Origin of the sequence: Roseitalea sp. MMSF_3546, assembly GCF_030732865.1 — a bacterium.
Classification (GTDB): domain Bacteria; phylum Pseudomonadota; class Alphaproteobacteria; order Rhizobiales; family Rhizobiaceae; genus Roseitalea.
Window position 1 is genome coordinate 1 of the sequence record NZ_JASHKB010000019.1, and the last position, 56,342, is coordinate 56,342.

Here is a 56,342-nt window from a genome sequence, read left to right on the forward strand (position 1 = left end):
GGTGGGCCGGGCCGGTTTGGCCCAATTCCTTCGGTCTTCGGCTCGGCCGTATCCCGATACGCCCATCGCCAAAGCCCTTGACCTTGAACCAAATCGGCTCCGGCAGAATGGTTCAATCTCATCACAGAACGCTCTAACGACCGTATCGCCATCGCCGGGCGCCGACACCTGATCGCCACCGATTGGATACGCGCAGCGCATCAGGAGGGCACGGAGCCTTCGACCGGCATTCGGGGCCGTCGGTAACGGCGTTGCGTCCGACCCGGCCCGACGCGTGCGGCGCGCGACCCGCACCGTGACTGACGCGTGCCGGGTTCGCGGGAGCCTATCCGGCCGCAGCGCGGCGCTGGTCGAACTGGTCGGCCATCTCGCGCGTCATCTGCACATCGACCGTCACCTCGCCATTGTCGCGGTCGGTACGCCCGCGCACGATCGCATGATCGTAAAGCCATGCGATATCGCCGAAGCGTGTCGGCGGCACCGTCACCGTGCGCCGGACCAGTTCGCCCGCAATGCGCCGTTCGATCTCCCGGCCCAGCGCGTCGATCCCCTCGCCGGTCAGCGCCGAGACCGCCAGATCGCCCTGCCCCGCATTGGCCAGACGCTGGCGCAGCGCGGCGCGCGCGGCTTCGTCCAGTGCGTCGATCTTGTTGAAGACCTCGATCACATGGTCGTCGGACGGCGCAACGCCCAGATCGGCGAGCACGGCACGCACATCCTCGCCCTGCGCCGCCCCCTGCGGGTCCGAGGCATCATGGACGTGGATGACCAGATCGGCCTCCTGCACCTCCTCGAGAGTGGCCCGGAAGGCGGCGACCAGATGGGTGGGCAGATCCGAGATGAAGCCGACCGTGTCGGACAGGATGATCTGCGTGCTGCCGGGCAGCTCGACCCGGCGCAGCGTCGGATCGAGGGTGGCAAACAACATGTCCTCGGCCATCACCTGGGCGCCCGTCAGCCGGTTGAACAGCGTCGACTTGCCCGCATTGGTGTAGCCGACCAGCGCCACCACCGGCAGCGGCACCTTGCGGCGCTTGGACCGGTGCAGCGTGCGCGTGCGGCGCACCTGCTCGAGTTCGCTCTCCAGCTTCTTGATCTTGTCGCGCAGGATACGCCGGTCGGCCTCGATCTGGGTTTCGCCGGGCCCGCCCATGAAACCGGCCCCGCCGCGCTGGCGCTCAAGGTGCGTCCAGGAGCGCACCAGCCGGCCGCGCTGATAGTTCAGATGCGCAAGTTCCACCTGCAGCGCGCCTTCCCGGGTGCGCGCCCGCCGGCCGAAGATCTCCAGGATCAGCCCGGTGCGGTCGAGCACCTTGGCATCCCACGCCTTTTCAAGATTGCGCTGCTGGCCGGGGGTCAGCGGGTGGTCGACGACCACGAGGCCCGCCTCATGCGCCTTGATCAGCCCGGCGATCTCCTCGACCTTGCCGGCGCCGATCAGCGTGGCCGGCACCGGCTTTGCCACCTGCACCACAAGCCCCTGGGCGATTTCGAGATCGATCGCCAGCGCGAGCCCGATCGCCTCGCTCAGCCGCTCCTGTGGCGTGCGGCGCGCAGCTTTGGCCGCAGAGCCCGCATTCGGGCGACCGGCGATGTCAGGTGCAATGACGAGCGCGCGCGTGGGTACGATGCGTCGGTCGAAACCGCCGTAACGCCCCTGCTTTTCGGGCGTGGCGCGGGGAATGATGTCCGTCACTCGGCTTTCTGGCCCGTATTGTCAGCGTCGAAGAGCTGCACCGGCTGGCTGGGCATGATCGTTGAAATCGCATGCTTGTAGACGAGTTGTCCGCTGCCATCGCGCCTGAGCAGAACGCAGAAATTGTCGAACGATGTCACGACACCGGTCAACTTGACTCCGTTGACCAGGAAGATCGTCAACGGGACCTTCTGTTTTCTTACAGCGTTCAGAAACTGGTCTTGAAGGTTCTGGGACCTTTCCGCCATCTATCTCGCCCCACCCTGGTGCTTTTTCGTTTCCGCATGGCGTGATCTCAAGGTCACCGGACCCCGAACGCGCACGAACGCAAGCGGTTGTTCGTTCAAGCGTATCAGTTACGGTCAGAGATTTGCGAAAAGATCAACCCATTTCAAGTCATCGGGTGCGACCAAGCGGCGTTTTTTCCGCAGCGTCAAGGTAGGCCGCTCGCAAGGCCATGGCCGTCTGACCCGGATGGCCGTTGGCCACCGGCCGCCCGTCAATGGCGACGACCGGCATGACGCGCGAGGTGGCCGAGGTCATGAAGGCCTCGCGCGCGCCATGGGCTTCGCCGACGCTGAACGGCCGCTCCTCGACCTCAAGGCCAAGGTCGGTCGCCGCCCTGAGCACCGTGGCGCGGGTGATTCCCCGCAGGATGCCGCTGCGCGCCGGTCGGGTGACGAGGGTGCCCTGCCCCGTCACGATCCAGGCATTGGTCGAGGCTCCCTCGGTGACCATGCCATCGGCATCGACGAGCCAGGCTTCGGCGGCGCCGCTGTCGAGCGCCTGCTGCTTGGCCAGCACATTGGGCAACAGGCCGGTCGTCTTGATGTCGACCCGCTCCCATCGATTGTCGGGCACGGTGATCACCGCGACGCCGGCCGCCGCCTTGCGCGCCACCGCCGCAGGGTCGACGCGCCTGGCCGTGATCACGATGGCCGGCCGTGTCGCCGCCGGCGGGAACGGGTGGTCGCGCGGGGCGACGCCGCGGCTGACCTGGACATAGACGAGCCCGTCGCGGACCCGGTTGCGCCGCGCCACCTCGATCATGACGCGCGCCAGCGCCGACCGATCGAGCGGCCAGCCCATGGCCAGTTCGCCCAGCGACCGGTCCAGACGGTCAAGGTGCCCCGTCCGGTCGATCATCATGCCATCGACGATCTCGCAGACCTCGTAGACGCTGTCGGCGAACTGGTAGCCGCGATCGTCGATATGCACCTGGGCCGACGCATGCGGCACGTAGCGGCCATTGACATAGGCGATCCGCGCCATGGTTTCTCCCCTCTTCTCGCCGCGGTCAGAAGAACTGAAGGCTGACCCGGAAGAGCTGCTCGACCTTCTTCACCGCGCTCGTCTTGGCGAATATCACCACGCGGTCATGCGCCCTGATCTGCGTTTCGCCGTCCGGCTTCATGACCTTGCCCTCGCGATAGACCGCGCCGATGCGGATGTCCTCGGGCAGGTCGAGGTCGCGCAACGGCGTGCCGACCAGCGGCGAGGTCTCCAGCGCCTCGGCCTCGAGCACCTCGGCCTGGCCCTTTTGCACCGAATGCACCTGGCGGATGCGCCCGCGGCGCATGTGCTGGAGCACCCGCGAGATCGTCACCGCGCGCGGATTGATATGGGCGTCGATCCCCAGCGTCGCGGTGAAGCTCTGATAGCTCAGATCGTTGATCAGGCTCATCGTCGCCTGACAGCCCAGATTCTTGGCCATGACCGCGCAGAGCACGTTGACCTGGTCGTCATTGGTCAGCGCGACCATGAGTTCGGCGTCCTGGATGTCGGCCTCGTGCATGATCTGCTGGTCGAGCGCGCTGCCGTTGAGCACGATGGTGCGACGCAACGTGTCGGCGACCTTGATGGCCCGTTCACGGTTGCGCTCAATGATCTTGGTGTTCGTTCGCGCGCTGCCCTTTTCGAGTTCGCTGGCGACGAAATGGCCGATATTGCCGCCGCCGGCGATGACGATGCGCCGCGCCTCGGTCTCCTCGTGGCCGAACAGCGACAGCGTGCGCCGCACCTGGTCCTGGACGGAGATCACATAGACCAGATCGTCGGCGAGAAGCTGGTCGGAGGAATGCGGCACGAACAGCTTGTCGTTGCGCCACACGCCGACGACAGTGGCGTTGAGATCGGGGAACAGATCGGTGAGCTGGCTCAGCGGCGTGTTGATGACCGGGCAATCCTCCCGGCACTCGATCGCCATCATCACGACCTGGCCGTCGGCGAACTCGACGACGTCCGTCGCGCCGGGCAGCGCGATGCGCCGCAGCACCACCTCGCCGACCTCGCGCTCGGGCGATATGATGACGTCGATCGGCAGGTTGTCGCGCGAAAACAGGTTGCTGTAGTGGCTGTGCAGATAGGACTGCGCGCGCACGCGGGCGATCTTGGTGGGCACCTCGAACAGCGAATGGGCCACCTGGCACGCGGTCATGTTGACCTCGTCATACAGCGTGACCGCGATGATCATCTCCGCTTCGTCGGCTCCGGCCGCCGCCATCACGTCGGGATGGCTGCCATGGCCGACCACGCCGCGCACGTCGAGCGTGTCGCGCACGCGGGCGATCAGATCGTGCGAGGTGTCGATGACCGAGACGTCATTGTCCTCGCTCGACAGCCGTTCGGCGATGCCGAAACCGACCTGGCCGGCGCCGCAGATGATGACGCGCATGAAACCTCACACTCCGAGCGACTTCAGTTTGCGGTGAAGCGCCGAGCGTTCCATACCAACGAACTCGGCGGTCCGCGATATGTTTCCGCCAAAACGGTCGATCTGGGCCAGAAGATAGTCGCGTTCGAAGCGCTCGCGCGCCTCGCGCAGCGGCAGCGACATGATGTGCACGTCATCGCGCGTGGGCGCGCGGGGCAGGTTCTCGCTGAGTTCGGCCGGCAGCATGTCGGCGCTGATCACGAGATCGTCGGCCTCGTCGCGCGTCAGGATCATCAGCCGCTCGATGGCGTTTCTGAGCTGGCGGATGTTGCCCGGCCAGGCATGGCTCTGCAGCACCGCCATGGCGTCATCGCCGATGATCTTGGCCCGGATGCCGGTCTGCGCGCTGATCTGCTTCATGAAGGTCTGCACCAGCACCACGATATCCTCGCGCCGCTCCGACAGGGCCGGCACCGGGACCGGCACCACCGAAAGGCGGCTGTACAGATCGCGGCGGAACCGGGAATCGGCGATCAGCGCCTCCAGGTCGAATGCGGTCGAGGAGATGATGCGCACATCCACCTTCACGCGCCGCACACCGCCCACGCGTTCGAATTCCTGCTCGACCAGCACGCGCAGGATCTTCGATTGCGTCTCGATGGGCATGTCGGCGACCTCGTCGAGATAGAGGATGCCGCCATGGGCCTGTTCGAGCGCGCCGACCTTGCGCTCGGCGCCATTGGCCTCGGTGCCGAACAGTTCCACCTCCATGCGGCTCGGTGTGATCGCCGCCGCATTGAGCGCCACGAACGGTCCCTGGGCCCGGCCCGAGGCGGCGTGGATGGCCCGCGCCACGAGCTCCTTGCCGCAGCCCGACGGCCCGGTGATCATCACCCGGCTGTTGGTCGGCGCCACCCGTTCGATCGCCTGGCGCAGCGCGGCCATGGCCGGCGAATTGCCGATCAGTTCGCCATGCTCGCTGGCCCGCTGGCGCAGATCGGCCACCTCGCGCTTGAGCGCCGAGGCTTCCAGCGCGCGCTCGGCCACCAGCACCAGCCGGTCAGCCTTGAACGGCTTTTCGATATAGTCATAGGCGCCGCGCTTGATCGCCGAGACGGCGGTCTCGATATTGCCGTGTCCGGAGATCATGACTACGGGCAGGCCCGGATGCATCTGCTGGATCTCGTCGAGCAGGCCGAGCCCGTCCATGCGGCTGCCCTGCAGCCAGATGTCGAGGAAGATCAGGCGCGGCACCCGGTCGGCGATGGCCGCCAGCGCGGCGTCGCTGTCGGCGGCGGTGCGCGTCTCGTGGCCTTCGTCGTCGAGAATGCCCGACACGATCTCGCGGATATCGTCCTCGTCATCGACGATCAGAATATCGGCTTTCATGGCGTGGTCTCCGTTGGCGCATGCCCGGTTTCCCGGACAGGTTCCTGCCCCGTGTCCGTGCGGCCGTCATCGTCCGCAGCCCGCCCGGTGGTCTCCGGCACCGGAAAGGAAAGTCGCACCATCGCGCCCATCGCGCCATGGAAGTCGGGTGGCGCATCGTGCAGTTCGAGCGCGCCGCCATGGTCTTCCATGATCTTGCGCACGATGGCCAGGCCAAGCCCCGTGCCCTTTTCGCGCGTGGTCATGTAGGGCTCGAGCAGCTTGTTGCGGTGCTGGCGCGGCAGCCCTCGGCCATTGTCGAGCACATCGACATGGATGTGCTCGCCGTCCGCCGAACGTCCGGCCCGCACCAGCACATGGCCGGCCACGGACCCGTTGTCATGGCTGGCAAGCCGCGCCTCGATCGCTTCGGATGCGTTCTTGACGATGTTGCCGACCGCCTGCCCGACCAGCCGGTCGTCGAACAGGGCCGTCAGCGGCTCGTCGGGCAACTGGCGCTCGAACTGGATGTCGCTGCGGCTGACCTCGACCAGGAACGCCGCCTCGCGCACCGTCTCGCGCAGGTCCTGCACCGACATGGCCGGCTTTGGCATGCGCGCAAACGAGGAGAACTCGTCGACCATGCGGCCGATGTCGCCGACCTGGCGGATGATCGTGTCGGTGCACTGGTCGAACACCTGCCGGTCGTCGTCGGCGATCACCTTGCCGTAGCGCCGCTTGATGCGCTCGGCCGAAAGCTGGATCGGCGTCAGCGGGTTCTTGATCTCGTGGGCGATTCGCCGCGCGACATCCGCCCAGGCGCTGGTGCGCTGCGCGTCGACCAGTTCGGAGATGTCGTCGACGGTGACGACATGGGTGCGATGGCTGCCCTCGGACTTGCGGTCGAGCTTGACCTGGATGTTGAGCACCCGTTCCCGGCCGGTCTTGTCGGCATAGGTGACCTGGCTGCGGAAATCGGAACGCGCCGCCGCAAGCGCCTCGCCGAAGGCCCGGTTGACCGAGGGCGAGATGTCCCCGAGCCAGGTGCCCGGCGCAATCTGCGCGCCCTCGTTCAGGATCGCCGCCGCCGAGCGGTTGGCGACGCTGATCCGGCCCTTGTCGTCAAGGCCCAGAACGCCGGCCGAAACGCCCGACAGCACCGCCTCGGAGAACCGCCGCCGGCCGTCGATGACGTCCTTGGCGCGCAGGATCTCGTCGCGCTGCGACTTGAGCTGGCCCAGCATGCCGTTGAACGTCTCGGCCAGATGGCCGACATCGCCATCCGAGGACCGCACCGGCACGCGCACCTCGAGATTGCCGCTGCCCACCTCGTCGGAGGCGTTGATCAACTGGCGGATCGGCCGCACGATGCGGTTGGCCACGGCCAGCCCGGTCCAGATCGCCGCCAGCAGCAGGATCAGCGTCAGCCCGAAATACAGCAGCGCGAAGGCCAGTTGCAGCGTGCCCTGATTGGCTTCGAGATTCTGGTACTCGGCGCGGTTCTGCTGCATCAGCCGGACCGCGTCGAGCGCCTGCGCATCGACCGTGCGGATCGTGTAGAGCAGCGCGTTGTCGATCTCGCGAAGCTGGATCAGCGCGCCGACCAGGTTCGTGCGTCCCGGCGGAATGATCACCGGCGCACCGTCGGCCGCCGCCTCGAGCGCATCGGCCGGCGGCATGGGCAGGGGCCGCTCCACCGCGATGTCCGCGCTGTGGATGACGGTTCCGTCGGGCCGGATCACGGACGCGCCGAGCATGCCGCGCCCGCGCGCCTGCTGCGTCAGCAGACTGCGGAAGCCGGTCCGGTCAAGGCTGAACAGGATGCGCTGGGAGTCGAGCGCAAACGCCATGTTGATGGTCGCATCGCGCAGGTTGATCGCGTTTTCGTTGACATAGGATTCGGCGACCCGGATCGAGGAGTCGACGATCGTCTGCGTGCGGATCTCGAACCATCGATCGAGCCCCAGATCGAGCGTGATCGCGGCGACGATCGCCACCGCCAGAGCCGGCGCGGTGGCGACCAGCGAGAACATGGCGACGATACGCACATGCAGGCGCGAGGCGGCCTTGCGCGTGCGCCGGGCCTGCAGGATGCGGTGCAGTTCGATGCCGATCAGCCACATAAGGCCGGCGACGAACAGCCCGTTGATGGCAATCGCGCCGGTGGTAACGCGATTGTCGGGCTGTATCGGCGTCAGCCCGATCAGCACGACGAACGACACGCCCGCGGTGATCAGCGCGGCAATGACGATGACGATGCCGCCGATCGAACTGATGCGGTCGGCCCCGACGCTTCGGGCGACAGCCGTTCGAGCCGTGCCTTGTTCCACCGAGACCATGCAGTTCTCCCGCGCCCATAATGCAAGCTGCGCAGACCTTTGGGTCCGCCGGCTCGGCACCTGACGCATCATGCGCGGGGCACCGCCCGGCCATGGGCCAACGGTCCCCGGTTACGCCCCGAAGTCGCAATCCTGCAACACGATGTGGCAATATTACAACGCCCGCAGCGGTGCAAGGCTGCCGCCAAACAGCCCACATCACCATTCATGACAATGCGGCAAGACAGTGAAGCGCACCGGGTCGGGCGCATCGTGCCGGACGCGGGCGGCTCAGCCCTTCATCACGGTGACGCCCAGATCGCGGATCTTCTTGCGCAGCGTGTTGCGGTTGAGCCCGAGCACGTCGGCGGCGCGGATCTGGTTGCCGCGCGTGGCGGTGAGCGTGGCGATGATCAGCGGAAATTCGACCTCGGCCAGCACGCGGTGGTAGAGCCCGGGCGGCGGCAATGCATCGCCGAAGGAGGCGAAGTAGCGCTGCATGTTGATCTCGACGGCCTGGCCGATGGTCGGATCGACCGCCGAGAAGCTGCCCTTCGCCTCGCCGTCCTCCTCGTCGGCACGTTCGGAGGCGCGCAGTTCGGCGGCGACGATGTCGGCGGTGATCTCGTCCTGCGGATAGAGCGCGGCGAGCCGGCGGATCAGGTTCTCCAGCTCGCGCACATTGCCCGGCCAGTCGTAGCGCCGCATCAGCTCGAGCGCCTCGGGCAGGATGCGCTTGGCCTCGAGCCCCTCCTCCTGCACCTTGGCCAGGAAGTGGCTGACCAGATCGCCGATGTCCTCGAGTCGCTCGCGCAGCGGCGGCATGCGCAAGGGCACCACGTTGAGCCGATAGTAGAGGTCTTCGCGGAACAGGCCCTGATTGATCAGCGCGCGCAAATCCTTGTTGGTCGCCGCCACGATCCGCACATTGGTCCTGATCGGCGTGCGCCCGCCCACGGTCACGTATTCGCCCTGCTGGAGCACGCGCAGCAGCCGCGTCTGCGCCTCCATGGGCATGTCGCCGATCTCGTCGAGGAACAAGGTGCCGTTCTCGGCCTGTTCGAAGCGGCCGGACGAACGCGAATGGGCGCCGGTGAACGCACCCTTTTCATGGCCGAACAGCTCCGATTCGATGAGATCGCGCGGAATGGCGGCCATGTTGATGGCCACGAACGCACCCTTCTTGCGCCGGCCGTATTCGTGCAGGGCGCGCGCGACGAGTTCCTTGCCGGTGCCCGATTCGCCGTTGATCAGCACCGTCAGGTCGGACTGGATCATGCGCGCGAGCACGCGATAGATGTCCTGCATGGCCGGCGAGCGGCCGACCAGCGGCATCGCCTCGTCGGCCTTTTGCGGCTCCACCCCGCCGGGCCGGTCGCGGCGCCTGGCCTCGGTCAGCGAGCGGCCGACAATGCCGGTCAACTCGACCAGGTCGAACGGCTTGGGCAGATACTCGTAGGCGCCCTTCTCGGTCGCCCGGATCGCGGTCATGAAGGTGTTCTGCGCGCTCATGACGATGACCGGCAGGTCCGGCCGCACCTTCTTCATGCGCGGCAGCAGGTCGAACAGATTGTCGTCGGGCATGACCACGTCGGAAACGACGGCATCGCCCTCCCCCGCCGCCACCCAGCGCCACAGCGTCGCCGCATTGGAGGTCACGCGCACATCGTAGCCGGCCCGCGACAGCGCCTGGCTGACCACCGTGCGGATGGCCGCGTCGTCGTCGGCGACGAGCACCGTGCCATGGGTCATGATCGCGCCTCCGGATTGGCCAGGGCAGCGGCCGCCGGCTCGCCGGACAGGCGCGGCATGCTCGCCGGCGCGGCCGGCATGAGAATGCGGAAGACGGTCCTGCCTGGCGCGCTGTCGCATTCGATGACGCCGCCATGGTCGCCGACGATCTTCGCGACCAGCGCCAGACCGAGGCCCGAGCCATTGGTCTTGGTCGTGATGAAGGGGTCGAACATGTGGATCTGCATGTCCTCGGGCACGCCGGGGCCGTTGTCCTCGACGGAGAATTCGAGCGGCAGCGACACCCGCTCATTGGCGCCCGGGATGGAAAGGTGCACGCCGGGCCGATAGGCCGTCCGCAGGCGGATCTGCGGCCGGTCGGCGCTCGCGCACGCCTCGGCGGCGTTCTTGACCAGGTTCAGGAAGACCTGGATGAGCTGGTCCTGATCGCCGGCCACATCGGGCAGGGACGGATCGTAGTCCTGCGAGAAGCGGACATCGTGGGCAAAGCCGGTCCTTGCGATCTGCTGGACGCGATCGAGCACGACGTGGATGTTGACCGCATGGCGCTCGACGGGCCGCTCGTCGGAGAACACCTCCATGCGGTCGACCAGCGAGACGATGCGGTCGGCCTCGGCGCGTATGAGCTGCGTCAGGGCGCGGTCCTCGTCGCTCGCCGAGGCTTCGAGCAGTTGCGCGGCGCCCCTGATGCCCGACAGCGGGTTCTTGATCTCGTGCCCCAGCATGGCGGCAAGCCCGGTCACCGAGCGCGCCGCGCCGCGATGGGTCATCTGCCGGTCGAACTTGTCGGCCATGGAGCGCTCGCGGAAGACGATCACCATGGCGCCGGGCTCCTCGGAAACCGGCGTGACGTGAATGTCGACGATGCGTTCGCTGCCGATGCGCGGCGAGGACAGGTCGACCCGGTATTCGTTGATCGGCGAGCCGTGCTCGCGCACCTGCCGGATCAGCGCGATGAGCGGGCTCGAAAAAGGCACGAAATCGGCGATCGTCCGCCCTTCCAGATGGGTGGAAGAGGACAGGAAGAAATACTCCGCCTCCAGATTGGCAAAGCGGATCACATCGTCCGGATCGAGCAGGATGACCGCGTCGCGGATCGTGTTGAGCACCTGCAGCGCGCGGTCGCCGCCTTTGATCTGTCCTGCGCCGAACCTGCTCACGCGGCCAACTCCATGGCCGGCCGCGCGGCGGCCTCTGCAAGGATGTCGTCGATCATCGCCATCACGGTTTCGGGCTCGCGGGCCCGCAGCATGGCACCCTTTCGCGCAGCGAAATCGCCGATGTGTGCCGCATGCGCATCAAGATACCAGCCAAGATGCTTGCGCGCCCGGCGCAGGCCGGCCTTTGCGCCGTAATGGTCGAGCATGGCCGCGTAATGCGCCTGCACATAGCCGCCGATGGCGTGCGGACCGGGCGCCGTCGCGTCCGTGCCGGCGATCGCGCCCGCAAGCCAGGGCCGGCCGCAGGCGGCGCGGCCGACCATCACCGCATCGGCCCCCGAGGCGTCGAGCGCGGCGTGGGCCGTAGCGGCATCGGCAATGTCGCCATTGACGACCAGCGGCACGGTGATCGCATCGCGCACGGCGGCGACGGCGTGCCAGTCCGCCCTGCCCTCGTAGAACTGCTGGCGCGTGCGGCCATGCACGGTGATCATCCGGATCCCGGCTTCTTCGGCGCGGCGCGCCAGTTCGGGGGCGTTGATCGCGTTTTCGTCCCAGCCAAGCCGCATCTTCAGCGTCACGGGCACGTCGACCGCCTGCACCGTCGCCTCGATCAGTGTGAGCGCATGGTCGAGATCGCGCATGAGCGCCGAACCGGACCGCCCGCCGGTCACCTTCCTGGCCGGACAGCCCATATTAATGTCGATGATCTGCGCGCCGGCATCGACGCCGATGCGCGCCGCCTCGCCCATCCAGCGTGCCTCGCGGCCGGCCAGTTGCAGCATGAACGGCCCCTGCCCGGCATGACGCGCCGCGCGCTGCCTGCTCTCGGCGCTGTTGCGGCACAATTCGCCGCTGGCGATCATCTCGCTCACCACCAGCCCGGCGCCATGGCCGTAGGCCAGCCGGCGGAAAGGCGCGTCGGAAATGCCCGACATCGGCGCCAGGAACACGCGGTTGCGCAGCGTGACGGCACCGAGGGAAAGCGCCGCGGACAGATCGGCGACCGCCTCGCCATGAACGTTTTTTGGGCATACACTCATTTTGCCTATTCTTTATACAGTTGCGCGTGATTGCGCAATCGCCCGCGTCTGATAAACCGCGCCGACGCCTTGTCTTGTTGCCACCGGATATGCCGACCCCGCCGCCATGGCCGATACGACCGCCACAGCCGACGCGCAACCACCCGATGCAACGCTCGGCCTCGTCATCGTCGCGGCCGGTCGCGGCGCCCGATCGGGGCTCGACGCCGGACCCAAGCAGTATCACCCTCTGGCCGGTCGGGCGCTGATCAGCCATACGCTCGATGCGTTCTCCGGCACCGTCGCACCGGCGCGCACCTGCGTCGTCATTCATGCCGACGACGACGGTCGCCTGGACGAGGCGCTGGGGCCGGACCGCCGTGCCGGGTTGATCGTCGCCCATGGCGGTGACAGCCGGCAGGCCTCGGTGCTGGCCGGTCTGGAGGCTCTCGCCCGGACCGCTCCGGACACCGGCCATGTCATGATCCACGATGCCGCGCGCCCCTTCGTGACGGCAGACCTGCTCGCGCGCATCGGTCAGGCGATGCGCGACCACCCCGCCGCCGGTCTGTTGCCGGTCCTGCCGATCGCCGAGACAATCAAGCGTGTTGGCAACGCGAACCTTGTCGAGCAGACAATTGATCGAAAAGGCCTTTTTACCGCCCAGACCCCGCAGACCTTCCCGCTGGCACCGATCCTTTCGGTGCATCGGCGCGCAGGCGCCGAAGGGCGCTCCGATTTCACCGATGACGCCGCGCTTTTCGAGTGGGCCGGCCTGCCGGTGCGCACGGTTGGCGGCGACGGGGCCAATGTCAAACTCACCTACAGGCCCGATTTCGCCATGGCCGAACAGGCATTGCAGCCACGCATGACCGCCCTGCCCGATGTGCGCACCGGCAACGGCTATGACGTGCACCGCTTCGGTCCGGGCGACCGCGTCACGCTGTGCGGCATCGACATTGCCCACGACAAGGCCCTGACCGGGCATTCGGACGCCGATGTCGGACTGCACGCGCTGACCGACGCGCTGCTTGCCACCTGCGGCGCCGGCGATATCGGCGACCACTTCCCGCCGTCCGACCCGCAATGGAAGGGCGCGCCGTCCTCGATCTTCGTCCAGCGGGCGGCCGAAATCGTGCGCGATCATGGCGGCACGATCATGAACGCCGATGTGTCGATCATCGCCGAGGCGCCGAAGATCGCGCCCCACCGCCAGGCGATGCGCGAGACGATGGCGCGCCTGCTCGGCATCGAAACGCAGCGCTGCTCGGTCAAGGCGACGACGAACGAAACCATGGGCTTTGTCGGCCGTTGCGAAGGCATGGCCGCAATCGCCACGGCAAGCGTGGTCTATGGCCCGACACGGACAAGAAGCGACCATGGCTGACCTTTATGACGACATCGCCGGGCTGTCGGCGCGCCTCGTGGCGATGTCCACCGAACGCGACGCCATGGTCACCACCGCCGAAAGCTGCACGGGCGGCATGATCGCCGCCGCCATCACCGACAATGAAGGCGCCTCGATCGCGTTCGAGCGCGGCTTCGTAACCTATGCCAATCAGGCCAAGGTCGAACTGCTGGGCGTCGATGCCGGGCTGATCGAAAGCGTCGGGGCGGTCTCGGGCGAAGTCGCCGGGGCCATGGCCGAGGGCGCGCTGGCCCGTTCGAATGCCGATATCGCGATTTCGGTCACCGGCATCGCCGGCCCTGGCGGCGGCTCGGACATCAAGCCCGTCGGCCTCGTGTGGTTCGGCTGCGCCAGTGCCTGGGCCCCCACGCTGGTCGTCAGCCGGCAGTTCGAGGATCGCGGCCGTGCCTTCATTCGTGCCATCAGCGTGGTAACGGCGCTTCAGATTGTCGTCGATACGCTCGATGGCATGCCGCAGCGGACGCCGGACAGTCAGCCCTGAGCGGCCACGCGCGGATGGGTCGAACCGTAGATGACATCGGCCCGCCGCTCGAAGGCTTCGGAGAATTTGCGGAAGGCCCGGTCGAACATGGCGCCCATCAGCCCGCCCAGCATGCGGTTCCTGAACTCGTAGTCGATGTGGAAGTGCACGTCGCAGCAGCCCTGCCCGCAATCGACGAAACGCCAGACATTCTTCAGATAGCGGAACGGGCCGTCGACATAGGAAACATCGATCTCCAGGACGTCGTGCTTGAGCAGCACCTGGCTGGTGAAGGTCTCGCGGATGGCCTTGTAGCCGACGGTCATGTCGGCGATCAGCATGGTGCGCGCATCCTTTTGGCGGCGCGAGCGCACCGTCAGCGCCTCGCACAGCGGCACGAATTCCGGATAGCGCTCGACATCGGCGACAAGCTCGAACATGTCGCGCGCCGTGTGGCGGACGCGGCGTGTGGACGAAAATTCCGGCATGGTCAGGCGGCGGCCTCGGCGATCTTGCGCTCGCGCGCCGCCCGCAGCTTGTCGAAATCCTCGCCGGCATGGTGCGAGGACCGCGTCAGCGGGCTGGCCGAGACCATCAGGAAGCCCTTGGCGTAGGCCGCCGTCTCGTAGGAGGCGAACGCGTCGGGCGTGACATAGGCCATCACCTTGTGGTGCTTTCTGGTCGGCTGCAAGTACTGGCCGATGGTCAGGAAATCGACATCCGCCGTGCGCAGATCGTCCATCAGCTGCAACACCTCGTTGCGGGTCTCGCCCAGGCCGACCATGATCCCGGACTTGGTGAACATTGTCGGGTCGAGTTCCTTGACCCGCTGCAGCAGGCGGATCGAATGGAAGTAGCGCGCGCCCGGCCGCACGGTGAGATAGTTCGAGGCGACCGTCTCCAGATTGTGGTTGAAGACGTCGGGGCGAGCCGCGACGACCGTTTCGAGCGCGCCGTCCTTGCGCAGGAAGTCGGGCGTGAGCACCTCGACGGTCGTGCCGGGCGAATGGGTGCGAATGGCCTCGATGACCGCGACGAAATGCTGCGCGCCACCATCGGGCAGGTCGTCCCGGTCGACCGAAGTGATGACGACGTGATTGAGGCCCATCTTGGCGACGGCCCTTGCGACATTGACCGGCTCGTCCGGATCGACCGGGCCGGGCCGCCCGGTGGTCACGTTGCAGAACGCGCAGGCGCGTGTGCAGATCTCGCCCAGAATCATGAAGCTGGCGTGCTTCTTGTCCCAGCACTCGCCGATATTGGGGCAGCCCGCCTCGCCGCACACCGTCACCAGATTGTGCGACTGCACGATGGCGTTGGTCTCGCGATAGCCCTTGGAGACGGGCGCGCGCACGCGGATCCAGTCGGGCTTGCGCAGACCGGAGTCCTGATCGGGCCGGTGCGCCTTTTCGGGATGGCGCGGCCGGGCGGGCGTGGCTTTGACGGTGTCAAGAACGGTGACCATGGCAGAATGCGGCTTCGGTTGGCGTGATCAGACGGGCGCGGCCTGTGCGGCCTGCGCCAGGGCTTGGCGGTCGATATAGTCTGGCAGCGTCGTGGTTTCGTCGATGACGGCGCGGCTGAGCTGATCGACGGTGAGGTTCTTGGCGTCGGTCAGATCGGCACCGATGAGCACCGTCCCGGCCAGATTCGCGCCCTCGAAGTCGCTGCCGACAAAGCGCGCGTTCTTGAAGTCGGCACCGGCGAAATTCGCGTTCTTGAGCACCGCGCCGCTCAGGCTGGTGCGACGCAGAAATGCGCCATGCAGATCGAGCGGCGGCAGCATCTCGGGCGTCAGATGTGGCGGTCGTTCTCGTCGGGCCTCAGCCATCCTTGCACAAACTCCATGATCTCTTTGACGTCCAGTGGCGAGTCGTCGTCGCGATAATCCGCCTCGGTCTCCCGCAGATAGGCTGCAAGCAGCCGGTACACCGGTCCGGCCAGGTCCGGAAAGTCCTCGGCGATCTGTTGTAGAATATAGACCGCCCCCAGCCTGACTTCCAACCGTTCATCGCCAAGTTGCCCGACAGCCCGGTTGAACAGTTCGGCCACGAAGTCCCGGCGCGCAAGTTCCGCCTGCCGTGTCGAGGCTTCGGCCTGCCGATTCGCCGCAAACACCCGCTTCCACGCCAGATAGGTGCCGACCAGTGCGACGACGGCCAGGGCCGCATTGCGCACCAGTTCGGAAAACGCGAGCAGGCTCACGCGTTGAGCGCCCGTCCATAGGCATCGAGCACGCTTTCCTTCATCATCTCCGACAGGGTCGGATGCGGGAAGACGGTATGCATCAGCTCTTCCTCGGTGGTCTCCAGATTCATGGCCACGACATAGCCCTGAATCAGTTCGGTCACCTCGGCGCCGACCATGTGGGCGCCGATCAGTTGCCCTGTCCCGGCGTCGAAGATCGTCTTGACCAGGCCCTGGTCCTCGCCGAGCGCGATCGCCTTGCCATTGGCGCCAAACTGGAAGCGGCCGACGCGCACTTCGCGGCCTGCTTCCTTGGCCGCCTGTTCGGTCATGCCGACGGAGGCAACCTGCGGGTGGCAATAGGTACAACCGGGGATCAGGCTCTTGTCGAGGGCGTGCACACCCGGCACGCCGGCGATCTTCTCGACGCAGATTACGCCCTCGTGTTCGGCCTTGTGGGCCAGCATGGGCGGGCCGGCGACATCGCCGATGGCGTAGACGCCCTCGACATTGGTGCGGCCATAGCCATCGGTGACGATGGTGCCGCGCTCGGTCCTCACCCCGACGGCGTCGAGCCCGATACCCTCGATGTTGCCCTGCACGCCGACCGCCGAGATCAGCCTGTCCGCCTCGATCGCCGTCGACTTGCCGTCCTTGGTCTCGACATGGGCGACGACCGAATCGGCCTTCTTGTCGACCTTTGTGACCTTGGCGCCGGTCATGATCTTCAGGCCGTGCTTTTCAAGCTGCTTGCGGGCGAGCTTGGAAGTCTCCTCGTCCTCGACCGGCATGATCCGGTCCATCAGTTCGACCACGGTCACATCGACGCCCATCGAGTTGTAGAAGCTGGCGAACTCGATGCCGATCGCGCCCGAGCCCATGACGACGAGCTTTTCGGGCATCTTCTGCGGCACCATCGCCTCGAAATAGGTCCAGATCAGCTTGCCGTCCGGCTCGATGCCGGGCAGCGCGCGCGGCCGGGCGCCGGTGGCGACGATGATGTGCTTGGCGGCGTAATCGCCCTCGCCCTTGACGCCCTTGGGCACGGGCGGCTGCGGCTCCATGGGCGCCTTTGTCGGCCTGCCGACGGTGACCTTGCCCCTGCCGGCGAGTTTCGCCTCGCCCCAGATGACATCGACCTTGTTCTTCTTCATCAGGAAGCCGACGCCACCATTCAGACGCAGCGAGACCTTGCGCGAGCGGTCGACGACGGCCCTGACATCGGGCGTGATCGTGCCCTCCAGCGTCAGTCCGTAGTCCTTGATACGGCCGGCATGGTCCATGATCTCTGCCGAGCGCAGCAGCGCCTTGGTGGGAATGCAGCCCCAGTTCAGGCAGATCCCGCCCAGATGTTCGCGTTCGACGATCGCTGTCTTCAGGCCAAGCTGCGCCGCCCGGACCGCGGTGACATAGCCCCCCGGCCCCGATCCGATGATGATCACGTCATAGGTGTTGTCAGCCATGGAACCCCTCTTGGTCGGACGCCCGCCGCATCAGCAGCCAGTCGCGCGTCGTGTGCGTGGTCAGGTAGGCAATGAAGGCTTCGCGCGCGACCGGCTCGAACCCCTCGCTTTCGTAGAGGGCGATGGCGCCCAGATTGTCATCGGAAACGACCAGATGGGTGGCCCGTCCGCCGGCGCGCCGCACCTGGTCGCGCAAGAGCGCCCGCGCGATACCGCGCTTGCGGAACGGCCAGTAGACAGCCAGCGCGTCGATCAGCCAGCCGCCCGCCGCGCGCCCGAACAGGCCGAACACCGGTTCGAGCACCGGTTCGGCCGGCGCCGGCGGATCAAGACCGTCAGCAAGCGGATAGCCGACCGCCATGCCGGCCACCTCGCCGCCGATCTCGGCGACATGTCCATTGGTCCAGTTGGCCGGACCGTCGCCATGGGCGTAGCCGGTGCGCAGCCAGTCGAATGCATGCCCGGCCTCGCCACGCGCCACCGCACGCGCGCCCAGCCAGGACGGCAGGCCGTGGCCGGCCATGTCGTCGAGAATGGCCAGGTCGGCGCTGTCGCCAATCGTCGCGGGGCGGATATGCACGGCTCCGGTCTCCGGTTATGGGAGACCGGCGGGCAATGGCGCGAAAGTCAGCCCGTCAGCATCCCGTAGATCTCGTCTTTGAGCTGCATGCGCTTCTTGCGCATGGCGTCCATGTTGAAATCGTCCGTTGGCTCGATGTCCGTTTCGGCGCGGTGGATGGCCCGGTTGATCTCGTGATACTCGTCGAAGAGCCGCGCGAAATGCGCGTCGGACGTCTTCAACGCCTTCATCTTTTCGACGTGCTCGGGGAATTCTGCGGCCAGCTCGTGCGGCGTGTGCGCCATGAACGGTGCTCCTTTCGTTCGTGCTGGCGCAACCCTAGCGGCCGGCGTTCTGCCCTCCTTGATCGGTGTCAACTGCCATGGTCATGAGGCCAGGACGCTGCGCACGAGCGGCGCCAGCGCAACGCCGATGGCGCGCGTGTTCCTGGCATCGAGATGAATGCCGTCGACGGGCGAGGCCTGGGCCACACTGCCCGCATCGAAGAACGCGCAGCCAAGCTCCCCGGCGAGCCGCTCATAGAGCCCGGCAAGCTTGCGCGATTCGGCAGCCCCGCCCTCGAAGATGGCGGCGAAGTCGACATGGTCCGTGGCAACCAGCGGCGGCGGCGCGACGATCACCAGCTTGGCGCTCTTGCCGCCCGGCATCCCCTGCTGGTGGCCGAGCGCGATCTCGGCAAGCCGCTTCATGCCGCCCTGGGCGCTGGCAATGGCCGAGCCGGAGACGAAGGGCTTCATGTCGTTGCCGCCGAGCATGATGACGACCAGATCGATCGGTGCGTGCGCATACAGCGCGGTGGGCAGCGCCTTGACGCCATTGCGGTCGCAATCGGCGAAGGATTCGTCGAAGGCCGTCGTGCGGCCGCGCACCGCATCGGTGATCACCTCGTGTCCGTCGCCGAGTTCGGCCCGCAGGGCCTCGGGCCAGCGATACCGGTGCGGATGTCGCGCACCGGTCTGCGGGTCCGAACCCCAGGTCAGCGAATCGCCGAATGCGAGGATGGTACGCATCAGCGGGCCTTCATCAGATCGTCGACCTTGGCCTCGAGCGCCTTGATGCGCTCCTCGAAGTCGCCGGTGACGAGCCTGGACATCATGGTGTCGGCGGTCAGCGCGTGGCGGAAGTTCTTCTGGGCCTCTTCAATACGGTCGAGCCGCTCGTCGACGCCGTCAAATCGCCTCTGGGCACTTGCAAAGCTCTCGCGCATTTCGGCCCGCATTTCGCGCAGCATCGGCATCACCATGTCCTCCGGTTCGGGCATCATCACCTCCGTCATTTCCCGCTCGATGCCCTAACATGGTGGGGGGCGGTTCGATTGTCACGCCCGGCCGCCATCACACCAGCATGCGCATCGGGTTTTCGATATAGCCCTTGAAGGCGGCGAGCAGTTCGGCACCGAGCGCCCCATCCACGCAGCGATGGTCGGTCGACAGCGTGACGGTCATCATGGTGGCGATGGCGAGCGCCCCGTCCCTGACGACGGGGCGCTGCTCGCCCGCGCCGACCGCAAGGATCGTGGCGTGCGGCGGGTTGATGACGGCGGCGAAGTCCTTCACGCCCATCATGCCCATATTGGAAACCGAGGTCGTCCCGCCCTGATATTCGTGCGGCTTGAGCTTGCGCTCCCTGGCGCGCCGACCCAGATCCTTCATCTCGCCGGAGATGACCGAAAGCGGCTTTTCCTCTGCGCGGCGCACGATCGGCGTGATCAGTCCGCCGTCGATGGCGACCGCGACCCCCACATCGGCATGGTGGTGGCGCACCATTGCCTCGTCGGTCCAGGAGACATTGGCATCGGGCACATCGCGCAGCGAAAGCGCCAGCGCCTTGATCACCATGTCGTTGACCGACAGCTTGTAGGCCGGCTTGTCGTCCTTGACCGGCGCGGCCTTGTTGAGCTCGGACCTGAGCGCCAGCAGCGCGTCGAGCTCGCAATCGATCGTCACGTAGAAATGCGGGATCGTCTGCTTGGATTCGGTCAGGCGCCGGGCGATGGTCTTGCGCATGCCGTCATGCTTGACCAGTTCGTAGCTTCCCTCTTCGAAATTGGCGAGGATCTGCTCGCTGGTCGGGCCGGCGGCCAGCGGGGCCGGCGCGGCGGCAAGGCCCGGTGCGGCCGCTTCGGCAGCCGGCGCCTCGGCCGTTGCGGCCTCCGGCGCGCCCTGTTCGAGCGCGGTCTCGACATCGCGCTTGACGATGCGGCCTTTCGGCCCCGAGCCCGACAGCGCGGTGATGTCGATGCCGGCATTGTTCGCGATGCGGCGGGCGAGCGGCGAGGCGAAGACCTTCTCGCCGTCCCGGGTCGGCACGGGACCGGCCTTGACGGTGTCCGGAATTTTCGATGCCGCCTCCGGATCGCGCGAACCGGCCCGCTGCGCGGGCGGCGCGGCGCCATTGCCCGATGCGGCCGGCGCCGTTTCCGCGGCCGGCTCGTCCTTGTCGGCATCCTGCGCGGCATCGACCGCCGGTTCGTCGCCATGCCCTTCGCCGGACGTGCCGGGATCGGCGCTGGCCGCCTCGCTGACATCCTCCCCTTCCGCGGCAAGGAGCGCGATCGGCGCGTTGACCTTGACGCCTTCGGTGCCCTCGTCGATCAGGATCTTCGCCACCGTGCCCTCGTCGACCGCCTCGACCTCCATGGTCGCCTTGTCGGTCTCGATCTCGGCGATCACGTCACCGGGCTCGATCGTGTCGCCCTCCTTGACCAGCCATTTGGCGAGGTTGCCCTCCTCCATGGTCGGCGAAAGCGCGGGCATCGTGATGGTGATGGGCATGGGCGTCAGTCTCCCGCCGGTTCGTCGGGTTTGCGTGTGTCGTGATGCGGGTCGCCGCCCGTCTTCGGCTTGTCGAACGGAAACAGCGACATCAGCGGAAACGAAATGGCGTCGAACGGCTCGAGGCCGACCTGTTCGTCGCCGGCGGCGGTGCCGGTCAACAGCCAGTTCCCGTCCACGAGCCGGAAAGCTTCGAGCAATTGGGTGTCGGGGTCGAGAAGCCACAGGTGGGCCACGCCCGCCTCGCCATAGATCCGGCGCTTGGCCGTGCGATCGTAATATTCGGTTGACGGCGAGATGATCTCGCAGACCCAGTCGGGCGGCGTCTCGATCCAGTTGGTCTCGGGCAGTTCGGTCAGACGTTCACGCCGCCAGCCGGCGAGGTCGGGCACGACGAGATGCCCGCCGAGCGACAGCTCAGGTTCGGTCAGGAAGACCCATCCGCCGGGACCACCCTCGCCGAAATCGAACCGATCGCCAAGCTTGCCGGTCAGGACTGCATGCGCGCGCGCATGCCGTGGCCTTGGTCGCCGATGAGTGACCAGCGCGCCGTCGATGATCTCCGCCACCATGCCTGGCGGCGCGGCGAGCACGTCGGCATAGGTCGCGCGCTTATGCGCAAGTTGGGTCATCGGCGGGCGGGCCTCCTGTTGGCTCGCGGGCAGCTTAGCACGGCGCCGCTCAATCGGCGTAGCTGACGGTCTTGACTGCCTCGACCACCTCGGCGACGCTCGGCAGCGCGAGCTTTTCGAGATTGGCCGCATAGGGCATCGGCACGTCCCTGCCGGCGATGGTGATCGGCGGCGCGTCCAGATAGTCGAACGCCTGGCGCGTGACCTGGTTCGCGACATGGTCGCCCACCGAGTTCTGCGGGAAGCCCTCCTCCACCGTCACCAGTCGGCCGGTCTTCTTAACGCTCTCGATCACGGTCGGCAGGTCCATCGGCCGCAGCGTGCGCAGATCGACGATCTCGCAGTCGATGCCCTGGCCGGCCAGTTCCTCGGCCGCCTTGACCGCATAGGTCATGCCGATGCCGAAGGAGACGATCGTGCAGTCCGTCCCGGCCCTGTGGATGCGCGCCTTGCCGATCGGCAGCACGAAATCGTCGAGCTTGGGCACATCGAAGCTCTGTCCGTAAAGAATCTCGTTTTCAAGGAACATCACCGGATTGGGATCGCGGATCGCCGCCTTGAGCAGACCCTTGGCGTCGGCCGCCGTATAGGGCATGACCACCTTGAGGCCCGGTATATGGCTGTACCAGGCGCCATAGCATTGCGAGTGCTGCGCGGCGACGCGCGCCGCCGCCCCGTTGGGCCCGCGAAACACCATGGGCGCGCCCATCTGTCCGCCGGACATGTACAGCGTCTTGGCCGCCGAATTGACGATCTGGTCGATCGCCTGCATGGCGAAGTTGAAGGTCATGAACTCGACGATGGGCCTGAGCCCCGTCATCGCCGCGCCGACGCCGACGCCGGCAAATCCGTGCTCGGTGATCGGCGTGTCGACCACGCGCTTGGCGCCGAACTCGGCAAGCAGCCCCTGTGTGACCTTGTAGGCGCCTTCATACTCGGCAACCTCCTCGCCCATCACGAACACATTGCCGTCGCGGCGCATCTCCTCGGCCATGGCGTCGCGCAGCGCTTCGCGCACCGTTGTCGACACCATTTCGGTGCCCTGGGGAATGTCGGGGTCGGACGGCATGGGCTGGGTTTCGGCCTTGGGAACCGCCGCCGGCGCCGGCGTCGGCTCGGGCGCCTGCGAGGCCGGCTCGGCCGCGGGCGGCTGCTGTTGCGCCGCACCGCCGCCACCGCCATCCGTGCGTGGCTTGTCGATATCCTCGGCGCTCTCGCCATCGCCCAGCAGCACGGCGATGGGGGTGTTGACCTTGACGCCCTCGGTGCCCTCGCCCACCAGAATCCTGCCGAGCGTGCCCTCGTCGACCGCCTCGACCTCCATGGTCGCCTTGTCGGTCTCGATCTCGGCGATCACGTCGCCGGGCGCGACCTCCTCGCCCTCCTTCTTGAGCCATTTGGCGAGGTTGCCCTCTTCCATGGTCGGCGACAGCGCCGGCATCAGGATGTCAATCGGCATGGTGGCGGACCTCACGCTTCCAGCAGCACATCGGTGTAGAGTTCGGACGGATCGGGCTCGGGATCGTTCTGGGCGAACTCGGCCGCGTCGGCGACGATCGCGCGCACCTCCTTGTCGACCGCCTTGAGTTCGTCCTCGCTCGCCCACTTCTTCTCGATCAGCCGCGCCTTGACCTGCTCGATCGGATCGCTCTCCGAGCGCATCTTCTGCACCTCGTCCTTGGAGCGATACTTGGCCGGGTCCGACATGGAATGGCCGCGATAGCGATAGGTCATCATCTCGACGATGATCGGCCCCTTGCCCGAGCGCGCATGCTCGAGCGCCAGTTCGCCGGCCGACTTGACCGCGCGCACATCCATGCCGTCGACCTGAAAGCCCGGGATCTTGAAGGACAGGCCGCGATGCGAGAAGTCGGTCTCGGCCGAGGACCGCGCCACCGAGGTGCCCATCGCATACCGGTTGTTCTCGATGATGTAGACCACCGGCAGCTTCCACAGCGAGGCCATGTTGAAGCTTTCATAGACCTGGCCCTGATTCGCCGCCCCGTCGCCGAAATAGGTGCAGCAGACCTTGCCGTTCTCGCGATACTGGTTGGCAAAGGCGATGCCCGTGCCAAGCGGCACGTTGGCGCCGACGATGCCGTGGCCGCCATAGAAGTTCTTCTCCTTGGAGAACATGTGCATCGAGCCGCCCTTGCCCTTGGAATAGCCGCCCCGGCGCCCGGTCAGTTCGGCCATCACCCCGCGCGGCTGCATGTCCATGGCCAGCATGTGCCCGTGATCGCGATAGGTGGTGATGGTCTGGTCGCCATCCTCCATCGCCATGGTCATGCCGGTGACGACTGCCTCCTGCCCGATATACAGATGGCAGAACCCGCCGATGAAGCCCATGCCGTAAAGCTGGCCGGCCTTTTCCTCGAACCGCCGGATTAGCAGCATGTCGCGATAGGCGGTCAGTTCCTCGTCCTTGGTGAAGTCGGCCGGCGCCGGCGCGGAGATCGCACCCTTTGCGCCACCTGTCCTGGACTTGGCGGGCGTCTTGCGCGTCCGTGTTGCCATGGCTTGTGTCCCTGTTGCGTTCGCGACGGAGTGTAGCTCACGATCGCCGCACATCAATACGCAATCATGCATAAGTTACATGACGATAAGATCGCAAAATCATTGGAAAAAAGCGCAATTAACTCCATTCGGGTTAATTGCTGCGGCGCACGCTCGCGCTCGTCCCGGTCGACCAGCCGCGGCCGGGCCGGTCACCGGTCATGCAACACGATCACCTCGTTGCCGCGCACCATACCGAGCTGCTTGCGCGCCTGTTCGTCGATCATCTCGCGCTGCAACGAGCCGTCGCGCAGCGCCGCGGTGCGCCATTCAAGACCCTCGCGTTCGGCGACCAGCACCGCAAGTTCGGCGCGCAGCGCGGCCAGTTCGGCTTCATAGGCCTGCTTGGAGGTCAGACCTAGACTGCCATTGATCGCATGGAACCCGAAATAGCCCAGCCCCGCAAGTGCCAGGGTCGGAATGATCAGGTGTCGAAGGGGCGATTTTCTGTACTGACGCGTCCACATGTACCCGGAACCAAGGTGAGCGATTCCGAGCCATAGACGGTTTTGGTTAGCGGGGCCTAAACGCGCGCCCGCAATCGATCAGTGCAGGACGCTGTCGCCGGCATAGCGCGCGCTCTCGCCGAGCATCTGCTCGATGCGGATGAGCTGGTTGTACTTGGCCAGCCGGTCCGAGCGGGCCAGCGAGCCGGTCTTGATCTGCCCGCAATTGGTGGCCACGGCCAGATCGGCGATGGTGGCGTCCTCGGTCTCGCCCGACCGGTGCGACATCACCGCCGTGTAGCCGGCCTTGTGCGCGGTCTCCACCGCGCGCAGCGTCTCGGTCAGCGTGCCGATCTGGTTGACCTTGATCAGGATCGAGTTGGCCACGCCCTTGTCGATGCCCGTTTCGAGCCGCTCGACATTGGTGACGAACAGATCGTCACCCACAAGCTGGCAATCCTCGCCGATCTCGTCGGTCAGCCTGCGCCAGCCCTGCCAGTCGTCCTCATGCATGCCGTCCTCGATCGACAGGATCGGATAGGCCTCGATGAGCTGTTTCAGATAGGCCACCTGCGCGTCGGCATCGCGGGTCGTGCCCTCGCCCGAATAGACATAGCGGCCATCGTCGAAGAACTCCGAGGCCGCGCAGTCGAGCGCGATGTGCATGTCGTTTCCGGGCTTGAACCCGGCCTGCTCGATCGCCTCCATGATGAAGTCGAGCGCCGCTTCGGCGCTTTTCAGGTTCGGCGCGAAGCCGCCCTCATCGCCGATTCCGGTGCTGTGGCCCGCCTCGGTCAGCATCTTCTTGAGCGTGTGGAAGGTCTCGGCGCCCATGCGCACCGCATCGGCCATCGAGGCCGCCCCGACGGGCATGATCATGAACTCCTGAAAATCGATTCCATTGTCGGCATGGGCGCCGCCATTGATGATGTTCATCATCGGCACCGGCAGAATGTGCGCGTTGGCCCCGCCGACATAGTGATGCAGCGGCAGGCCGACCGACTGCGCCGCCGCCCTGGCGACCGCCAGCGAAACGCCCAGGATCGCGTTGGCGCCCAGATTGGCCTTGTTGGGCGTGCCGTCGAGCGCGATCATCGCCTCGTCGATCTTCATCTGCTCGCGCGCATCCATGCCGCCAATGGTGTCGAAGATCGGCCCGTTGACCGCGTCGACCGCGCGCATCACCCCTTTGCCCATGTAGCGGTCGCCGCCGTCGCGCAACTCGACCGCCTCATGGGCGCCCGTCGAGGCGCCCGAGGGCACGGCCGCGCGGCCGCTCACACCGTTTTCGAGCAAGACATCGACCTCGACCGTCGGGTTGCCGCGGCTGTCGAGGATCTGGCGTGCGACGATGTCGATGATGGCGCTCATGGGTGGTTGTCTCCGGTGCGGGCAATGCGGGTGCTCGGCTTCAATTAGCCGAGCTTTGCGGCAAACAAAACCGCTCTTGCGTCGATTTCACGTCGGTGCCTTGATCAGCGCGTCGATCGCCTGAAGGCGGGTCACGAGCGCCTCCATGTCGCCAAGCGGCACCATGTTCGGCCCGTCCGACGGCGCGTTGTCCGGATCGTCATGGGTTTCGATGAACACACCGGCAACGCCGACCGCCACCGCCGCGCGCGCCAGCGGCGGCACCATGGTCCGGTCGCCGCCCGTCGATGCGCCCTGCCCGCCGGGTTGCTGCACCGAATGGGTGGCATCGAAGATCACCGGCGCGCCGGTCGCCGCCATGATCGGCAGCGCCCGCATGTCCGAGACCAGCGTGTTGTAGCCGAAACTGGCCCCGCGTTCGGTCAGCAGCACGTTGGCATTGCCCGAGCCGGTCACCTTGGCGGTGACATTGGCCATGTCCCAGGGCGCCAGAAACTGGCCCTTCTTGATGTTGACGATGCGGCCGGTCTCGGCAGCGGCGATCAGCAGGTCCGTCTGCCGGCACAGAAAGGCCGGGATCTGCAGAATGTCGACGACCGCGGCAACCGGCGCGCACTGGTCGGGTGCGTGCACATCGGTCAGGACCGGCAGGCCGAACTGCTCGCGGATTTCGGCGAAGACCGGCAGCGCCGCCTTGAGCCCCATGCCGCGCCGGCCGGACAGCGAGGTGCGATTGGCCTTGTCGAACGAGGTCTTGAAGACCAGGCCGATGCCGATCCGCTCCGCCAGCGTCTTGAGCGCGTCGGCCATCTTCAGCGCGTGGTCGCGGCTCTCCATCTGGCAGGGCCCGGCGATCAGCGTCAGCGGCAGGGCATTGCCGAAGCGCACCGGCCCGGCTTCGACGACGGCGTTGGGCGCATGGTCGGGCGCCTGCGCGCTCATCGCGCCGAGCCCGCCAGATTGACGGCGAAAAACGCCCCCTGCCCCGGCGCCCGGTCGACGACGAGAAAATGGCTGCACGCGCGCGCCGGCACGCCGGCGTCCTCGATACGGGCGCGAAAGCGCGCCACATCGGCCACGGTCAGCACGATGCCTTCGAGCCTGATGCCGCGGCTACGGTCGGCTCGGTCGACGCCGAAATGGGCGCGCAGCCCTTCGGGCGTCATCACTTCGATCCGCGCATTGGCCGCATCGATCTCGACGCCGAACGAGGCCGCCTCGGTGTCCCGATTGTTGATCACGGGCTGCAGGAAATACTGGAAATCGGTCGGATTGAGCTCGGAAGCGATGATCGCGGCGATGCCCGTCGCGCCGTTTTCGTGCGCCGTCAGACCGCTGCGGTCGATCTGCGGCATTGTCACGCGCTGGCAGGTGAAGAAGAAGCTGTCGGGCGAACGCAGATCGGCGGCAAAGGCGTTCTTGAACGTCGCCCGGCCCGAAGCGCCCGAGGCATCCTCCATCGTGCGCCCGAAGATCAGCTTGCGGCCGGCCGAAATGCCCTGCTCGCGGAACATCGAGTGGTCGGCATCGGCGGTCTCGGTGGCAAAGGCGACAGCCGAAAAGCCCGGCTCGCCATTGCGGAACCGGTAAGCCTGATCGCGCGCCGTGAACACATTGCCCTTCTGCGCGGTGCGCTCGCAATCCTCGCGCTGGCCGACCGCGAGCGGTTCCAGATAGGTGCCGTCGGCAAAGAACACGCACGCGTTCTCGGTGCCGAAGGGATGGCGCGCATCGGGGGCGACAGTGAAGCCCAGCGCGGTCAGCCGGTCGCGCGCGACGCTGAGTTCATCGACCGGCAGAACGCAATGGTCGAGGGCGCGGGGCTGATAGGGCAGATGGGCCGTCATGGGCGCCGGTGTGCCCCATTTGCCCGGCCCGTGCAAGCCGCGCCAGCCGCCCCCGGGCGGTGCGATTTGCCATCCGTGCCATCGCCTCTATCTCACGGACAAACAGGAGGTGTCCCATGCCGAACAGACCCCGTCTTGTCCCCCTTGTCATGGCCGTCGCAAGCACGATCGCCCTTGCCATTGCCTTCATCCTTTCGCCCGCGCAGGCCCGCGCCGACGAGGCGGCCGCGCGCACGATCATCACCGAGCAGCTCGAATCCTTCCTGTCCGGCGACTTTCCCCGCGCCTATTCCTACGCCTCGCCCGACATCAAGCGGATATTCCCGACGCTCGACCGCTTCATGTCCATGGTCCAGACCGGCTATCTGCCGGTTCTGCGGCCTGGCAACTACGCCTTCGGCGAGGTTCGCGCGGCCAGCGACGGCCGCATCGTGCAGGACGTGTTGATCCAGGGCCCCGACGGGCGCTCCTGGACCGCGACCTACTTCATGGAGTTGCAGGACGACGGGACGTGGAAGGTCGACGGCGTGCAGCTGCGCGAGGGCGCCGCCGGGATGACGTGACGACGTAATCCCGCCTGAACCAAGACCCCCATCCTTCATCCCTCCCCCGCAAGCGTGGGAGGGAAGACATCGAAACCGCGCCGCTCAACCAAATCACGAGCCTGGCGCAAATCCCGACGCCAAGGTCGAATGCAGAAGCCCTCCGTCCCACGCTTGCGGGGAGGGATGACGGGTGGGGGCAGAAAAGCCGACGTCCGCAAAGCGCATCAAGGCGCGGGGATATCGCCCTTTTCCCACATCGCCTCGGTCTCGGCGGCGAAGGCGGCGAATCGCCCCTCCTCAATGGCGCTGCGCATCTCACGCATGAGCCACTGGTAGTAGAAGGTGTTGTGCCAGCTCAGCAGCATCATGCCGAGCAGTTCGTTCGAACGCACCAGATGATGCAGATAGGCGCGCGAATAGTCCCGAGAGGCCGGGCACGCCATCTGATCGTCCAGCGGCCGATGGTCCTCGGCATGGCGGGCGTTCTTCAAATTGATCCGCCCGCGCCGGGTAAAGGCAAGCCCGTGCCGGCCCGAGCGCGTCGGCATGACGCAGTCGAACATGTCGACCCCGCGCGCCACCGAGCGGAGCAGGTCCTGCGGCGTGCCGACGCCCATCAGATAGCGCGGCTTGTGTCCTGGCAATATGGGACAGACCACGTCGAGCATGGCCAGCATCACCTCTTGCGGCTCGCCGACCGCCAGACCGCCGATCGAATAGCCCTTGAGGTCCATCGCAGTCAGCGCCCGGGCCGATTGTTCGCGCAACGTCTCGTCATCGCCGCCCTGCACGATGCCGAACATCGCCTTTGCCGGCTGATCGCCGAACGCGACCCGACAGCGCTCGGCCCAGCGCAGCGACAGTTCCATGGCCGCCTTCATGGTCTCGTCATCGGCCGGCAGCGCCACGCATTCATCGAGCTGCATCTGGATGTCCGAGCCGAGCAGCCCCTGGATCTCGATGGAGCGTTCCGGGCTCATCTCGTGCATGGCGCCGTCGACATGGCTCTTGAAGGTAGCGCCCTGCTCGCTCATCTGGCGCAGCGCCGACAGGCTCATCACCTGGAACCCGCCCGAATCGGTCAGGATCGGCCCGTCCCAGCCGATGAAGCGGTGCAGCCCGCCAAGGCGCGCGACGCGCTCGGCGCCAGGCCGCAGCATCAGATGATAGGTGTTGCCCAGGATGATGTCGGCGCCGGCGTCACGCACCTGGTCGAGATAGAGCCCCTTGACCGTGCCGGCCGTGCCGACCGGCATGAAGGCGGGCGTGGCGATGGCGCCGCGCCCGGTCGTCACCGTGCCGCGCCGCGCGCAGCCATCGGTCGCCTCGAGCCGGAAGCCGAACTCAGCCATCGGGATCGGTCCGGAACAGCAGGCTGGAATCGCCATAGGAATAAAAGCGGTAGCCCGTCTCGATCGCGTGCGCATAGGCGCGCCGCATGGTTTCGAGCCCGGCAAAGGCCGACACCAGCATCATCAGCGTCGAGCGCGGCAGGTGGAAATTGGTCATCAGCACGTCGACGCAGCGGAACCGGTAACCGGGCGTGATGAAGATGTCGGTCGCCCCGGCGAACGGATGGACGGTGCCCGAGCCGTCGGCCGCGCTTTCGAGCAGGCGCAGCGATGTCGTGCCGACCGAGACGATGCGGCCGCCCCGCGCCCGCGTCTCGTTGATCAGCGCGGCCGTCGCCTCGGAGACATGGCCGATCTCGGCGTGCATGACATGGTCGTCGGTATCCTCGGCCTTGACCGGCAGGAAGGTGCCGGCGCCGACATGCAGCGTCACGAAGGCGCGGTTGATGCCGGCCGCATCGAGCGCCTCGAACAGCCGGTCGGTGAAGTGCAGCCCCGCCGTGGGCGCGGCGACCGCGCCGTCCTCGCGCGCATAGACGGTCTGGTAGTCGGCGCGGTCGCGTTCGTCGTCGGCACGCTTGGATGCGATATAGGGCGGCAGCGGAATGTGGCCTGCCAGCGCGATCGCCGCATCGAGGTCGGGGCCGGCGAGATCGAAGGCCAGGTCCACCTCGCCGCCCTCGCCCTTCGCGACGACCGTCGCGTCGAGCGCGCCGAGCAGGCAGGCGTCGCTTGCCGCACCGAAGCGGATGCGGTCGCCGGGTTTGAGCTTCTTGGCGCCGCGCGCGAACGCCTTCCAGCGGTTCGGCGCGGTGCGCATATGCAGCGTTGCGCCGATGGTCGCGATCTGGCCGTCGCGCTCGCGGGTGCCCTCGAGCTGAGCCGGAATGACGCGCGTGTCGTTAAAGACCATCAGATCGCCCGCCGACAGAAAGGACGGCAGGTCCATGACGCCCGCATCGGTCAGCGTGTCGCCGCGCACGACAAGCATGCGCGCCGCATCGCGCGGGCTCGCCGGCCTTAGCGCGATGCGCTCTTCGGGAAGCTCGAAATCGAATTCATCGACGCGCATGGCGGCCTATCCAGCCGGACAAAGGGGGCTTGCCGCCAAACGGTCGGCCCGCCCGCATGGCTCAAACGTCCGCCGCCACCTTCATCGACACGATCGAATCGGGATCGCGCACCGGCTCGCCGCGCTTGATCTGGTCGACATTGTCCATGCCCTCGATCACTTCGCCCCAGACCGTGTATTGCCGGTCCAGGAACGAGGCGTCCTCGAAACAGATGAAGAACTGCGAGTTGGCCGAATTGGGGTTCTGGGCCCGTGCCATCGAGCAGGTGCCGCGACCATGATTGGCGTCCGAGAACTCGGCCTTCAGATCGGGCTTGGACGAGCCGCCCATGCCGGCGCGCGAGGGGTCGAAATGCGGCCCGTCGGTCTTGCCGAAGCGCACATCGCCGGTCTGCGCCATGAACCCGTCGATGACGCGGTGGAACACCACGCCGTCATACTCGCCGGCCCGGGCCAGCTCCTTGATGCGCGCGACATGGCCCGGCGCCAGGTCCGGCCGCATCTCGATGACCACCTGGCCCTTGGTCGTCTCCATCACCAGCGTGTTTTCGGGGTCGTTATAGGCCAATGGGCTGTCCTTTCGCTTGCGGTTGGAACTTGGCTACTGGTCTGCGCCGATGACGACCTCGATCATGCGGTCGGGGTCGCTGACGGCACCGTTGCGGTCCGGATCGCCGCGCTTGATGTTGTCGACATGCTCCATGCCCTCGAGCACCTTGCCGACGACGGTGTACTGGCCGTCGAGGAACCGGCCCTCATCGAACATGATGAAGAACTGCGAATTGGCCGAATTGGGGTTCTGCGCGCGCGCCATGCCGACGACGCCGCGCGTGAACGGCTCGGAGGAGAATTCGGCCGGCAGGTCCGGCATGGTCGAGCCGCCCGTGCCCGCGCGCTCGGCGTCATAGCCCTGGGCAACGTCGCCGAACTCGACATCGCCGGTCTGCGCCATGAAGCCGTCGATCACGCGGTGAAAGGCGACATTGTCATATTCGCCCTCGCGCACCAGCGCCTTGATCTGCGCCACGTGCTTGGGCGCCAGATCCGGACGCAGCCCGACAACGACCTCGCCGTCCTTGAGCGTGATGATCATCGTGTCTTCGGCATCCTGCGCGGCAACGGGCCCGGCCAGGGCAATGATGGCGCCGGCCAGCAGGGCTATCGCGCCGTTCTTGAAAAACTGCATTTGTGGCATGAACTCCGGCAAGGGTTGGAAATCGCATCTACGAGGCCGAAAAGCGCGCCTTCAAGGCCGCTTCGACCGAGGGCGGGACGAAGTGCGAGACATCGCCGCCCATGGCGGCGATCTGGCGCACCAGTGTGGCGGCGATGGGGCGCGTTTCGGCCTCCGCCGGCACGAACACAGTCTCGACGTCCGGGGCCATGGTGGTGTTCATGCCCGCCATCTGCATCTCATAGGCATAGTCGGTCGAATCGCGCAGCCCGCGCAGCATGGCGATGGCGCCCGCCGCCCGCGCCGCCTCGATCACCAGCCCGTCGAAGGCGGCCACCGACACCCGGTCGCCGGCCATGCCGGTCTCGTCGAGTGCGGCGCCGATCAGCGCCCGCCGTTCGTCATAGGTGAACAGCCCCGCCTTGCCCGCATGCACGCCGATCGCGATCGTGACATGGTCGAACAGCACCAGCCCGGCGCGCAGCACCGACAGGTGCCCGTTCGTCAACGGGTCGAACGATCCGGCATAGATGGCCGTGCGGGCAGACATGGAGCTAGCGTGTAGGCGAGAATGGCGCGGCTGCAAAGCCCTGACGCGGCGAACCGTGCCGGCCGATCCGGGTCATCCGCTCTGGCACACGATGGCATAGGCGCCCTGCCCGGCGATGTGAACGATACCGGCCTCGGCACCGCTCTTGCCTTCGAAGGCCCGCTCGACGCGCAGCCGCACCGTGATCTCGTTGATATTGGCGTCGGTGAAGTCGGCGACGAGCCGGTCGTCATCGACCAGACCCTGACCGAACACCATCGGCACCGCATCCGAATCGGACCCGGCGTCGGTGGTATAGACGCTGCCCTGCGCCTCGACCCGCGCCAGCAGTACCGACAGCACCGGCAGCCGGCCGACCAGCATGAACACCGATATATCGGCACCATCGGCGCCGCGGCACTCGACGGTGCCGGTTGCCCCCGCCGCGGCAGGAAACAGCGTCAGCGCGCCAGCCAGCGCCAGCAGCCGCATGCACAATGCCCCAAGGTCAACCATCCGGTAAGGCCCTCCGACTATCATGTGAACCATCGCACAGCGCACGCATTGTCAACCCAGTAGACCAATCGTCAATGCAACAGACCGCCGGAGACGAAACATGTTCGCAACCTATGCCATTACCGTGACCGTCGCCATCATTGCCGGCTCGTCCGCCCTGTCGATCGGACTTCTTCTGCGCCCGCGCAGCTAGGGTCTTTCGAGCGCCGCCGCGCCGGGCTGCCGCGCAACCCTTGCGGTCAGCGTTTCAGAGCCTCGAATCGGTTGCCGCGGGGGCTTGGGCCCCTGCGGATCACATACTCCCAGCCATCACCGTTATCGCCGCGATGCGCCCGAATTCGGGCGCAAACGGCCCTGGCTGTAACCGGAAATTAACCATTGCGGAACACAACTGGAACAGTTATGCTCTGTTCAAGTTTTGTTTTCGTTTGTTTCCGGACACTGCCATGCTCACACGCAAACAACTGGACCTTTTGATGTTCATCAACGAGCGTCTGAAGGAGACCGGCGTGCCGCCCTCTTTCGACGAGATGAAGGACGCGCTGGATCTGGCCTCCAAATCGGGGATTCACCGGCTGATCACCGCGCTCGAGGAGCGCGGGTTCATCCGCCGACTGCCCAACCGCGCCCGCGCGCTCGAGGTGATCAAATTGCCCGAGGCGATGCAGCCGATCAACCAGGTGCGCCAGCGCTTTTCGCCCAGCGTGGTCGAGGGCGGGCTCGGCAAGCCGGCCGCCGACAAGGCGCGCGCCAGGCTCGCCGCGGCCGCTTCCGCCCCCCCCGCCGACGGACCGGACGCGGAGAACGGGCTGCCGGTGATGGGCAAGATCGCCGCGGGCGTGCCGATCTCCGCCATAGAGAACCAGACGCGCACCGTCGTGGTGCCGCCCGACATGCTCGGCCGCGGCGAGCATTTCGCACTCGATGTCGAAGGCGATTCGATGATCAATGCCGGCATTCTCGACGGCGACACGGTGGTGATCAGGCGCACCGATTCGGCCAATCCCGGCGAGATCGTGGTTGCGCTGGTCGACGACGAGGAGGCCACGCTCAAGCGGTTTCGGCGCAAGGGCGCCTCGATCGCGCTGGAGGCGGCAAACCCGGCCTATGAAACGCGCATCTTCGGCCCCGACCGGGTGCGCATCCAGGGCCGGCTCGTCGGGCTCGTCCGACGCTATTGAGCCACGCGCGTTCGGCCGCCGCACGGTCAGTCGTACGGCGCCAGGTTGCGCGCCGCCCGGCTGTATTGACGGTGATCGTGCCAGGGCCGCAGCGGCAGCGAGACGGCATGGCGGGCCACCAGAGGCGGCCGGCCGTTGCGCAAGGCCGTGTGCTCGGCGCGCCCATGCGCCGCGCCCCGTGACCGGCCGGGGAAGATTTCGGCGCTGCCCTTGAGGGCGAGGTCCTGCGCGGTGATGACGAGCGTGTCGTCAGCGCAGAACGGAGTGGCCGGCGCATAGGCCAGAACGATCAGGTCGAAACGCGCGCAATGGCCCGGCGCGACCGCATCCGGTTCGGTGGCGATCGCCGCGACATAGCGCCTGTCGCCCGATCCGATCGTCGTGGTGCACACCGTCTTCGAGCACGTCATCGGCCGCGCCGTATCGACGCGCGAGACCGGATCGTCGTCGCCGCGTTCCCGCTGCGGATCGGTTCGGGGCCCGGTTGGTGCCCGGGCCGTAGCTGACGGAGCGGCGCCCACCGGGTCGTCGTGACGTTCGGGCTTGACGATGCCCGGCGCCGCATAGGCCATCTGCCATTGCTCGACAATGAAGGCGCTCGGCCGGCCGCGATTGACGGCGAGCATCGGCTGCCCCTGCGGGCCGCTCGCGCCGATGGCCGCGAATTGCCGGCCATCCTCGGAGATGACCGCCAGCGGTCGTTGCGGGCCGGCCGTCAACGCCACGACGGCCAGCGCGGCGGGCGCCAGCCCCAGCCAGCGCAGCCATGTGCGGCACACGCACAGCCAGATCAGCGCCACCGTCGCGGCGATCATGGCGCCTTCGGTCATCGCGCCGACCATGCCCGAAGGGGAATGCGCGGTGATCCATTCGGCGATCGCCAGGATCCAGCCCGCGCTCTGCGCCATCGCCCAGTAAAGATGACCGTCCAGTCCGAACGGAATGGCCAGCGTTGCGACAATGGCGATCGGCATGGTCACCAGCGAGACGATGGGCATGGCGCCCAGATTGGTGAAAAGGCCCAGCACCGCCACGCGCTGGAAGTGATAGGCCGCATACAGCCCGCTCGCCAGGCCGGCGACGATCGAGGTTGCGGCCAGCGCGGCAAAGAATCGGCCGGCGCCGCCTGCGACAGCCAATGCGCCGGTGGGTCGGACCATTGCGCCCTTGCGGCGCATGCGCGCCGCGCGCGCCCGGTTCCAGATGTCGTAGAGCGCGATCAGTGCCAGCGTCGCGGCGAAAGACATGTGAAAACTCGGCCCGATCACCGCGGCGGGCGCCAGCGCGATCACGATGACGGCGGCAATGGCAAGGTTGCGTTTGGAGATCGCTGCCCTGTCGGCCAGCAGCGCGGCGAGCATCACCGCCAGCATGATGAACGAGCGCTGCGTGGCCACGCTCGCGCCGGCCAGGAACAGATAGACGAAGATCGCCGCAAAGGCGGTCACCGCCGCATATTTCTTGACCGCATGCGAGGACGCAAAGCTGCCTGCTGTCGCAAGTCCGGCGCGCAGCACAACCATCACGGTGCCGGCGACCAGCGCCATGTGCAGGCCCGAGATCGACAATATGTGCGCAAGTCCGGACACCCGCAGCGCCTCGTTGACCGGTTCGGGGATCGCCGTCTTGTGGCCGGTGACCAGCGCCGAGGAGACGATGCCCGCATTGCCCGGCGCCGCCGCCTTGATGCGCTCGGCCAGCCACAGCCGGCCGTTCTGCAAGCTGTTATCGAGCGTCCCCATCAGGCCGGGCCGGGGCGGCACGGCCACCATGTCGGGCGGGCCGTAGAAGAAACCATTGGCCCCATGGCCGGCAAAATAGCCGTGAAACGCGAAATCGTACCCGCCCGGGCGCGCCGGCCCCGAATGCGGCAACAGCCGGGCGCGGCCCGTCAGCCCGTCGCCGACCCGCAGATCGGGAACCGGCTTGCGCGCGGTGACCCGCAGCCGGTCGGGCACATAGTAAAGGCGCGGACGCTCGGTCGCGAGCACATCGAGCGTGTACCGGACCGATCCGTTCGCCCGGTGTTCGATGCGCACCACGCGGCCGGTCAGGCTGGTCGTGACTTCGGAGCCGAGCATCTGGGTGTTGCGCGCGACGGTGTGCCACTGCGCCAGCCCCATGCCCGCGACCAGCAAGGTGCCGGCCAGCAGCGCCCGGGCCAAAAGCGGTGCGCGGTATCGCGCGGCAAGCCAGCCGGCCGCCAGCACCGCCAGCCCGAGGATCATGCTGTGGCGCGCCGGTTCGACCGGCAGCGCGAAATAGACCGTGCAGCCGGCGATCAGCAACACCGGTATGAGAAGGAACGGCGTGCCGAACTCGGCCTCGTCGACCAGCGCCCGTGCGAAACGCGCCCGGCCGGCCTCGATGGACAACCGACCGGCAAGCCCGCGCCCGATCCCGGCGCCGCGTCCTTGCCGGTCGCCGCCGGCCGGTTCGACGATCACGGTGGCGGGCTGCGTGCCGTCAGCTTCGCGCCGCGGCGGGGATCTGGCCGGATCGGCAGCGCCGCCGGGCCGAAAGGCGGCCCGTTCGTCCGCCGGTCCGGGCACGGCCGCATGCGCTGCCACCGCTCCGGTCCTGCCCGCCTTGCCGCCCTCCCCGCGTTCCACCGCCGCCCCTTTCTGGGTGTCGCTGCCTGCACCCGACGGCCAGTGTGCCCATGGCTGGCATGCGCTTGCAAGCGGCCCCGCGCTTGCAACTTCACCGCTGTGTGCTACCACCCACGGGCGTCCGGCCGCGGCGGCGACACTGCCCCCGCGCGCGCCGGCGCCAGCCAGACAATGCGGAGAATGACATGACAAGCGGCGTCGTCACGCGCTTTGCCCCCTCGCCCACCGGTTTCCTGCATATCGGCGGCGCCCGCACGGCGCTGTTCAACTGGCTTTATGCGAAACACACCGGCGGCAAGATGATGCTGCGCATCGAGGACACCGACCGGGCCCGCTCGACCGAGGCGGCGGTCGATGCGATCCTGGACGGGCTGAGCTGGCTCGGCCTTGGCTGGGACGGCGAGCCGGTCTCGCAATATGCGCGCGCCGACCGGCATCGGCAGGTCGCCCACGCCTTGCTCGATGCCGGCCATGCCTATCGCTGCTATGCGTCCCAGCAAGAACTGGCCGAGATGCGCCAGAAGGCCCGCGCCGAGGGCCGGCCGCCGCGCTATGACGGACGCTGGCGCGATCGCGACCCGGCCCAGGCGCCCGCCGGCATCGACCCGGTCATCCGCCTCAAGACCCCGCGCGAGGGCGAGACCGTCATCGACGATATGGTCCAGGGCACGGTGCGGTTTGCCAATGCCGATCTCGATGACCTGGTCATCCTGCGCTCGGACGGCTCGCCGACCTACATGCTGGCCGTCGTCGTCGACGATCACGACATGGGCGTCACCCATGTCATTCGCGGCGACGATCATCTGACCAATGCGGCGCGCCAGGCCGTGATCTACGGGCATCTGGGCTGGAACGTGCCGGCCATGGCGCATATTCCGCTCATCCACGGCCCCGATGGGGCCAAGCTGTCCAAGCGCCACGGCGCGCTCGGCGCGGACGCCTACCGCGCCATGGGCTATCTGCCCGAAGCGTTGCGCAACTATCTCGCCCGGCTCGGCTGGAGCCATGGCGACGACGAGATCATGTCGACCGAACAGCTGATCGAATGGTTCGACATCGCCGACGTGAACAAGGGCGCCGCCCGGTTCGACATCGCAAAGCTCGAAGCGCTCAACGGCCATTACGTGCGCCATGCCGACGATGCCTATCTCGTCGAGCGTATCGAGGCGCTGCTGCCCGATATCGAGGGCGGCCCGGCGCTGGCCGAAAAGCTGACCGCCGAAAGGCGCGCGCAGCTTCTCGCCGCCATGCCCGGTCTCAAGGAGCGTGCGAGAACGCTGACCCAGCTCATCGAGAGTGCCGGCTATCTGTTTGACGAACGGCCGCTTTCCTTTGACGAGAAGGCGGCCGGCATTCTTGACGCCGACGCCCGCGCGCTGCTCGCCCGGGCGCATGCGGCATTGTCGAAAACTCCCGCCTGGGACGCCGAACATCTCGAAGCGGCGGTACGGGCCTTCGCCCAGGTCGAGGGCGTCAAGCTCGGCAAGGTCGCCCAGCCGATGCGCGCGGCGCTGACCGGCCGGGCCGTTTCGCCGGGCGTTTTCGACGTGCTCGCCGTGCTCGGCCGCGACGAGGCGCTGGCCCGGATCGGCGATGTCATGGCTTGACGCACGCGCCGCCGGCGGCAATGAGGATGCCATAGATATTGCAATGCACAAATCAGGCTTTGGGCTAGCTTGGCACCCTGCCCCAAATCCGCTAGCAAGTCCGCGACCTTCCCGCCGTCCCAATCGGTGCCCCAGCGTGCGCACATGACGGCATTTCACCTTACCAGCTGGAGGACAGGCCATGGCTGACAAGACCGCAACCTTGACCGTTGACGGGACGGCCCATGACTTTGACGTCTACTCGGGCAGCGTGGGTCCCGATGTCATCGACATTTCAAAGCTTTACGCGCGAACGGGAAAGTTCACCTACGATCCCGGCTACACCTCGACCGCAAGCTGCCAGTCGCAGATCACATTCATCGACGGCGACAATGGCGTCCTGCTGCATCGCGGATACCCGATCGAGCAACTCGCCGAGAACGGCGACTTCCTGGAAACCTGCTACCTCCTGCTCTACGGCGATCTGCCGACCCGCGCCCAGAAGGAGGATTTCGACTACCGGGTGACGCACCACACCATGGTGCACGAGCAGATGAACCGGTTCTTCACCGGCTTCCGGCGCGACGCGCACCCCATGGCCATCATGTGCGGCGTCGTCGGCGCGTTGTCGGCCTTCTATCACGATTCCACCGACATTTCCGACGAGCACCAGCGCATGGTCGCCAGCCTGCGCATGATCGCCAAGATGCCGACGATCGCGGCCATGGCCTACAAATACTCGATCGGCCAGCCCTTCGTTTACCCCAAGAACGACCTCGACTATGCCTCGAACTTCCTGCGCATGTGCTTTGCGGTTCCGTGCGAGGAATATCAGGTCAATCCGGTGCTCTCGCGCGCCATGGACCGCATCTTCATCCTGCATGCCGACCATGAGCAGAACGCCTCGACCTCGACGGTCCGCCTTGCCGGTTCTTCGGGCGCCAACCCCTTCGCCTGCATCGCCGCCGGCATTGCCTGCCTTTGGGGCCCGGCCCATGGCGGCGCCAACGAGGCCGCGCTCAACATGCTCGCCGAGATCGGCACGCCCGAACGCATTCCCGAGTTCATCGCCCGCGCCAAGGACAAGGACGACCCCTTCCGCCTGATGGGCTTTGGGCACCGCGTCTACAAGAATTACGATCCGCGCGCCAAGATCATGCAGAAGACCACCCATGAGGTGCTCGGCGCGCTGGGCAGCAGCAACGATCCCATGCTGCAGGTCGCCATGGAGCTCGAGCAGATCGCCCTCACCGACGAGTATTTCGTGGAAAAGAAGCTCTATCCGAACATCGACTTCTATTCGGGCATCACGCTCAAGGCGCTGGGCTTTCCGACCAACATGTTCACCGTCCTGTTCGCCCTGGCCCGCACGGTCGGCTGGATCGCGCAGTGGAAGGAGATGATCGAGGATCCCAGCCAGAAGATCGGGCGGCCGCGCCAGCTCTATTGCGGCGAACCGCAGCGCAATTACCTGCCGGTCGAGGCGCGCTGAACGGGCATCGTCAGGTTCTGAAATGGTGCATCAGCAGTTCGGCGGCGCGCTCGGCCGGCGCGTCATCGATCGCCATGCGCTCGCGCACGCGGGCATAGCCGGCCATCATCATGCGAACCCGGTCGCCGTCAGGCCGGCGCAGCTCCTCCAGCATGCGCGCCAGATAGCCTGGTCGGATCATCTCGTTGTAGTATTCGGGAATGACCGGCGCATCGGCGATGATGTTGGGCAGCGCCGCCGTCCAGGTCGTGATCATCGGCATGGCAAGCCGCATCAGACGATCGGCCCGATAGCAAGAGATCGCCGGCACACCGGCCAGGGCGAGTTCGAGCGTCACCGTGCCCGAGGCACAAAGCGCCGCATCGGCACGGCGATAGGCGCCGATCTGCGCGGCGCGGCCGGTGGTCACCCGCACCGGCATCGACCACGACAGGATGTGATCGCGCACCTGGCGCTCCAGAGACGGCAGGGTCGGGATATCGACCCGGACATCGCCAAGGCGCGTTTTCACGATCTCGGCGGTCGCGCGGAAATCGTCGAGCAGCGCACGGATTTCGCTGCGTCGGGAGCCCGGCAGCACGAGCAGTTGCATCGCTTCATGTTCGCACGCCCGCTGCCGGCGCGCCTGCCAGCATGAAGAAAGCGCCTCATCGGCCATCAGCCGGTGGCCGACATAGTGCGTTTCGGGTCCGCCCAGTTCGGCCATGACCTGCGGCTCGAAGGGCAGCACGGCCAGCACCTGATCGACATGGTCGCGCATGCGCGCAGCGCGTTCGGGACGCCACGCCCAGACGGTCGGTGCGACATATTTGACGATCGGGATGTCCGGCGCCCGCGCCCGCACGCGCCTTGCCACGCGCAGCGAGAAATCGGGGCTGTCGACCAGGATCAGGCAATCGGGCCGCGCGGCAATGATGGCATCGGCCGTCTGGCCGATGCGCCGGATCAGCCGCGGCAGGCTGGCCACGACATCGCTGATGCCCATCAGCGCGATCTCGGCGGGATCGAACACGCTGGCAAGGCCCTTGTCGGCAAGCCGCGCCCCGCCCACGCCGACGAGCGCGATGGAACGGCCGAGCCGGCGTTCGAGCGCCTCGACCAGTTCCGCGGCGAGAAGCTGGCCCGATTCCTCGCCGGCGACGATGGCGAGTTTTGGGTCGCGACCGTTCATTGCCACGCCGGCGGTCCGTCAAGACCGTTCGGATCGAGCCCGATGAGGAACAGCCCGGCCGCATCGGCCGCCTCGATCGTCGCCTGCCGGTCGACGATCAGCGTGTTCTCGCCATGCACGGCGATGCCGGCGAGCCGCGCCGCGGCCGCCCGCTGCACCGTGCCCACACCGATCGTGGGCAGATCGACCCGCATGTCCTGGCCGGGCTTGCGCAACTTGACCAGCACGCCCCCCTTGCGGTTCGACAGCCGTCCCGCCCCGCGCAGATCCGCCACCCGCTCGAGCATGGCATCGGTTCCTTCGGCCCCCTCGAGCGCCACCACGCGCCGGCCGATGACGACGACCGCCTGGCCGGCATCGATGGCGCCGAGCGCATGCGCCGCCCGGGCGCCGACCTCCAGAGCGGTCGCCTCGCCTTTGGCAACGGGCCGCCTGCCCAGCGGTCCGACGGGGGCGAGCAGGTCGGGCTCGAGTTCGTGCACGCCGGCGACCGCAAATCCTTCCGATTGCAGGATCCCCACCACCATGCGCAGCAAGGCGTCATCGCCGCGCCCGCGACCGGCGAGGTAATGACGCAGGAACCGCAGCGTTGTCAGGTCTGGGCGAAGCTGGCCGATGTCGGGCCGACCCGAGACCGAGCCGACGAGCACGACCGTGCGCACACCCCGGTCGCGCAGATGCCGGACGATCGGGCCGGGCTGGCCAAGGCCGAACCGGCCATGTTCGAACGCTGCCAGCCGCTCATCGGCATTGCCATCGAGCATGATGACGACGAATTGCGCCCTTCGCTCGGCCAGAAGCTCGGCAATGTGGAGCGGAATGGCGCCGCCGCCGGCGATGATGCCGATGGGTGCGTTGATATCCTGCAATCGACCAGGGCGGGAATGAGACGCGCGTGTCCCGGCCACGGTGGCAACTCACTGCGCTTCGGCCTGGCGCAACCTCGCCCCGCCAAGCGGCGTGGTCAGTTGTCGCTTGCTGTCATCGAGCACGAAACCGGCCATGGCTTGCGCGACGGTGCTGTCGGCGTATCGTTCGACGACGGTCCGGGCATTGTCGCGCACCGATTGCCCGTTCTCGGCGAACAGGGCCTCATAGGCCGCACGTGCCGTCCCGATCGCCTCGCGGTCAAGACCGGCGCGCTTCATGCCGACCACGTTGAGCCCGCAAAGATGGGCGCGGTTGCCCATCACCATGCCGAAGGGAATGACGTCGTGTGCCACACCGCTGAGCCCGCCGATGAACGCGTTGCGCCCGATCATGCAGAACTGGTGGATGCCGGCGCCGCCGCCGACGATGACGCGCTCGCCCACGGTCACGTGCCCGCCGATCATGACATTGTTGGCGAAGGTGACATGGTCGCCGATGATGCAGTCATGGGCGACATGGGAATAGGCCAGGAACATGCAATTGTCGCCGACCGTGGTCTCGCCGCGCGCATTGCCCGTGCCGCGATGCATGGTCACGCCCTCGCGGATGATGTTGGCGCGCCCGATCACCAGCCGTGTCGGCTCGCCGCGATAGGCGGTGTTCTGCGGCGCGCAGCCCAGAACCGCCTGCGGATAGACGGTGGTGCCCGCGCCGATCTGCGTGTCGCCGGTGACCACGACATGGCTGATCAGTTCGACATCGTCGCCGAGCACCACGTCCGGACCCACATGGCAGAACGGGCCGATGCGCACATTGGCACCCAGTTGCGCGCCCGTCTCGACGAGAGCGGTGGGGTGAACGAAGCTTGGCGTGGCGTCCATCGGTGTCAAACGCCCCCACCGCGCTTTGCATCGTCGGGCGAGAGCATCGCCGACAATTCCGCCTCGGCGGCGACGTCGCCCGCGACCCTGGCCTGGCAGGCATAGCGGCAGATCGACCCGCGCCGCTTGATCAGTTCGACATGGTATTCGAGCACGTCGCCGGGCACGACCGGCCGGCGGAACTTGGCCTTGTCGATGGTCATGAAATAGACCAGCGCCGGCTGGTCCATGCCAAGGCTCTTGATGCCGATCGCACCCGCCGTCTGCGCCAGCCCCTCGATGATCAGCACGCCCGGCATGATCGGATTGCCCGGGAAATGGCCAGTGAAATGGGGCTCGTTATAGGTGACGTTCTTGATGCCGACGGCCGATTGCAGCCCGTCGATATTGACGATCCGGTCGACCAGCAGCAGCGGATAGCGATGGGGCAGGAGCTTGAGGATCTGCTCGAGATCGGCCGTCTCGAGCGAGGCATCGACGGGGGTGTGGGTCATGAAGCCGTCAGTGTTCAGTTGCGGTCTTGTCTCTTAGAGGGATCGGCAAGCCGGCGCAATGCCGCCTGCTGGCGGAAGAATGCCCGGCTCGGCTGCGCCGGAACCCCGGCCCAGCGTTCGCCGTCACCGATATCGTTCATCACCCCCGACCCCGCGCCGACGCTCACATCGTTGCCGATCGTGACGTGATCGGCGAACCCGGCGCCACCGCCGATCATGCATCGATCGCCGATCGTCACGCTGCCCGAAATGCCGACCTGGCCCGCGATCGCCGTGTGCACGCCGATCCGCACATTGTGGGCGACCTGCACCAGATTGTCGATCTTGGTGCCCTGGCCGATCACCGTGTCCTCGAGCGCGCCGCGGTCGATGGTCGTGTTCGCGCCGATCTCGGCATCGTCCTGAACGATCACGCGCCCGAGCTGGGGCACCCGGCGCAGCCCGTCCGGCCGCGGCATGAAGCCAAATCCCTCCTGCCCGATCCGTGCGCCGGGCAGAATGCCGACGCGGTCGCCGATCAGCGCATACTGGATGGCAACGCCCGGGCCGATGCGGCAGTCGCGTCCGATCCGGCAGCCCCGCGCGATCACCGCATTGGCGCCGACCACCGTCCCGCGCCCGATCTCGACGTCATCGCCGATGACCGCGCCCGGCTCGACGGTCACGTCCGGTTCGAGCCGCGCGCTGCTCGCCATCATCGCGGCGCCGACCGTGCGGGCCGCGGCGGGATCGGCGATCACGGGCGAATCGCCCAGACTGTCCGGAAACAGCGCTGAAACGGCATCGAGAAAGGCATGGCGCGGTTCGTCGGCCACCAGCAGTGCCGGACCGGCGGGCAAGGTGGAAGCGACGGTTTCGGTGCACAGGATCGCCGCGCAGACGTCAAGGGCGGCCAGATCCATGCCATTGGGCCTGTCGATGAACACCAGCGCATCGGCGACCGGCAGGTGCGCCGGCGCGACCGTCGCGATCTTCCGCTCCGCATCCGCTCGCGCCGGCAGATCCAGCCCGATCGCGCGGGCGACCGCGCCCAACGTCATCGCCGACGCGGGCCGGTGGAAATGCGGGTCGCAAGCCAAGTCAGGAACGCTGCGGGCTTTCCGGCATGCGCGCCATGGCAGCCGGAAGGCCCGTCATCAGAATGCCGTGGATACCGAGAAGGAGAAGTTCTGCACCTTGTCGTGCGGCTCCTTTACGACCGGCCAGGCATAGTCGAACCGCAGCGGCGCGACGGGCGACTGCCAGATCAGGCTGACACCGGCCGAGGCGCGCCATTCCATAGATGTGTTGATGGCGCCCGCGACATCAGTGTCAAACAGCGTCGCCGCGTCGGCGAAGACCGCGCCTTTGACGCCGAGATCACGCGGGAAAGCAGGCATGGCAAACTGAAGTTCGGCCGTGGCGTTTATATAGGTCTTGCCGCCAATGAAGTTGCCGCTCGCATCCGTGGGACCAATACCGTTATACTCAAAGCCTCTAATGCGATTGGCACCGAGTTCGAACTGGTCAAAACCCATTACCATCTGTCCAAGGCCAGTAATGTTGCCCGCGCCGCCGCGAAGCAAGGCTACTACTTCGGCCTCCTCGTTGACCGTATGATAGTAGCTGGCATCGACAGTCGTGCGCACGAACTGCGCATCGCCGCCTAAGCCGGCGACCTCCTGGTTGAACCGCGCGTACACACCCTCGGTAGGATCCACCGGATCGTCGATCGTGTTGTAAATGAGCCCGTAACTCACAGCCGACTTGGCTCGCACCCCGCCGGCATCGATGCGGTCCTCGATGAACTCGGGCAGGATGCAGGTATCAGCCGGCCCATCTGTCCCCGTTGACAAGGCACATGCGCCAGTGCCTATATATTCGTCCTGAACATAGGAATAGCCGACCGTCGCCCGCAAATTGTCATTAAGGGGCAAGCCGAATGTGACCGCGCCACCGGTACTGGTCTTGTCATATCCGCCAGAAACACCGCTGTAATTGCGGCGCTCTTGGAACACGTCAACGGTCGCCGAGACCCGGTAGCCTAGGAAATAGGGCTCGGTGAAGGACACATTGTAGGTTCGCGAATCAGTGGTGCCGCCGACAGCGACCTTGATGGCTTGACCACGGCCAAGGAAGTTGCGCTCGGTGATCGAGCCAGTAACATTGACGCCCTGGCTCTGCCCGCCCGTCGAGTAGCCCACCCCGACGCCAAATTCGCCGGTTGAACGCTCCTGAACTTGCACCACAAGAACCACACGGTCAGGCGAAGAACCCGGTTGGGTGGTGACCGCAACACGCTCAAAGAACCGCAATTCCTCAAGCCGGCGCTGGGCGCGCCGCACCAGGAACTGGTTGAAGGCGTCCCCTTCGGAAATGTCGAATTCGCGACGGATGACGTAATCGCGGGTGCGGGTATTGCCGACGATCTCGATGCGCTCGACGAAGGCGCGCTGGCCCTGATCGACGATATAGGTGATGTCGATGGTGCCGGTCTCGAAATTGCGATTGCCGACCGGGGTGACTTCGGCGAACGGAAAGCCGTTGGCCGCAAGCTGCTCGGACATGGCGATCAGCGTGTCTTCGACCTCCGAAGCGCTGTAGACACGGCCGGGACGGGTCTCGATGGTTCGCGCCAGCGCCTCCTGATCGACACCGGTGACCGTGTTGTCGATGTCGATCATGCCGAAGGCGTAGCGTTCGCCCTCGTCGATCTCGAAATTGATGATCAGTTCGCCGGTCGCCGGATCGGTGTCGACCGACGAGGAAAGGATCCGGAAGTCGGCATAGCCGCGATTGAAGTGGAAGCGGCGGAGCTGCTCCTCGTCGGCGGCAAGACGCTGGTCGTCATAGACATCGTTGCGCGTCAGCCACGACATGAAATTGGACTGCTTGGTCGAGATCACGCTGCGCAGCCGGCGGTCGCTGAAGGCGGTGTTGCCGGTGAAATTGATCTGCGCGATCCGCGTGCGGTCGCCCTCGTCGATCTGGAAGACGACATTGACCCGGTTCTCGCCAAGATCGACGACGCTGGCGGTCACCGTCACGTCGGCGCGGCCGATTCGCGCATAGGCTTCGTCCACGGCCAGCACGTCGGCATCGAGCGTGGCCTGATCGAACTTGCCGCGCGGCGCCAGTTCGACGACCTGGTCCAGCCGGTCGTCCTTGATCTTGCGGTTGCCCTGAAACAGCACCTGGTTGACGGTGGCCAGTTCCTCGACCGCGACCACCAGCGTGCCGCCACGGGTGACCACCGAGGCATTGGCGAAAAGACCGGTGCGGAACAGCGCCTTGACGGCATCGTTGACGTCCGCGGCCGAATAGTCGCGCCCCGGCTCGTAGCCGACGAAATCGGCGATCGACTGCTCGGAAACGCGGACATTGCCGCTCACCGAGATCGCGTTGACGACAGCGGCATGGGCGCTGGTGGTCTGAAGGAGTTCAATGGCGATCGCACCACCCACGACGGGCGTCGCCGTCAACACGATTGCCGAAACAGCACTCAGTAGTCCAGAAGCCGCTTTCATGCGGTCGCGTCCCCAGTTTCTCGGGCCAGTTTCAGACCAGCCATCGTCCTCGTTTTGCCCAAACCCCTATTGCAGGCTTTGCCGCCACACGCAAGGTTTAGGGTTAAAAACCGTTTAGTGCGTGCTGCTTAGTGACGTTTTCGCAACGCCGGGCACGGCGTGATGGTAAACAGACCCTGATTTTTTGCCCATCCCCCCGGGGCTCCTAACCGCTGCCCAGCAACAAGGTTATGTCGTTCCAGGTCGCAAACACCATCAGGCCCAGAATCAGAGCGAATCCGATCCGGTAGCCCACCTCCTGCGCCGATTCCGACAGCGGCTTGCCGCGCACCGCTTCATAGGCGTAGAACAACAGGTGCCCGCCATCGAGAATGGGCACGGGCAACAGGTTCAAAAGGCCGATCGATACCGAAAGGATCGCGGTCAGGTTCAACAGCGCCACAAAGCCCAGCGTCGCCACCTGCCCCGAAACCTGGGCGACGCGAATCGGCCCGCCGATCTGGTCGGCGCGCTCGCGGCCGGTCACCACGCCGGCGATGTAGCCGGCCGTTCGCGAGACGACATAGCCGGTTTCGGCAACGCCAAGCCGGACGGCCTCCAGCGGCCCGTAGGTCTCGACCCGGTAGCGGCCCATTTCGGGATTGTTGACCACCCCGATCACGCCCTGCTCCATGCGGTTGCCGAACCGGTCCTCGATCTCCAGCCGCTCTGGCGTGATCGTCACCGTCACCTGTTCGCCATCGCGCTCGACGACGAAGTCGATCGGCTCGCCGGCGCGCGGCGCGACATAGCGCTGCACGTCGGCGAAGCTTTCGACCCGGTTGCCATCGAGGCTGACGAAGACATCGCCCGGCTCAAGCCCCGCTTCCTGCGCCGCGCCGTCCTCGCGCAACTCGGCCACGACGGGGTCGGCGACGGTGCGACCGAAAACGGCCAGAACCACCGAAAAGATGACGATCGCCAGCAGAAAGTTCGCCGCCGGACCGGCGAACACGGTCGCCGCGCGGCGCCAGACGCTCTTTGTGTGAAAGGCGCGCGCCCGCTCGGCCTCGCTCAGATCGTCTTCATGGGAGGCCGAGGCGGCGTTCATGTCGCCGACGAATTTCACGTAGCCGCCCAGCGGAATCAGCGACAGCCGCCATCGCGTGCCGCGCCGGTCGGTAACTCCGGCGATCTCCGGGCCAAAGCCGATCGAGAAGACCCGCGCGCCGATCCCGCACCAGCGGCCGACCAGGTAGTGGCCCAGTTCGTGAATGAAGATCACGATCATCAGGACGAACAGGAACGGCAGCAAGATGCCGACAATGAAGCCGTCCGTCGACACCAGGTTGATGAGCAAATCCATGTCCGTGGCCTTTGCGAATCAGAAGAAGGCCCGCGAAGGCGTCGCGATGCCGGCGCTCGCCGCCCCGGCAACCCACAGGCCAATCGCGGCGAAAACAAGACCGTCGACCCGGTCCATCATGCCGCCATGGCCGGGAATGACGTTGCTGGAATCCTTCACGCCCGCCCGCCGCTTGATCCAGCTTTCGAAAAGGTCGCCGGCCTGTGCCAGAACCGACAGCAATATGGCCAGCAGCGCGGCCGTGCCAGCCGAGCGCACGCCGAATGCGAGATGCACGAGCACACCCGCCGCCACCGCCGCGCCAAGCCCGCCGATTGCGCCCGAAATGGTCTTCTTGGGCGAAACGCGCGGCGCAAGTTTCGGGCCGCCGACGCTGCGGCCGACGAAATAGGCGCCGATGTCGGTGGCCCAGACGATGGCCACCAGGAACAGGATGGCCACCAGTCCGGCCCGGTCTCCCCATTCGCCGCGCAACAGCGCGAGCGCGGCCAGCAGCAGCGCCGCATAGACAAATCCGCCGATCCCGCGCGGATCCCTGAGCAGCACCGTGACCGCCGAGAAGCCGGCGAGCACCGCCACCAGGCCCGGCGCCACCGCCTCGGGCGGCAGGACCAGCACGACCAGCGCGATGGCGATCAGCGCCAGGATCCCCGTCATCTGCAGCCGGTCATCGCGGCCTGGCATCTTCATGTCGGTCCACTCGGCCCAGAAGATGCTGGCCATGATCGTGACCAGGACGACGAAGGGAGCGCCGCCGGCGATCGTGGCGGCAAGAAAGATGGTTGCCAGAATCACGCTCGACCAGACACGCTGGGCGAGATTGCTCATATGGCGGCGTCCCGTGCCGGCGCCACGGCGCCATAGCGCCGGTCGCGACCCCGATAGGTCTCCAGCGCCTCGACCAGATGCGACTCGGCGAAGTCCGGCCACAGGCAGTCCAGAAACACCAGTTCCGAATAGGCCGCCTGCCACAAAAGGAAATTGGAAAGGCGCATCTCGCCGCTGGTGCGGATGATCAGATCGGGATCGGGCAGCCCGCCGGTATCCATGGCCGCGGCGAGGTCGGCGGTGGTCAGGCGCCGGTCCGTACCGGGCTCGGCGCGCGCCCGGTCGACCAGCGACTGCGCCGCGCGCAGGATCTCGTCGCGGCCTCCATAGTTGAAGGCGATGTTGAGATTGAGCCGCACATTGGCCTTGGTGCGTTCCTCGGCCATGTCGATGAGTTCGCCGATGTCGGGCTGCAGCCCCTGCCGGCTGCCGATGATGCGCACGCGCACGCCATTGCCGGCCAGCTCCTCCAGGTCGCGATGGATGTAAAGGCGCAACAGCCCGAGCAGGTCGCGCACCTCTTCGGGCGGCCGCGACCAGTTCTCGGACGAAAAGGCATAAAGCGTCAGATAGCGGATGCCATGATGGGGCGCGGTGCGCACGGTGCGCCGCACGGCCTCCACGCCCGCCCTGTGGCCGAAGGTGCGCGGCATGCCCCGGGCGCGTGCCCAGCGGCCATTGCCGTCCATGATGATCGCCACATGGTCCGGCCCGCAGGCCTCATCGACAGGCGCTTGTGACAGCAAATTCGCCTCCTTGTGGCCCCCACGCCCGGAACGACACGCAACCGCGACCGGTGCCGTCAGACGTGCAGGATCTCGGCCTCCTTGTCGGCGAGCAGTTCATCGATTCGCGCAATGAAGGCGTTGGTCTGCTCCTGCACGGCCTCGGATTGCATGCGCCCCTCGTCCTGGCCGATTTCGCCGTCTTTCTCGAGCTTTTTCAAGCTGTCCATGCCATCGCGACGCACGTGACGCACAGCAATCCGCGCGTTTTCGGCATATTGATGGGCAACCTTGACCAGTTCGCGACGCCGTTCCTCGTTCAGTTCGGGCAACGGCACCCGCACCGTGGTTCCCTCTGTCATCGGATTGAGGCCGAGATTTGATTCCCGAATCGCTTTTTCGACCGCGCCGACCATCGATTTGTCCCAGACATTGACGGCCAGCATGCGCGGCTCGGGCACGTTGACATTGGCGACCTGGTTGATCGGCATCGTCGTGCCATAGGCCTGCACGGTGATCGGGTCGAGCAGCGAGGCCGACGCTCGCCCGGTACGCAAACCGCCCAGGTCGTTCTTGAACGCGTTGATTGCGCCTTCCATGCGCCGCGTGATGTCGGAAAGGTCGAATTCGCTCATCGCTCGTGTTCCTCCGCAGCCTTGTTCTGCATCAGCTTCGATTGTCGCCTCAGGACTCAAAGACCAGTGTCGAATGTCCCTCGCCGCGCAGGATCGCCGCCAGCCCGCCCTGTTCGTGGATGGAAAAGACGATGATCGGAATGCGGTTTTCACGCGTCAGGGCGACGGCGGCAATATCCATGACGGCCAGACCCTTTTCGATCAACTGGGCATGGGAAATGCGGTCGTAGCGCTCGGCATCGGGCTCGAGCTTGGGATCGGCCGAATACACGCCATCGACCTGCGTGCCCTTGAGCAGCGCGTCCGCGTCGATCTCGGCCGCCCGCAGCGCGGCCGCCGAATCGGTGGTAAAATAGGGATTGCCGGTGCCGCCCGCGAAGATGACGACGCGGCCCTGCTCGATGTTCCACATCGCCTTGCGCTGCGAAAAGCTCTCGCAAAGCTGCGGCATGGCGATCGCCGAGAGCACCACGGCATCGAGCCCGCACTTGACCAGCGATGTGCGCAGGGCCAGCGAATTGATCACCGTTCCCAGCATGCCCATGTGATCGCCGGTCACCCGGTCGCCGCCGCGCGAGGCCACCGCCACGCCGCGGAAGATGTTGCCGCCGCCGATGACGATGGCCACCTGCACGCCCATCTTCACGGCCTGTGTGATGTCACGGGCGATCCGGTCGGCAACGGCGACGTCGATGCCGAAGCCCTGGTCGCCCATCAGCGCCTCGCCGGACACCTTCAGCAGGACACGCTTGTAGATCGGGGCAGCGGACATGGATGACAACCGGGGGCAGGATTCGTTCAGGTCCGATACAATAGGGGCACCGCATTGTCACGCGGTGCCCATGATCGTCGCCGATCGAACGGCGGATCAGCTCTTGGCCGCGGCCGCGACCTCGGCGGCGAAGTCGCTTTCTTCCTTCTCCACGCCCTCGCCCAGCGCGAAGCGAACGAAACCGGTGACCTTGGCCGGCGCGCCGATGTCCTTTTCGGCTTCCTTGAGCGCCTGTTCGACGCTCAGATCCGGATTGATCACGAAGCTCTGCTTGAGAAGGCAGACCTCCTCGTAGAACTTGCGCAGCCGCCCCTCGACCATCTTCTCGACGATGTTGTCGGGCTTGCCCGAGGCGCGCGCCTGCTCGGAGAAGATTGTCTTTTCGCGCTCGACGGCCGCCGGGTCGAGATCGTCGACATCGATGGCCAGCGGGTTGGTCGCCGCCACATGCATGGCGATCTGCCGGCCGATCGTGCCGGCCGCCTCGGCATCGCCCGTGGTCTCGATGGCGACCAGCACGCCCATCTTGCCCATGTCGGTCTTGACGGCGTTGTGCACATAGGTCGCCACCACGCCGCTGCCGACCGTCAGCTTGGCCGCGCGGCGCAGCGTCATGTTCTCGCCGATGGTCGCCACCGCGTCCTTGATCGCCTCCTCGACGCTCTTGCCGCTGCCCGGATGGGGCGCGGCGGCGACGGCCTCGACCGTGCCGTCGGTGCCGAGCGCGACGCTGGCGACGTCGGCGACCAGCGACTGAAAGGCGTCATTGCGCGCAACGAAGTCGGTTTCGGAGTTGATCTCGACGGCGACCGCAGCCGTGCCTTCGGCCGCCACGCCGATCAGGCCCTCGGCCGCGGTGCGGCCGGATTTCTTCTCGGCCTTGGCGATGCCCTTCTTGCGCAGCCAGTCGATCGCCGCGTCAAGATCGCCATCGGTGGCCTCCAGTGCCTTCTTGCAGTCCATCATGCCTGCGCCGGTCGCCTCGCGCAGCTGTTTCACCAATGCGGCGGAAATGCTCATCCTCGTGCCTCTGCTTTTCCCCGGTTCGGCGCCCTTTGGCCGGCGCATCCGGTCTGTCATGAAAGTGTCGCAACCGGCCGGCTCATGCACCGCGCGTGTGACGCGACGATGAACCGGCCGCGGGGCCGCGTGCGGCCGCGATCTACTGGGCCTGGGCCGGCTGCTGTTCGGCCGGTGCGGCCTCGGCCGGCTTGTCTTCGGCGGGCGCGGCCTCGGCGGCCTCCTCGACCGGCGCGACCGCCGGTTCGGCCGGTGCCTCCACACTCTCGCCGATATCCATGCCAGAGGCGCCCTGCTGGCGCTCGATGCCGTCGATGGCCGCACGTGCGATCAGGTCGCAATAAAGCGAGATGGCGCGGGCGGCATCGTCATTGCCCGGGATCGGGTAGTTGACGACGTCGGGATCGCAGTTGGAGTCGATCACCGCGACGACGGGAATGCCCAGGCGATGGGCTTCCTTGATGGCGATCGCCTCCTTGTTGGTGTCGATCACGAACATCAGGTCGGGAATGCCGCCCATGTCCTTGATGCCGCCGAGCGCGCGATCGAGCTTTTCGCGCTCGCGCTCGAGGTTGAGCCGCTCCTTCTTGGTGAAGCCCTGCGCCTCGCCTTCAAGCAGTTCTTCCAGATTGCGCAGCCGCGAGATCGAATGGGAGATCGTCTTCCAGTTGGTCAGCATGCCGCCGAGCCAGCGCGCATTGACGTAATACTGGGCGCTGCGCCTGGCCGCGTCGGCAACGATCTCCGAAGCCTGACGCTTGGTGCCCACGAACAGCACGCGGCCGCCGCCGGCGACCGTGTCCGAAACCTTCCGGAGCGCCTGCTCGAGTAGCGGCACGGTCTGCGACAGGTCGATGATGTGAACATTGTTGCGGTCGCCGAATATGTACGGCGCCATTTTCGGGTTCCAGCGATGCGTCTGGTGGCCGAAATGCACGCCAGCTTCCAGAAGCTGGCGCATGGAATAGTCAGGCATTGCCATGCGTTTTGTCCTTTCCGGTTTGACCTCCACGGCGCATGAGCGGTTGCCCGCCACCGGAGGCGCGGCCGGATGTCTCCCGGACGCGCCGAAACGCCGTGTGTGGAATGGATGCGCGCTTAGCTGAAACGGGCCTGCGATGCAAGCGTCAGTCGCATTCATCGGCCTCCAGCAGTTCAAGCTCCTCCATCGTGCCTTCGATGACGAAGTCGCCATAGTCCATTTCCAGCGACCGCGTGATGCCGCTGTCATGCATCTTGAAGGCGATGCGGTAGTCGGGCAGCCCCTCGCCCTCCAGGTCGGCGGGGTCGAAATAGGCGACCGACACATTGCGGAAGGGCTCGTCGGCGAGCGCGCCGATGGCGTCGGGATCGTCGGCTTCGTCGCGCTTTTCCGGGCCGACCACGACCGTCGTGGTCAGCACGCGATCGCCCTCGTCCGAACCGTCATAGATCGGCGCTTCGTAGAAGCGTTCGCCCGCTTCGGCGCGTTCGATGAGGTCGATCATGTGCTCGGTCGGAAACATCGCCGGCGGCAGGGTCAGTTCGTCATCGACCGGCTCGGTGCGGTCGACCACGATGCCCTCATCGGTACGCATGGCCGTGCCTTCGACATGCAGGTCGAGCCGCCGGTCGACGAAGGTGCGCGTCACGTAGCGGAACATCGAACCGTCGCCGGCCTCGTAGGTCGTCGTCTGCTGGTCGGTGACGCGCTCGGCCCCGCGCACGGCGATCTGCGTGACGAAACGGAAATTGGTGGTATAGCCCTCGCAGGCCGACCCGCGGAACTCGTAGGCGATCCGGCCGCGCATGTCACTGATGCCGCTGCGTTCGCTGGCTTCGGACAGGACCACGTCATAGATCGCCCGGTGCGGCGCCAGATCGGCGGCGATCGCCGGCATCGCCCCGCCCAGGCAAAGGCCGGCGGCGATCGATCCCACGCCGCCGCGGACACTGAAGAACACTGTCATGAAGACTCACTTTCCTTGTTGCCTGATCGGCCGACTATAGGAATTGTCGTGGCAGAAGCGAGGCGGACGGGGCAGGATGGACGATGGCTGGAATCATGACAGGGGACGGACACCATGGCCAGTGAAATCGAGGCGCGGCTTGCCGCGATGGGAATCGCCCTTCCGGTCGCGGCGGCGCCGGCCGCCAACTATCTGCCCTACAGCCGCAGCGGCGGGCACCTGTTCACCGCGGGCCAACTGCCCCTTCGCGACGGGACGCTGACCGCCAAGGGCCGGCTGGGCGCCGAAGTCTCGCTCGAGGCCGGCCAGCAGGCGGCGAAATGGTGCGCCGTCAACATCCTGGCGCAGGCACAGGCGGCGCTGGGATCGCTGGAGGCCATCCGGCGCATCGTCAAGATCACCGTCTACGTCGCCAGCGGGCCCGACTTCACCGACCAGCATCTGGTGGCCAACGGGGCGTCGGACCTTCTGGCCGAGGTTCTTGGCGAAAACGGCCGGCACGCGCGCTCGGCGGTCGGCGTGCCGCGCCTGCCGCTCGATGCCCCCGTCGAGATCGAGGCGATCATCGAGACGTGAGCCTTTCGTTCCTCACCGCCCGGCCGATCGCCCATCGCGGCCTGCATGACGGCAACCGGCGGCGCTGGGAGAACACGCTCGCCGCCTTCGAAGCGGCCATCGCCGGCCGCTTCGCGATCGAGCTTGACGTTCAGCTTTCCGCCGACGGTATCGCCATGGTCTTCCACGACGACCGGATGGACCGGCTGACAGACGAGAGCGGCCCCGTCGCCGCCTACAGCGCCGCCCATCTGGGCGACACGCGGGTGGGCGGCACGGCCGCGACCATCCCGACCCTGGCGCAGGTGCTGGACCATGTCGCCGGCCGCGTGCCGGTCATCATCGAGATGAAGGACAATGACGCGCGCAACGCCCAGCTCGCCGTCGCGGTCGCCACCGATCTGGACGGCTATGACGGCGCGGCGGCGGTGATGAGCTTTTCGCGCCCGCTGCTTGGCCACTTCGCGCGCACGCGCTCGCAGGTGCCGTTCGGATTGACGGCCGCGGGCACCGGTCCCACGGCGCTTGCACTGCACGAGCGCGCTTTCGCGCTTGGCATATCCTTTGTCTCCTATCACGTGCGCGACTTGCCGAACGCCTTCGTCGCGAAGGCGCGCAGGCGCGCCCTGCCCGTCATCACCTGGACGGTGCGCACGCGCGACGAGCTTGCCCTGTCGCGACGACATGCCGACCAGATCACCTTCGAGGGGTTCGATCCCGACGCCAATGCCTCATTGGCGACGAATTGATGATCCACGCCTTGCTGCGACGCTGCACTGCGATAGATCAGGCCCATGACCACCGGAATCGCCGCCTCGTCGTCGGCCCGTGCCGAAACGCGCCTCCTCGTCCGCGTTCATGAGCGCGTCGCCGACGTGCCCGCGGATGTGTGGGCCGGGTTTTCCGGCGCGGCAAGGGGTGGCAGCACGCCCTACAACCCGTTCGTCAGCCATGCCTTCCTCAGCGCGCTCGAGGAGTCGGGCAGCGCCGTCGCCGGCACCGGCTGGCACGGTAAGCACCTGGTGCTCGAGGACGCCCAGGGCAAGGCGCTCGCCGCCATGCCGGCCTTTCTGAAGTCGCACAGCCAGGGCGAATATGTCTTCGACCATGGCTGGGCCGACGCCTTCGAGCGCGCCGGCGGACGCTACTATCCCAAGCTGCAATCCTCGGTGCCGTTCACGCCGGCCACCGGCCCGCGCCTGCTCGTCGGTCCCGATGTCGACGCCGCCGCCGCCCGCCGCGCGCTGGCCCGGGCCATGGCGCAGCTGACAGAGCGACTCGGGCTGTCATCGGCGCATGTCACCTTCGCCAGGCAGGCCGACATCGACGCGCTGGTCGAGACGGGCTTCTTGCACCGCACCGACCAGCAATTCCATTTCCGTAACCAGGGCTATTCCAGCTATGGCGCGTTTCTGGAGACGCTGTCCTCGCGCAAGCGCAAGAATCTCAAGAAGGAGCGCGCCACGGCCCTTGAAAACGGTATAGAAATCGACTGGTTGACCGGGTCGGACATCACCGAGGCGGCACTGGACGCCTTTTTCGCATTCTATGTCGACACCGGCAGCCGCAAATGGGGCCGGCCCTATCTCAACCGCACCTTCTTCTCGCTGGTCGCCGAACGCATGGCCCAGGACATTTTGCTGGTCATGGCGCGGCGCAATGGCCGCTACATCGCCGGCGCGATCAACTTCATCGGCGAGGACACGATCTTCGGCCGGCACTGGGGCTGCATCGAGCACCACCGGTTCCTGCATTTCGAGGTCTGCTATCACCAGGCGATCGACTTCGCCATCGACCGCGGGCTCGAGGTCGTCGAGG

56 protein-coding genes (1 of these 56 running past the window's edge) are annotated in these 56,342 nt (G+C 66.6%); 9 read left to right on the top strand and 47 right to left on the bottom strand.

Going from position 1 to position 56,342, the window contains the following annotated elements; genetic code table 11:
* Positions 1-325 precede the first annotated feature (325 nt).
* From hflX to dusB, 9 genes are all read right to left on the bottom strand, one after another.
* Positions 326-1,606, bottom strand: coding sequence for a GTPase HflX (hflX, locus tag RBB34_RS14270; protein WP_306119980.1), 1,281 nt, complete (start codon positions 1,604-1,606; stop codon positions 326-328).
* Between the two features lie 86 nt (positions 1,607-1,692).
* On the bottom strand, positions 1,693-1,944 hold the full coding sequence (gene hfq, locus RBB34_RS14275) for an RNA chaperone Hfq (RefSeq protein WP_306119904.1): 252 nt from the start codon (positions 1,942-1,944) through the stop codon (positions 1,693-1,695).
* A 148-nt stretch (positions 1,945-2,092) separates the two neighbouring features.
* Positions 2,093-2,968: a D-amino-acid transaminase gene (locus tag RBB34_RS14280; protein WP_306119905.1), complete on the bottom strand. Its 876-nt coding sequence runs from the start codon at positions 2,966-2,968 to the stop codon at positions 2,093-2,095.
* 25 nt (positions 2,969-2,993) lie between these two features.
* Complete coding sequence (gene trkA, locus RBB34_RS14285; protein ID WP_306119906.1) at positions 2,994-4,370, bottom strand: Trk system potassium transporter TrkA; 1,377 nt, start codon at positions 4,368-4,370, stop codon at positions 2,994-2,996.
* A gap of 6 nt (positions 4,371-4,376) precedes the next feature.
* Positions 4,377-5,738, bottom strand: a complete 1,362-nt coding sequence (locus RBB34_RS14290; RefSeq protein ID WP_306119907.1) for a sigma-54 dependent transcriptional regulator — start codon at positions 5,736-5,738, stop codon at positions 4,377-4,379.
* On the bottom strand, positions 5,735-8,056 hold the full coding sequence (locus RBB34_RS14295; RefSeq protein WP_306119908.1) for a PAS domain-containing sensor histidine kinase: 2,322 nt from the start codon (positions 8,054-8,056) through the stop codon (positions 5,735-5,737). The genes RBB34_RS14290 and RBB34_RS14295 overlap by 4 nt, the downstream gene beginning before the upstream one ends.
* Before the next feature lie 270 nt (positions 8,057-8,326).
* The gene (gene ntrC / locus RBB34_RS14300) at positions 8,327-9,787 is read right to left on the bottom strand and encodes a nitrogen regulation protein NR(I) (RefSeq protein ID WP_306119909.1); all 1,461 of its coding nucleotides are present in this window, start codon (positions 9,785-9,787) and stop codon (positions 8,327-8,329) included.
* Complete coding sequence (locus tag RBB34_RS14305) at positions 9,784-10,923, bottom strand: nitrogen regulation protein NR(II) (protein WP_306119981.1); 1,140 nt, start codon at positions 10,921-10,923, stop codon at positions 9,784-9,786. The genes ntrC and RBB34_RS14305 overlap by 4 nt, the downstream gene beginning before the upstream one ends.
* A gap of 20 nt (positions 10,924-10,943) precedes the next feature.
* On the bottom strand, positions 10,944-11,990 hold the full coding sequence (dusB, locus tag RBB34_RS14310) for a tRNA dihydrouridine synthase DusB (protein ID WP_306119910.1): 1,047 nt from the start codon (positions 11,988-11,990) through the stop codon (positions 10,944-10,946).
* A gap of 106 nt (positions 11,991-12,096) precedes the next feature.
* Here dusB and RBB34_RS14315 point away from each other — a divergent pair, with 106 nt between their 5' ends.
* Both RBB34_RS14315 and RBB34_RS14320 read left to right on the top strand, forming a co-directional pair.
* Entirely contained in the window at positions 12,097-13,356 is a 1,260-nt protein-coding gene (locus RBB34_RS14315; protein ID WP_306119911.1) for a bifunctional 2-C-methyl-D-erythritol 4-phosphate cytidylyltransferase/2-C-methyl-D-erythritol 2,4-cyclodiphosphate synthase, read from the top strand.
* Positions 13,349-13,879, top strand: coding sequence for a CinA family protein (locus tag RBB34_RS14320; protein WP_306119912.1), 531 nt, complete (start codon positions 13,349-13,351; stop codon positions 13,877-13,879). Before RBB34_RS14315 ends, RBB34_RS14320 begins: the two co-directional genes overlap by 8 nt.
* Here RBB34_RS14320 and RBB34_RS14325 read toward each other — a convergent pair.
* The 17 genes from RBB34_RS14325 to RBB34_RS14405 all read right to left on the bottom strand — a co-directional run bounded on the left by RBB34_RS14325 (position 13,870) and on the right by RBB34_RS14405 (position 27,714).
* Positions 13,870-14,346, bottom strand: coding sequence for a type II toxin-antitoxin system RatA family toxin (locus RBB34_RS14325; RefSeq protein WP_306119913.1), 477 nt, complete (start codon positions 14,344-14,346; stop codon positions 13,870-13,872). The genes RBB34_RS14320 and RBB34_RS14325 overlap by 10 nt on opposite strands.
* 2 nt (positions 14,347-14,348) lie before the next feature.
* Positions 14,349-15,323 carry a lipoyl synthase gene (gene lipA, locus RBB34_RS14330; protein WP_306119914.1) on the bottom strand — a complete coding sequence of 325 codons (975 nt, stop codon included), beginning with the start codon at positions 15,321-15,323 and terminating at the stop codon, positions 14,349-14,351.
* 27 nt (positions 15,324-15,350) lie between these two features.
* Positions 15,351-15,644, bottom strand: coding sequence for a pentapeptide repeat-containing protein (locus RBB34_RS14335; protein ID WP_306119915.1), 294 nt, complete (start codon positions 15,642-15,644; stop codon positions 15,351-15,353).
* Between the two features lie 8 nt (positions 15,645-15,652).
* Positions 15,653-16,063: a hypothetical protein gene (locus RBB34_RS14340; protein ID WP_306119916.1), complete on the bottom strand. Its 411-nt coding sequence runs from the start codon at positions 16,061-16,063 to the stop codon at positions 15,653-15,655.
* Positions 16,060-17,508 (bottom strand): dihydrolipoyl dehydrogenase, encoded by a 1,449-nt coding sequence (gene lpdA / locus RBB34_RS14345; RefSeq protein ID WP_306119917.1) that lies wholly within the window; start codon positions 17,506-17,508, stop codon positions 16,060-16,062. Before lpdA ends, RBB34_RS14340 begins: the two co-directional genes overlap by 4 nt.
* Complete coding sequence (locus RBB34_RS14350; protein WP_306119918.1) at positions 17,501-18,088, bottom strand: GNAT family N-acetyltransferase; 588 nt, start codon at positions 18,086-18,088, stop codon at positions 17,501-17,503. Before RBB34_RS14350 ends, lpdA begins: the two co-directional genes overlap by 8 nt.
* A gap of 47 nt (positions 18,089-18,135) precedes the next feature.
* Positions 18,136-18,372 (bottom strand): YdcH family protein, encoded by a 237-nt coding sequence (locus RBB34_RS14355; RefSeq protein ID WP_306119919.1) that lies wholly within the window; start codon positions 18,370-18,372, stop codon positions 18,136-18,138.
* Between the two features lie 81 nt (positions 18,373-18,453).
* The gene (locus RBB34_RS14360) at positions 18,454-19,098 is read right to left on the bottom strand and encodes an SGNH/GDSL hydrolase family protein (protein WP_306119920.1); all 645 of its coding nucleotides are present in this window, start codon (positions 19,096-19,098) and stop codon (positions 18,454-18,456) included.
* Positions 19,098-19,349, bottom strand: coding sequence for a hypothetical protein (locus RBB34_RS14365; protein WP_306119921.1), 252 nt, complete (start codon positions 19,347-19,349; stop codon positions 19,098-19,100). The genes RBB34_RS14360 and RBB34_RS14365 overlap by 1 nt, the downstream gene beginning before the upstream one ends.
* Positions 19,350-19,422: 73 nt before the next feature.
* Positions 19,423-20,862, bottom strand: a complete 1,440-nt coding sequence (locus RBB34_RS14370) for a pyruvate dehydrogenase complex dihydrolipoamide acetyltransferase (RefSeq protein WP_306119922.1) — start codon at positions 20,860-20,862, stop codon at positions 19,423-19,425.
* 5 nt (positions 20,863-20,867) lie between these two features.
* The gene (locus tag RBB34_RS14375) at positions 20,868-21,494 is read right to left on the bottom strand and encodes a Uma2 family endonuclease (RefSeq protein ID WP_306119923.1); all 627 of its coding nucleotides are present in this window, start codon (positions 21,492-21,494) and stop codon (positions 20,868-20,870) included.
* A 49-nt stretch (positions 21,495-21,543) separates the two neighbouring features.
* Complete coding sequence (locus tag RBB34_RS14380; RefSeq protein WP_306119924.1) at positions 21,544-22,953, bottom strand: pyruvate dehydrogenase complex E1 component subunit beta; 1,410 nt, start codon at positions 22,951-22,953, stop codon at positions 21,544-21,546.
* 11 nt (positions 22,954-22,964) lie between these two features.
* Entirely contained in the window at positions 22,965-24,011 is a 1,047-nt protein-coding gene (gene pdhA / locus RBB34_RS14385; protein ID WP_306119925.1) for a pyruvate dehydrogenase (acetyl-transferring) E1 component subunit alpha, read from the bottom strand.
* Between the two features lie 191 nt (positions 24,012-24,202).
* Positions 24,203-24,517 carry a septum formation initiator family protein gene (locus RBB34_RS14390; RefSeq protein WP_306119926.1) on the bottom strand — a complete coding sequence of 105 codons (315 nt, stop codon included), beginning with the start codon at positions 24,515-24,517 and terminating at the stop codon, positions 24,203-24,205.
* Between the two features lie 78 nt (positions 24,518-24,595).
* Positions 24,596-25,867, bottom strand: coding sequence for a phosphopyruvate hydratase (gene eno / locus RBB34_RS14395; RefSeq protein ID WP_306119927.1), 1,272 nt, complete (start codon positions 25,865-25,867; stop codon positions 24,596-24,598).
* 87 nt (positions 25,868-25,954) lie between these two features.
* Positions 25,955-26,809, bottom strand: coding sequence for a 3-deoxy-8-phosphooctulonate synthase (gene kdsA / locus RBB34_RS14400; RefSeq protein WP_306119928.1), 855 nt, complete (start codon positions 26,807-26,809; stop codon positions 25,955-25,957).
* Positions 26,806-27,714 carry a VOC family protein gene (locus RBB34_RS14405; protein WP_306119929.1) on the bottom strand — a complete coding sequence of 303 codons (909 nt, stop codon included), beginning with the start codon at positions 27,712-27,714 and terminating at the stop codon, positions 26,806-26,808. Before RBB34_RS14405 ends, kdsA begins: the two co-directional genes overlap by 4 nt.
* A gap of 116 nt (positions 27,715-27,830) precedes the next feature.
* Here RBB34_RS14405 and RBB34_RS14410 point away from each other — a divergent pair, with 116 nt between their 5' ends.
* Positions 27,831-28,277, top strand: coding sequence for a DUF4864 domain-containing protein (locus RBB34_RS14410; RefSeq protein WP_306119930.1), 447 nt, complete (start codon positions 27,831-27,833; stop codon positions 28,275-28,277).
* A gap of 206 nt (positions 28,278-28,483) precedes the next feature.
* Here the strand turns inward: RBB34_RS14410 and tgt are convergent, their stop codons facing one another.
* The 6 genes from tgt to RBB34_RS14440 form a co-directional block, all read right to left on the bottom strand.
* Positions 28,484-29,611, bottom strand: a complete 1,128-nt coding sequence (gene tgt / locus RBB34_RS14415; protein ID WP_306119931.1) for a tRNA guanosine(34) transglycosylase Tgt — start codon at positions 29,609-29,611, stop codon at positions 28,484-28,486.
* Positions 29,604-30,683, bottom strand: coding sequence for a tRNA preQ1(34) S-adenosylmethionine ribosyltransferase-isomerase QueA (gene queA / locus RBB34_RS14420; protein WP_306119932.1), 1,080 nt, complete (start codon positions 30,681-30,683; stop codon positions 29,604-29,606). The genes tgt and queA overlap by 8 nt, the downstream gene beginning before the upstream one ends.
* 61 nt (positions 30,684-30,744) lie before the next feature.
* On the bottom strand, positions 30,745-31,251 hold the full coding sequence (locus tag RBB34_RS14425; protein ID WP_306119933.1) for a peptidylprolyl isomerase: 507 nt from the start codon (positions 31,249-31,251) through the stop codon (positions 30,745-30,747).
* Positions 31,252-31,284: 33 nt separating this feature from the next.
* Positions 31,285-31,869 carry a peptidylprolyl isomerase gene (locus tag RBB34_RS14430; protein WP_306119934.1) on the bottom strand — a complete coding sequence of 195 codons (585 nt, stop codon included), beginning with the start codon at positions 31,867-31,869 and terminating at the stop codon, positions 31,285-31,287.
* A gap of 37 nt (positions 31,870-31,906) precedes the next feature.
* The gene (gene coaD, locus RBB34_RS14435) at positions 31,907-32,407 is read right to left on the bottom strand and encodes a pantetheine-phosphate adenylyltransferase (protein ID WP_306119935.1); all 501 of its coding nucleotides are present in this window, start codon (positions 32,405-32,407) and stop codon (positions 31,907-31,909) included.
* Positions 32,408-32,479: 72 nt separating this feature from the next.
* Positions 32,480-32,878: a hypothetical protein gene (locus tag RBB34_RS14440; protein WP_306119936.1), complete on the bottom strand. Its 399-nt coding sequence runs from the start codon at positions 32,876-32,878 to the stop codon at positions 32,480-32,482.
* 470 nt (positions 32,879-33,348) lie between these two features.
* On the opposite strand from RBB34_RS14440, the gene lexA reads away from it, so the two are divergent.
* Positions 33,349-34,083: a transcriptional repressor LexA gene (gene lexA, locus RBB34_RS14445; protein ID WP_306119937.1), complete on the top strand. Its 735-nt coding sequence runs from the start codon at positions 33,349-33,351 to the stop codon at positions 34,081-34,083.
* A gap of 26 nt (positions 34,084-34,109) precedes the next feature.
* Here lexA and RBB34_RS14450 read toward each other — a convergent pair whose 3' ends face one another.
* Positions 34,110-36,653, bottom strand: a complete 2,544-nt coding sequence (locus RBB34_RS14450) for a ComEC/Rec2 family competence protein (RefSeq protein ID WP_306119938.1) — start codon at positions 36,651-36,653, stop codon at positions 34,110-34,112.
* Between the two features lie 227 nt (positions 36,654-36,880).
* On the opposite strand from RBB34_RS14450, the gene gltX reads away from it, so the two are divergent.
* Positions 36,881-38,302 (top strand): glutamate--tRNA ligase, encoded by a 1,422-nt coding sequence (gltX, locus tag RBB34_RS14455; RefSeq protein WP_306119939.1) that lies wholly within the window; start codon positions 36,881-36,883, stop codon positions 38,300-38,302.
* 181 nt (positions 38,303-38,483) lie between these two features.
* The gene (gene gltA / locus RBB34_RS14460) at positions 38,484-39,773 is read left to right on the top strand and encodes a citrate synthase (RefSeq protein ID WP_306119940.1); all 1,290 of its coding nucleotides are present in this window, start codon (positions 38,484-38,486) and stop codon (positions 39,771-39,773) included.
* Between the two features lie 10 nt (positions 39,774-39,783).
* On the opposite strand, the gene lpxB is transcribed toward gltA, so the two are convergent.
* The 14 genes from lpxB to RBB34_RS14530 form a co-directional block, all read right to left on the bottom strand.
* Positions 39,784-40,944 (bottom strand): lipid-A-disaccharide synthase, encoded by a 1,161-nt coding sequence (gene lpxB / locus RBB34_RS14465; protein WP_306119982.1) that lies wholly within the window; start codon positions 40,942-40,944, stop codon positions 39,784-39,786.
* Positions 40,941-41,813 carry a UDP-2,3-diacylglucosamine diphosphatase LpxI gene (gene lpxI, locus RBB34_RS14470; protein ID WP_306119941.1) on the bottom strand — a complete coding sequence of 291 codons (873 nt, stop codon included), beginning with the start codon at positions 41,811-41,813 and terminating at the stop codon, positions 40,941-40,943. The genes lpxB and lpxI overlap by 4 nt, the downstream gene beginning before the upstream one ends.
* 48 nt (positions 41,814-41,861) lie before the next feature.
* Complete coding sequence (lpxA, locus tag RBB34_RS14475; protein ID WP_306119942.1) at positions 41,862-42,695, bottom strand: acyl-ACP--UDP-N-acetylglucosamine O-acyltransferase; 834 nt, start codon at positions 42,693-42,695, stop codon at positions 41,862-41,864.
* A gap of 5 nt (positions 42,696-42,700) precedes the next feature.
* Positions 42,701-43,189, bottom strand: a complete 489-nt coding sequence (fabZ, locus tag RBB34_RS14480) for a 3-hydroxyacyl-ACP dehydratase FabZ (RefSeq protein WP_306119943.1) — start codon at positions 43,187-43,189, stop codon at positions 42,701-42,703.
* Positions 43,190-43,203: 14 nt separating this feature from the next.
* Positions 43,204-44,229: a UDP-3-O-(3-hydroxymyristoyl)glucosamine N-acyltransferase gene (gene lpxD / locus RBB34_RS14485; RefSeq protein ID WP_306119944.1), complete on the bottom strand. Its 1,026-nt coding sequence runs from the start codon at positions 44,227-44,229 to the stop codon at positions 43,204-43,206.
* A 96-nt stretch (positions 44,230-44,325) separates the two neighbouring features.
* On the bottom strand, positions 44,326-46,695 hold the full coding sequence (gene bamA, locus RBB34_RS14490) for an outer membrane protein assembly factor BamA (RefSeq protein ID WP_306119945.1): 2,370 nt from the start codon (positions 46,693-46,695) through the stop codon (positions 44,326-44,328).
* Between the two features lie 205 nt (positions 46,696-46,900).
* The gene (gene rseP, locus RBB34_RS14495) at positions 46,901-48,040 is read right to left on the bottom strand and encodes an RIP metalloprotease RseP (protein ID WP_306119946.1); all 1,140 of its coding nucleotides are present in this window, start codon (positions 48,038-48,040) and stop codon (positions 46,901-46,903) included.
* Between the two features lie 18 nt (positions 48,041-48,058).
* Complete coding sequence (locus tag RBB34_RS14500) at positions 48,059-48,868, bottom strand: phosphatidate cytidylyltransferase (RefSeq protein WP_306119947.1); 810 nt, start codon at positions 48,866-48,868, stop codon at positions 48,059-48,061.
* A complete protein-coding gene (locus RBB34_RS14505; protein ID WP_306119948.1) occupies positions 48,865-49,614 on the bottom strand; it encodes an isoprenyl transferase in 750 nt (249 codons plus the stop codon). The genes RBB34_RS14500 and RBB34_RS14505 overlap by 4 nt, the downstream gene beginning before the upstream one ends.
* Before the next feature lie 56 nt (positions 49,615-49,670).
* The gene (frr, locus tag RBB34_RS14510) at positions 49,671-50,228 is read right to left on the bottom strand and encodes a ribosome recycling factor (RefSeq protein WP_306119983.1); all 558 of its coding nucleotides are present in this window, start codon (positions 50,226-50,228) and stop codon (positions 49,671-49,673) included.
* A gap of 49 nt (positions 50,229-50,277) precedes the next feature.
* Positions 50,278-51,000 carry a UMP kinase gene (gene pyrH / locus RBB34_RS14515; RefSeq protein WP_306119949.1) on the bottom strand — a complete coding sequence of 241 codons (723 nt, stop codon included), beginning with the start codon at positions 50,998-51,000 and terminating at the stop codon, positions 50,278-50,280.
* Positions 51,001-51,096: 96 nt separating this feature from the next.
* Positions 51,097-52,020, bottom strand: coding sequence for a translation elongation factor Ts (gene tsf / locus RBB34_RS14520; protein ID WP_306119950.1), 924 nt, complete (start codon positions 52,018-52,020; stop codon positions 51,097-51,099).
* 142 nt (positions 52,021-52,162) lie between these two features.
* Positions 52,163-53,002 carry a 30S ribosomal protein S2 gene (gene rpsB / locus RBB34_RS14525; RefSeq protein WP_306119951.1) on the bottom strand — a complete coding sequence of 280 codons (840 nt, stop codon included), beginning with the start codon at positions 53,000-53,002 and terminating at the stop codon, positions 52,163-52,165.
* 145 nt (positions 53,003-53,147) lie between these two features.
* A complete protein-coding gene (locus RBB34_RS14530; RefSeq protein ID WP_306119952.1) occupies positions 53,148-53,969 on the bottom strand; it encodes a cell envelope integrity EipB family protein in 822 nt (273 codons plus the stop codon).
* 114 nt (positions 53,970-54,083) lie between these two features.
* Here RBB34_RS14530 and RBB34_RS14535 point away from each other — a divergent pair, with 114 nt between their 5' ends.
* The 3 genes in view from RBB34_RS14535 to RBB34_RS14545 are tightly spaced (at most 45 nt apart) and all read left to right on the top strand, a layout consistent with a single transcriptional unit that may run on beyond the window.
* Complete coding sequence (locus RBB34_RS14535) at positions 54,084-54,545, top strand: RidA family protein (RefSeq protein ID WP_306119953.1); 462 nt, start codon at positions 54,084-54,086, stop codon at positions 54,543-54,545.
* Positions 54,542-55,273, top strand: a complete 732-nt coding sequence (locus RBB34_RS14540; protein ID WP_306119954.1) for a glycerophosphodiester phosphodiesterase family protein — start codon at positions 54,542-54,544, stop codon at positions 55,271-55,273. The genes RBB34_RS14535 and RBB34_RS14540 overlap by 4 nt, the downstream gene beginning before the upstream one ends.
* A gap of 45 nt (positions 55,274-55,318) precedes the next feature.
* Positions 55,319-56,342 carry the 5' portion of a GNAT family N-acetyltransferase gene (locus RBB34_RS14545; RefSeq protein ID WP_306119955.1) on the top strand. It continues 185 nt past the right edge of the window, so 1,024 of the gene's 1,209 nt are visible here — the first part of the coding sequence; its start codon is at positions 55,319-55,321; its stop codon lies off the right edge, out of view.

Excerpts from the sequence above, each read along its gene's own strand:
- hfq (WP_306119904.1), bottom strand. The coding sequence starts at position 1,944 with ATGGCGGAAAGGTCCCAGAACCTTCAAGACCAGTTTCTGAACGCTGTA.
- RBB34_RS14280 (WP_306119905.1), bottom strand. The coding sequence starts at position 2,968 with ATGGCGCGGATCGCCTATGTCAATGGCCGCTACGTGCCGCATGCGTCG.
- trkA (WP_306119906.1), bottom strand. The coding sequence starts at position 4,370 with ATGCGCGTCATCATCTGCGGCGCCGGCCAGGTCGGTTTCGGCATCGCC.
- RBB34_RS14290 (WP_306119907.1), bottom strand. The coding sequence starts at position 5,738 with ATGAAAGCCGATATTCTGATCGTCGATGACGAGGACGATATCCGCGAG.
- RBB34_RS14295 (WP_306119908.1), bottom strand. The coding sequence starts at position 8,056 with ATGGTCTCGGTGGAACAAGGCACGGCTCGAACGGCTGTCGCCCGAAGC.
- ntrC (WP_306119909.1), bottom strand. The coding sequence starts at position 9,787 with ATGACCCATGGCACGGTGCTCGTCGCCGACGACGACGCGGCCATCCGC.
- dusB (WP_306119910.1), bottom strand. The coding sequence starts at position 11,990 with ATGAGTGTATGCCCAAAAAACGTTCATGGCGAGGCGGTCGCCGATCTG.
- RBB34_RS14315 (WP_306119911.1), top strand. The coding sequence starts at position 12,097 with ATGGCCGATACGACCGCCACAGCCGACGCGCAACCACCCGATGCAACG.
- RBB34_RS14320 (WP_306119912.1), top strand. The coding sequence starts at position 13,349 with ATGGCTGACCTTTATGACGACATCGCCGGGCTGTCGGCGCGCCTCGTG.
- RBB34_RS14325 (WP_306119913.1), bottom strand. The coding sequence starts at position 14,346 with ATGCCGGAATTTTCGTCCACACGCCGCGTCCGCCACACGGCGCGCGAC.
- lipA (WP_306119914.1), bottom strand. The coding sequence starts at position 15,323 with ATGGTCACCGTTCTTGACACCGTCAAAGCCACGCCCGCCCGGCCGCGC.
- RBB34_RS14335 (WP_306119915.1), bottom strand. The coding sequence starts at position 15,644 with ATGCTGCCGCCGCTCGATCTGCATGGCGCATTTCTGCGTCGCACCAGC.
- lpdA (WP_306119917.1), bottom strand. The coding sequence starts at position 17,508 with ATGGCTGACAACACCTATGACGTGATCATCATCGGATCGGGGCCGGGG.
- RBB34_RS14355 (WP_306119919.1), bottom strand. The coding sequence starts at position 18,372 with ATGGCGCACACGCCGCACGAGCTGGCCGCAGAATTCCCCGAGCACGTC.
- RBB34_RS14360 (WP_306119920.1), bottom strand. The coding sequence starts at position 19,098 with ATGCGTACCATCCTCGCATTCGGCGATTCGCTGACCTGGGGTTCGGAC.
- RBB34_RS14365 (WP_306119921.1), bottom strand. The coding sequence starts at position 19,349 with ATGCCCGAACCGGAGGACATGGTGATGCCGATGCTGCGCGAAATGCGG.
- RBB34_RS14370 (WP_306119922.1), bottom strand. The coding sequence starts at position 20,862 with ATGCCCATCACCATCACGATGCCCGCGCTTTCGCCGACCATGGAGGAG.
- RBB34_RS14375 (WP_306119923.1), bottom strand. The coding sequence starts at position 21,494 with ATGACCCAACTTGCGCATAAGCGCGCGACCTATGCCGACGTGCTCGCC.
- RBB34_RS14380 (WP_306119924.1), bottom strand. The coding sequence starts at position 22,953 with ATGCCGATTGACATCCTGATGCCGGCGCTGTCGCCGACCATGGAAGAG.
- pdhA (WP_306119925.1), bottom strand. The coding sequence starts at position 24,011 with ATGGCAACACGGACGCGCAAGACGCCCGCCAAGTCCAGGACAGGTGGC.
- RBB34_RS14390 (WP_306119926.1), bottom strand. The coding sequence starts at position 24,517 with ATGTGGACGCGTCAGTACAGAAAATCGCCCCTTCGACACCTGATCATT.
- eno (WP_306119927.1), bottom strand. The coding sequence starts at position 25,867 with ATGAGCGCCATCATCGACATCGTCGCACGCCAGATCCTCGACAGCCGC.
- kdsA (WP_306119928.1), bottom strand. The coding sequence starts at position 26,809 with ATGAGCGCGCAGGCGCCCGACCATGCGCCCAACGCCGTCGTCGAAGCC.
- RBB34_RS14405 (WP_306119929.1), bottom strand. The coding sequence starts at position 27,714 with ATGACGGCCCATCTGCCCTATCAGCCCCGCGCCCTCGACCATTGCGTT.
- RBB34_RS14410 (WP_306119930.1), top strand. The coding sequence starts at position 27,831 with ATGCCGAACAGACCCCGTCTTGTCCCCCTTGTCATGGCCGTCGCAAGC.
- tgt (WP_306119931.1), bottom strand. The coding sequence starts at position 29,611 with ATGGCTGAGTTCGGCTTCCGGCTCGAGGCGACCGATGGCTGCGCGCGG.
- queA (WP_306119932.1), bottom strand. The coding sequence starts at position 30,683 with ATGCGCGTCGATGAATTCGATTTCGAGCTTCCCGAAGAGCGCATCGCG.
- RBB34_RS14430 (WP_306119934.1), bottom strand. The coding sequence starts at position 31,869 with ATGCAGTTTTTCAAGAACGGCGCGATAGCCCTGCTGGCCGGCGCCATC.
- coaD (WP_306119935.1), bottom strand. The coding sequence starts at position 32,407 with ATGTCTGCCCGCACGGCCATCTATGCCGGATCGTTCGACCCGTTGACG.
- RBB34_RS14440 (WP_306119936.1), bottom strand. The coding sequence starts at position 32,878 with ATGCGGCTGCTGGCGCTGGCTGGCGCGCTGACGCTGTTTCCTGCCGCG.
- lexA (WP_306119937.1), top strand. The coding sequence starts at position 33,349 with ATGCTCACACGCAAACAACTGGACCTTTTGATGTTCATCAACGAGCGT.
- gltX (WP_306119939.1), top strand. The coding sequence starts at position 36,881 with ATGACAAGCGGCGTCGTCACGCGCTTTGCCCCCTCGCCCACCGGTTTC.
- gltA (WP_306119940.1), top strand. The coding sequence starts at position 38,484 with ATGGCTGACAAGACCGCAACCTTGACCGTTGACGGGACGGCCCATGAC.
- lpxB (WP_306119982.1), bottom strand. The coding sequence starts at position 40,944 with ATGAACGGTCGCGACCCAAAACTCGCCATCGTCGCCGGCGAGGAATCG.
- lpxA (WP_306119942.1), bottom strand. The coding sequence starts at position 42,695 with ATGGACGCCACGCCAAGCTTCGTTCACCCCACCGCTCTCGTCGAGACG.
- fabZ (WP_306119943.1), bottom strand. The coding sequence starts at position 43,189 with ATGACCCACACCCCCGTCGATGCCTCGCTCGAGACGGCCGATCTCGAG.
- lpxD (WP_306119944.1), bottom strand. The coding sequence starts at position 44,229 with ATGACGTTGGGCGCGGTCGCCCGCGCGATCGGGCTGGATCTGCCGGCG.
- bamA (WP_306119945.1), bottom strand. The coding sequence starts at position 46,695 with ATGAAAGCGGCTTCTGGACTACTGAGTGCTGTTTCGGCAATCGTGTTG.
- rseP (WP_306119946.1), bottom strand. The coding sequence starts at position 48,040 with ATGGATTTGCTCATCAACCTGGTGTCGACGGACGGCTTCATTGTCGGC.
- RBB34_RS14500 (WP_306119947.1), bottom strand. The coding sequence starts at position 48,868 with ATGAGCAATCTCGCCCAGCGTGTCTGGTCGAGCGTGATTCTGGCAACC.
- frr (WP_306119983.1), bottom strand. The coding sequence starts at position 50,228 with ATGAGCGAATTCGACCTTTCCGACATCACGCGGCGCATGGAAGGCGCA.
- pyrH (WP_306119949.1), bottom strand. The coding sequence starts at position 51,000 with ATGTCCGCTGCCCCGATCTACAAGCGTGTCCTGCTGAAGGTGTCCGGC.
- tsf (WP_306119950.1), bottom strand. The coding sequence starts at position 52,020 with ATGAGCATTTCCGCCGCATTGGTGAAACAGCTGCGCGAGGCGACCGGC.
- rpsB (WP_306119951.1), bottom strand. The coding sequence starts at position 53,002 with ATGGCAATGCCTGACTATTCCATGCGCCAGCTTCTGGAAGCTGGCGTG.
- RBB34_RS14530 (WP_306119952.1), bottom strand. The coding sequence starts at position 53,969 with ATGACAGTGTTCTTCAGTGTCCGCGGCGGCGTGGGATCGATCGCCGCC.
- RBB34_RS14535 (WP_306119953.1), top strand. The coding sequence starts at position 54,084 with ATGGCCAGTGAAATCGAGGCGCGGCTTGCCGCGATGGGAATCGCCCTT.